Raw genomic sequence first — 57,671 nt, 5'->3', positions numbered from 1 at the left:
TTCTTTGGCAAGTATCCTGAACTGCGTGAGATGGTGGCAGCGATGTCCGACGCCGATATCTGGCGTCTGAACCGTGGCGGTCATGATCCGCATAAGGTTTATTCCGCTTACCATGCGGCAGTGAACCATAAAGGTCAACCAACCGTGATCCTGGCTAAAACCGTTAAAGGTTATGGCATGGGCGATGCGGGCGAAGGCCAGAACACCACTCACCAGCAAAAGAGCATGGACTTTTCTTCACTGAAAGCCTTCCGTGACCGCTTTGACCTGGCACTGACAGATGAGCAGGTAGAAAGCCTGTCTTACTACCACCCAGGTGAAGATAGCCCGGAAATCAAGTACATGATGGAACGCCGTGCGGCATTGGGCGGCTTTGTGCCTGCCCGTAGACGTAAAGGTAACGAACTGACCGTGCCTGAACTGTCAGCCTTTGAGAACATGCTGGGCGCAACGGGTGAGCGTGAAATCTCCACCACCATGGCGTTTGTGCGTATCTTGTCTACCTTGGTGCGTGACAAGCAAGTCGGTAAATATGTCGTGCCTATCGTACCGGACGAAGCGCGTACCTTTGGTATGGAAGGCATGTTCCGTCAACTGGGCATTTACTCTTCAGTCGGCCAGCTGTACGAGCCACAAGATTCTGACCAGGTGATGTTCTACAAAGAATCACAAAGCGGCCAGATCCTGGAAGAAGGCATCAACGAAGCCGGCTCATTTGCCAGCTGGCTGGCGGCTGCCACGTCTTACAGCGTGACCGGCACGCAAATGATCCCTTTCTACATCTACTACTCCATGTTCGGCTTCCAGCGTATCGGTGACTTTGCCTGGGCCGCTGGTGACAGCCGTGCACGTGGCTTCCTGCTGGGTGCGACTGCTGGCCGTACGACTTTGAATGGTGAAGGCTTGCAGCATGAAGATGGCCACAGCCACCTGATGTCAGCGACGATTCCAAACTGCGTGAGCTACGACCCGACCTTCTCTTACGAGCTGGCCGTGATCATCCAGGAAGGCATGCGCCGCATGGTTCAGAATCAGGAAGATGTGTATTACTACATCACCCTGATGAACGAAAACTATACACACCCTGCCATGCCTGAAGGCAGTGCCGAAGGCATCCTCAAAGGTATGTACAGCTTTAGCAAATCCAAAGCCAAGGGCCCGAAAGTACAATTGATGGGTTCAGGCGTGATCCTGCGTGAAGTGATTGCCGCCGCCGAGTTGCTGGAAAAAGACTGGGGCGTGTCTGCTGATATCTGGAGCGTGACAAGCTTTACTGAGTTGCGTCGTGAAGGCATTGATGCCGAGCGTAAGAACCTGCTCAACCCTGAAGCCAAGCCAACACTGAGCTATGTGGCGCAGTTGCTGGCAAAAGCAGAAGGTCCGGTGATCGCGTCTACAGATTACATGCGTTCATTTGCCGACCAGATCCGTAACTTTGTGCCTAACCGCTTTGTGACACTGGGTACCGACGGTTATGGCCGCTCTGACTCCCGTGAAGCATTGCGTAGCTTCTTTGAAGTGGACCGTTACTACGTGGTTCTGGCAGCCTTGAAAGCCCTGGCTGATGATGGCAAATTGCCAGCCGGCAAAGCGACTGAAGCGATCAAGAAATACAGTATTGATATCAGTCGCGCCAACCCGACAACGATTTAATGAGTGATATGGGTACTGCATGACTTTGCAGTACCGCGTTTTTATAAAGGTTTAATACATGAGCTTAAAAGAAGTTCTGGTACCAGATATCGGCAACTTTGACACCGTAGATGTCATTGAAGTCCTGGTCAGCGTAGGTGACACGGTTGCCAAAGAAGACTCTTTGATTACCGTTGAATCTGACAAAGCCTCAATGGACATCCCCTCCTCTTTGGCGGGCGTGGTCAAGGAAATCCACATCAATGTGGGTGACAAAACCAAGCAAGGCGCGCTGATCATCACGCTGGATACCGCTGGCGAAGCAGCCCCTGCCGAGAAACCAGCACCACAACCGACGGCAACGCCAGTAGTGGCAACGGTGAAAGTCGATGAGAAAACCGTAGCCATCCCCGAGCCTAGCCGCCCGGTGGCAGAAGCGCCAAAAGTCGTGCAACCGCAATCCACCCCCAACCCGGTGGCAGAATCCAGCGTAGGCACTTCCGGAAAACTGGCGCATGCCAGCCCGTCGGTACGTAAATTTGCACGTGAACTGGGTGTGAATCTGTCATTGGTGAAAGCCACAGGCCCCAAGAACCGTATCGTGCAAAGTGATGTGCAAGGCTACGTTAAAGGCGAATTGTCCAAACCTCGTTCAGAGAATATGGGCGTTGGCACAGGTTTGAGTACATTGCCTATGCCGGTCATTGATTTCAGCCAGTTTGGCGAGATCGAAACCAAACCGCTGTCACGTATCAAAAAACTGTCCGGCGCTAACCTGCACCGTAACTGGGTGACTGCCCCGCACGTCACGCAATTTGACGAAGCAGATATCACTGACCTGGAAGATTTCCGCAAGTCCATGCTGGTTGAAGCAGAAAAACGCGGCGTGAAACTGACGCTGCTGGCATTCCTGATGAAAGCGGTGGTCAACGCGCTACGCACCTACCCTAACTTCAACGCGTCACTGTCGCCAGAAGGTGATAGCCTGATCCTCAAGCAGTACTACAACATCGGTTTTGCCTGCGACACGCCGGATGGCCTGGTCGTACCCGTAGTACGCGACGTCAACCAGAAAGACGTGATGGACATTGCCCGTGACCTGGCTGACCTATCTGCCAAAGCGCGTGAGCGTAAATTGAAGGTCGAAGAGATGCAAGGCGGCTGCTTTACCATTTCCAGCCTGGGCGGTATCGGTGGCACCATGTTCACCCCTATCATCAACTGCCCTGAAGTCGCCATCCTGGGTGTTTCCCGTGCAGCCATGCAACCGGTCTACAACAAAGACTCTGGCGGCTTTGATGCACGTCTGATCATGCCATTGTCACTCTCATACGATCATCGTGTGATTGACGGTGCCGATGGTGCCAGATTTACTAGCCACCTGCGTGTGATGCTGAGTGATGTAAGAAGGTTGTTGCTGTAATTTTTTTACAGATAAAACAAAAGGCGCTTTCAGCGCCTTTTGTTTTTTTTAAGCTTGCAGCAGACGCTTCATGAAATCACCTTCTTTGATCAGCACCTTATCAGCGACTGGCCATTGATAGAGATATATCCAGGCCTGTACGGAAGCGTTGCCATCTATGGCATCAATATGTGCTTGCACACGTTGATATTCCGCAGGTTGCGCATGCGCCACACTGCATTCTTCATACGCATCGAACACCGCGAGCGAAGTTTGCGCATCATGTAATCTGTAAACCTCACCGTATATGCGATCTTCCATTTGATCAGAGGCAATCACGCCCGGATAAAAGCTGATCTGGTACATGCGTCCACGAAACCAGCCACCCGTTAGAAACGTAGCATGCGTGGACAAGTACTCTGCCATCTGATTAGAATTCCCTTTACGCAGCGTCCCATAGACAAATAGCAAATCAGACATGATAGTTAATTAAAACAGAGCCAACTGCGGGCTTAGAGATTTCTGATGCCACGATTCTGGTACCACAAACAAATCCGTACGAAAACCTGTCCGTTCGCCCGACATGCCCAGTTTGTGGCAACTTAGCTTGAACCGATTCGCCAGCAAGTCTGCAAAAACACCCTCACCACGCATGCGTTTGCCAAAGTCACTTTGATAAGTCTTGCCACCGCGGCTTTGTTTAACCAGGCTCATGACATGTGCCGCTTTTAACGGGAAATACTGCTGCAACCAATCTTCAAACAAGGTCGTCAGTTCGTGCGGCAAACGCAGAAACACATAACCGGCTTTTCTCGCGCCTGCCAGGTGCGCCTTTTCCAGTATCTGTTCCATGTGATGATCCGTCAAAGCCGGAATCACCGGCGCAACCATCACACCGGTAGGGATACCGGCTTCGCTCAATCTGCGTAATGTCTCAAAACGCCGCTCAGGCGCAGCGGCACGAGGCTCCAGGCGGCGGGCGATCTGCCGGTCCAGTGTGGTGATGCTGAGGTAAATGCTGGCGAGGCCTTTGGCAGCCATGGGTGCAATCAGGTCGATATCGCGTTCGACTAATGATGATTTGGTGACCAGGCTGAAAGGGTGATTGGCCTCACTGAGCACCTGTATCACTTGCCGGGTAAGCTGGTATTCACGCTCTATAGGCTGGTAGCCATCGGTGTTCATCGCCAGCGAAATCGGTGCGCATTTGTAGTTGGGGTGTGACAATTCCTTTTTAAGCAGCTCGACCACATCTGGTTTCATGAGTAACTTGGACTCGAAATCGAGCCCGGGCGACAGGCCGAGATAGGCATGGGTTGGACGTGCGTAGCAGTAAATGCAGCCATGCTCACAACCGCGGTATGGGTTCAGGGTGCGATCAAAAGGCAGGTCTGGCGATTGTATGTAGTTGATGACGGATTTGGTCGCATCCAGCATGACTTCGGTGCGTAAGGGCGGTGCACCTTCATCCAGACTGCCCCAGCCATCATCCGTAGACTCACGCGTGCAGGGGTCAAAGCGACTGACCTGGTTGCTGCTGGCCGCACGACCTTTGTAGATAAGCGGTTTTTCATTCATCAACATCGCATTCCTGAAAAAAGGCCTCTGACAAAATGCTATTTTTTGTTGTTGTTAACCTGCCAAAACCTTTATTGAATAATGCGTTAACCGATGGTTGAAGTCGGCTAACGCTTTTTAAATCACTTATAGATATCTGGAAATCGCTAGCGCTTTTCCGAGATCCACTGACAAGCTACCGCGCTCCAATAAGGCAGCGATTGCAATGCGAGCATGGAAACCCACAATTGCGCATCCAGGTTACTGAAACCGCGCGCGTACAACATGGCAGAACCACTTAAGATCAGGAAAATCAGGATCAGCAATTCTTCTTTGATCGGGTCTATCAACTGCCAGTTGCTGAGTTTACCTTTGGTTTTGTTGGTTACCACGAACACGCCCGCTTTATGGGTGAGGCCGCCGATAATGCCTCTGGCAATCGCATGTGACAAGCCCAGGCTGGCCAGTGAAGCCCCAAAAATATCGGTCCAGCTGCAGTGCATGGTTTTGCGGTAAAGCACCGGCCCCAGAATCGCTTTGATCGCCAGAAAACACAAGATAGGCACGATCATAACCACCACCGGCAAACTGAAGTGTTTTGGGAACAGCAGCATGGCGATGGTCCACAACACAGAACCAATGGTGAACATCAATTGCAGCGCCTCACCAAACCAGCCAAACCAGCCAGTGAGGAAATGGTAACGCTGGCTGAAATCGAGCGTCGATTTACCCAGCAGTTTAGGCATGTGATGCTTGAGGATCTGCATGGCACCGAAGGCCCAGCGATTGCGCTGTGACTTGAGGGCCTTGAAGTTAGCGGGTGTCAGGCCACGACCAAACGTTTCATCGATATAGCGCAGTTCCATTTTGTTTTCGAGCAGGCGCAAACCGAGTTCGGTATCTTCACAGATACACCACTCAGACCAGCCACCAAGAGTTTGCAGTGACTCGCGACGGATCAGCGTCATGGTGCCATGCTGGATCAGCGCGTTGCGTTCGTGGCGATGATGCATGCCGATACGGAAAAAGCCTTCAAACTCCCAGTTACACATGCGATGGAAGAACTGATTCTCCCATTCACGATGCGCCTGCGGTGCCTGTACCACCGCGACTTGTGACTCAAGGAAATGCGGCACCAGGTCAGACAACCAGTCTGTGGTCACCACATAGTCAGCATCAACCACACCGACCACTTGTGCATCCGGGTGCGTTTTATCCAGCGCAAAATTCAGCGCGCCAGCCTTGAACCCTGGCCACGAAGGCAAGTGATAAAAATGGAAATTATCCGGCAAGGTCGCCATGTAAGCTTCAATTGGCTTCCACTTGGCTTCGTCCTTGGTGTTGTTATCGACCACGATCACTTCGTATTGCGTGTAACTCAAGTTACGCAGACTTTCGATCGTCGCAATCACCATATCCGGCGGCTCGTTATAACAGGCCAGGTGGATAGAAACAAACAACTCTTTTTCTGCGGGTAAAGGCGTGGCACGCTTGAATAACCGTCGCCATTGCGGTTTGAACATCACCTCGCTGAATTCTGCGGCGTAAATCATCAGCACCATGGAAGTGAGCGCAATCGCCAGGATCAGGCCGATCAGCACCACAAAATCCCGCAGGGTGTAGTAGTAATCACCCGGCAGGTTCCAGGCGATAGTCAGTGTGGTGATACACGCCTGGAACAACACTGCCATCGATAATACGCCGCCTATGCCCCAGTGCTTGAAGCGCCAGGCGATAAACATCATGGGGATAAATGCCAGTACCGTAGACCAGGTGGCTTTGGCGATCCAGCGTGTATTAGGCGGCACTGCGCCTTGCAAGGAATACTTCTGGTGGCGATCAGCGTTATACATGCCCCAATAAGCACCCGCCCAGCCTTCCAGCGCGACTTTCCAAGGCTGGTCAAAGGCTTCCATCAGATAAAAATCCAGGTCTTCGATCGAATTACGTGCCAGGAACTCACGGATAAAGCGTGCCTGGTTCACTTCACTGGCGACTGAAGCGCCGATGGAAGGCCCGCGGCTAGGCCAGCCCACTTCGGTGATCACGATCTTTTTACGCGGGAAAGCCGCCATCAGCTGGTTATAACGCTCAATGGTATATTGCACCGCGCCTTCAACCGGCACGCCTTCGTGGTAAGGCAGCAAATGGACGGCGATATAATCTACATGTTTGACCAGCTCAGGGTGCTTGAGCCATACATGCCAAGGCTCGGCGGTAGAAACCGGCACGGTGCTGTGCTCGCGGACAAAATCCAGGTATTTGATGAGCGCTTCGGTCGGCAAGTCATTACGCAGCAATGCCTCGTTACCAACAATCACGCGATCAATATTGCTGTAGTTCTCGAGCTTTTCCAGCAAGGCAGACACTTCGCGCGTATTTTTTGCACCATCCGTATCTATCCAGGCACCGGCAATGACCTTCATATTGCGTCTGGCTGCCAGCGGGATCGTCTCATTCAGATCCAGCGAAGAATACATACGGATATGCTTGGTATGTTTGGACATCAGGTCCAGATCTTCCGCCAGCTCGGCAGTGCTGGGGTGTTGCCCATCCAGAGGGCTCTGGTTGCCGCGATAGCCACTGTACGCAAAGCCGTTCACGGCAGGTTTGACACTGATAAGCGGTAAGGCGCGGTTAGCCAGCGCCCAGACCCCGAAGTGCAATGCAGAAAACAAAATGGCAAACACCAGGCCAGGGATGAGTTTTTTAAACCAGGACAGTATCACTTCTCACACTTTCTTAAACGATGCGTATTTAAACGATGCTTTTTTCAATGCCAACCATCAAGCGGCAGTGGTTTTGGCAGCCAGTTGCATGCTCTTGGCAGGCAACACGAATAATGCCACGCCACAAACCAGAGTCCACCACCAGGCGGTCAGGTTGCCGGGCTCTGCCATGGCAACCGCCACTGACAGGTTAGCTGCCAGCAATACCATGACGACAGTGAACCAGATGCCGGTCTGTTGCCCAGGCGCTGATACTGCCTCAGGCTGCCGGATAGTGATTAAGGTCATCAGCAGACTGATCAAAGGCAACCATGACAGAATCAGCGGGAAATCCAGATAACGTCCATCAAACGCTAAACCTGCACTGGTGACAAACAGCCCGATGGCAAATAATCTGAGCAGGCATTGCTCAAGGCAAGGCTTGGACGCTAACCCTAACCAATGACGCAGTTGTAATAACACCAGGCCCCAGCCAAGCAGGACAAAACCGCCCAGGGCTGCGAACTCCAGCGTGTTACGTGCGGCCAGTTGCACATAATCGATCTGCAAATAAGCATGCAGACCAAGCGCCGCGGCCACTACACCTGACAGGACTTTCTGGCTAGTAGGTAATTGTTTGTGCGTTGCCCAACCGGCAGCGCCAGCCGCTAATACCAGGGCGATGATGTAAGGTACCCAACCATCAGACCGTTCTGATACTGGACCTTGCAAATTGAATTTTGGTTGCAACTGATCGTTAAAAATGCCCCAGAAACCGCCGACTGTGCCTTCCAGTTCACGCTTCCAAGGCTGATCCATGGCTTCGATAATATTATATTGCCATCCGGTTTGCTTGGCAGCCTGTAAAAACCCGCGTACATACAGCACCTGGTTGACCACACTTGGTTTGGCACGGAAGCGCTGACGCCCTTGTGAAGGCCAGCCGGTTTCGCCTATGACCAATGGTTTTGTAAACACGGTGCCCAAATGCCCCATCACCGAAGCGGTATGTGCCACCGCCTGGTCGATCGCTACTGGCTTGTCTTCCCAGTAAGGCAGAATATGCACTGTGACGAAATCCACTTCTTGCTCAAGTGCCGGATACTTTAACCAGTATTCCCAGACGTCGGCATAGGTCAAAGGCACTTTGGTGCGCTCTTTTGCCCATTGCAGGTATTCGTGCATCCTGGCTTCGGTCTGCTCGCCGCGCAACAACACCTCATTACCCACCACCAGGCCGCGCACAGTGTCAGGATATTGATTAGCCTGCTGTACCGCCAGTTCGAGTTCTTTCCTGTTATCCGCATCCACCCAGCCTATCCATGCGCCGAGTATCACCTGCATGCCATATTTCTGCGCTGCTTTAGGCACATAATCCAGCCCTTGTGAAACAGAATAGGTACGTACGCATTTGGTGACTTTGGACAGCGCTTGTAAATCCTGTTCAATCTGCAGCGGATCGACAAAGGTGTCTTTGATGGTCGGATTCATGCCGGGCTTGTAGTAAGGCGCATAAGAAACGCATTGCAATGGCAAAACGTCCGCGGGCACCTCTATCAATGGCTGGGGTTGTTGCATCCGCCATACATAAAAGACTGTTCCGATCAGAAACAGGCTTGCCCAAAATAACGCCGGAATACGGTAAAACGAACGTTGCACCATGATGGATTCTGAAAGTCAGCTGTGTAGAAAGAGCGTGTATTCTCTCACAAATAGCCGATACATGCGTCCTACAAGGTTCTCACCTGAAGCGCTCTACTGCTAAAAGAGACTTGGTGATTTAAGCAATTGGAATTATGATGAAACGATATTTAAAAAGTATAGCCAAAACTGCTTACTTTTAACCCTCTCTCGCCAAATAACTATCTCAGAAGTCATATGAACGTTAAATCCTGTTTGACAGCAATTTGTTTGCTATCCGCTTTTTCCATGCCTGCTTTCGCAGCCCCTGCCGTTGTGACAACAGATTACAGCGGCGAGTACCTGTGCAAGGGCAACAACATCACTGTCGGTGATTACGAGGTCACGATCTACCTGAAGAAAAACCGCCGTAACAGCACCTCACAAATCGCCGTGTATGACCTGGCCACCCACACTGAAAACAAACAAAGCTATACCGGGCAAACCATTACACGCGGTAAACAGCTGGCCATGACCTTTAAATTGTCTGATGCGAAATTTGCAGAATTCTCTACCGGCCTGGGCCAGTTCACCAAAGCCGGCAAGCTGTGGTCATTCAAAAATGACTATTACGAGCCTGATGATACCGGTGGTAATTACGGCCATGAAACCTGCACGCAAAAACCGGTACTCCTTTCAGCACCGGCCAATGGAAAAATTCCAGTGACTAACCGTTAAGCCAGCTGAACACGCTAAAACTGATATCGTTTTTTTGGTGTTAAAATAGCAAAATTCTTCTGAACGTAAGGTTTTCATGAGTCAAATGGTTGAAGTAGTGGTGCCGGATATCGGCAATTTTGACAGCGTCGATGTCATCGAGGTATTAGTCGCGGTCGGCGACACCATCGCTAAAGAAGATTCACTGGTCACAGTCGAATCCGATAAAGCGTCCATGGATATCCCCTCCTCCCACGCTGGTGTGGTGAAAGAACTCAAAATCGCAGTCGGCGACAAAGTTGCCAAAGGTAGCCTGATCCTACTGCTGGAAAGCGCTGCCTCTGCCACAGCAGAAACCAAACCGGCAGCCCCTGCCGAGACACCTGCAGCTGCGCCAGCAACTCCTGAAAACAAAACATCTGCACCCCAGGCTGCAGTCGCCACTGGCGATCACGATGTGACTTGCCAGGTGATGGTGCTTGGCTCGGGCCCTGGCGGTTACACCGCTGCTTTCCGTGCTGCAGATTTAGGTCTGAAGGTCGTTCTGGTTGAACGTTACCCTACGCTGGGTGGTGTCTGCCTGAACGTAGGCTGTATTCCTTCGAAAGCGTTATTACACACTGCCAAAGTGATTACAGAAGCTGAAGAAACCGAAAGTCATGGCCTGAGCTTCGGCAAACCAAACATTGATCTGGACAAGCTGCGTAACTGGAAATCCAATGACGTGGTCAACAAGTTGACTGGCGGCCTGGCACAAATGGCAAAAGCGCGTGGCGTGACAGTCGTGACTGGTCTGGGTCAATTTACCAGCCCGAATCAGATCGCAGTCACTGCCGCCGATGGCAAAGCAACCTTGATCGGTTTTGAAAACGCCATTATTGCCGCGGGCTCACAAGCCACAAAATTCCCTGGCGCACCGGACGATGAGCGTATTATGGACTCCACCGGAGCACTGGCACTGGCAGACATCCCTGGTCGCATGCTGGTGGTGGGTGGCGGTATTATCGGCCTGGAAATGGGTACTGTTTATGACGCGCTAGGCACTAAAGTCAGCGTGGTCGAATTTATGGATGGGTTGATCCCTGGCGCTGACCGCGACCTGATCCGTCCCTTGCAGAAACGTATGGAAAAACGGTTTGAGAGCATTATGGTTTCGACCAAAGTGTCCAAGCTGGAAGCCAAAGCCGATGGCATCTATGTCGATTTCGAAGGCGCGAATGCCCCGAAAGAAACACAGAAATATGACCGCGTACTGGTTTCTATCGGCCGCCGTCCAAACGGCAAAAATATAGGCGCTGAAAATGCAGGTGTCGCTGTGGATGACCGTGGTTTTATTGCGGTGGATAAACAGATGCGTACCAATGTCCCGCATATTTTTGCAATTGGCGACATTGTCGGCCAGCCTATGCTGGCGCATAAAGCCACGCATGAAGCCAAAGTCGCTGCCGAAGTGATTGCAGGCCACAAGGTGGAGTTTGTGGCGACGGTGATTCCATCAGTGGCTTATACCGACCCTGAAATCGCCTGGGTGGGCTTGACAGAAACTGAAGCCAAGGCCAAAGGCATAGAGATCGATAAAGCCAGCTTCCCGTGGGCAGCCAGCGGCCGCGCACTGTCGATTGCGCGTACTGAAGGTGCCACCAAGCTGATTTTTGATAAAGAGACGCATCGCGTGATCGGTGCCGGCATTGTAGGTATCAATGCCGGTGAACTGCTGGCAGAGGCCGTTCTCGCCATCGAAATGGGCGCAGATGCCCATGATTTGGGCTTGACGATCCATGCACACCCGACGCTCTCCGAAACCGTATGCTTTGCGGCTGAAGTAAAAGAAGGCACGATCACTGATATGTTGCCTCCGAAGAAACGCTGAGTCAGCAACGCTAAGCCACTGAGGTGTTAAAGCAAAAAGCCCGCAATCGCGGGCTTTTTGTTTGGCTCCGGCAAGCATCACTGACAAGGTATTTCTTTCAGCACTGCATCCGGGAATTGTGACTGCGACTTCTGCAATGCCGAAAACTGTTGCGGATTGACACTAAACAGCTTGATGACTGACTGGCCTTGACCACTATTGCGTGTGGATTTGATCAGCAAGCGCACGCCTTTGGCTTTCAGGTCTTCCATCAATTTATCTGCCAGTTTTTCATCGCGGAATACGCCGAATGAAATCGCATTGCGCCATTTGGGATCATCCTGGACGATAAAAAAGTCTTCTACCCCCAACTTTCGCAACTCATCTGCTTTTGTTTGCACTGCTTCGGCTGAGGCCATAGGTGGTTTGTAGATCCAGTAGCGGATATTTTCCTGGCCGAATACCGGCTGGCCCACCTGCGATTTAATATTTAATTGCTGCGCCAGGTTGACAGCCTCGTTGACCCTGGCAGTATTAAAACTACTCCATTCATAACAGACTCCAGCGACCACTGGACGCGATTCAGCCGGTTTGGACAGCTCTTTTTTATCCGCAATTTTGGGCGCTGGCATCACAGAAGTTGCAACCTCCTGCGGTGGCGGGCTGGCCGCTAGTGAGGTGTCTTGCGCAGGTGCCACCGTGCGTTTTGGGTAAGTTTCCAGCGCACTGGCGTTGAGTAGCTTTATTTGCTCAGGATGGACTTCGGGTTTAAGGCTACTCACGGCAGGTGATAAGGCGTCGCGCTTGAAATAGGCAAACACCAGCAGATTCAGCAGCAGCAGTACCCAGAATAATCTTTTCATTGTTAATTACTTTCAGCCAAACAGGCCAGCCCCTTTAATACCAGATTATCCACAATAATCGCGTTTAATGACAATGCATCTGGCAAATATCTCTGCAAGATGATCGCATCGCCACCACTCAACACCAAAGCGGGTTGACGTCCTTGAGTCAGGGCCTGCAACTGTGTGAACTGGCTAGCCATAGGCGCAATCAATGCCTGCACGCACCCTGCCCACATCGCCTGCTGGCTGTTGCGCGCAAAACCATTGGAGAGCCCGCTATTGTGCGGGTATTCATAATCAAGCTGCGCAGTTCCCTGTTGCAGGCTTTGCCACATCAGGCTCAAACCCGGCTGTATGCTGCCACCAGTAAAAGTAGCCGTACGTTCCGCAGCCTCAGTTTGGGTAACCAGTGCATCCATGGTCATGGCCGTGCCCGCAGTCACGACCAGGGCATCCTGTTTATGCAATCGCCACACCGCCAGCAGACTGCACCAGCGGTCACTGCCTAGCTGAGCTGGCAGGCTATAACTGTTATTCAAGCCCAAGATAGCCGGCGTGGCTTTGATCAAGATGACTTTTTCTTTTACATTAGCCAGTGATTGCAACCAATCAGCACCCGCCACATTACTGACCCAGATCTCATCAGCTAGCGCGATGGCGGCTTTTAGCGCCTGGCTGTCCGGGCACGCACTATCATGCAACCATAACTGGGTTTCCAGCGCCACCATCTCTAAATGCATATCCAGCGCCAGTGGCTTTTCAGGGCACCATGCCCATTTGGTACGCGTATTACCGGCATCGATCAGTAATTTCATGCTGCACTCCGCACGCTGATTTCTCCTGCATTAAACCGTTGCTGGCCATTGGCTGTTTCAACCAGCAGGCTGCCCTCTTCCGCCACGCCTATCACTTGTCCCGGCACGACTTGCCCATTGGCCATTAATAAATTCACCGCTTGCTGATGAAAAGCGTGGTGCGCCATCCATGACTGCTGGAAATAGGTAAAGCCATGTTCCGTAAACTGGTTCAAATGCACTGCTAGGGCCGCCAGGCAACGGCCCAGCAATTCGTTCGCATTCAAGGTTTGCCCTGACAATTGGTTCAGGCCCAGCACTGGCTGGTCTATCTGCTGGCGCATGCCCTGCTCGATATCCAGGTTTAGCCCTATGCCTATCACCGCCGCACTTGGCCCTTCCATATCGCCTTGCAACTCAATCAGAATCCCGCCCAGCTTGTGCCATTGCCCTTGATGCATGACGACCAGGTCATTCGGCCATTTAAGTTGCACGTCAGTCAAGCCGAGTTCATGCAAGGCACGCAACAGCGCCAAGCCAATCACCAGGCTTAATCCGGATAACCCGGCCGCACCACATTGAAATCGCCACAATAATGAAAAGGTCAGGCTACCGCCCAACTGCGAAAGCCAGGTACGGCCACGCCTGCCACGACCAGCGGTTTGAACCTGGGCGACGGCGCAAGTCCCATGCGCGACACCACGCGCACTTTCCTGCATTAAATAGCGATTGGTCGAATCCACCTGTGCCAGCACCTGTAAATGAAACCATGAAGCATATTCACCACAGGCCTGGAAAATGGCATCGGCATCCAGCAGCGTCACCGGTTTGGGCAAACGATAGCCACGTCCGCGCACTGAAAAAACCGTAATGCCTATAGCCTGTGCCGCCTGGATAGCGTTATACACCGTGGCGCGTGTCACGCCAAACTGCTGCGCCAGCGCTTCACCTGAGTGAAACTTGCCATCGGCCAATACCGCCAATATGGGAAATGTCAGCTTATTCATCGGGTTATTTTAAGCACAAGATTTGAGAGCGTCATCACAGTGTGCAGTTTAGCATAGCCGCCTGGCGCAGCCGGTTGATTAAAGCCTGCCACAAAGCGTATTAAGCGTTTTGGGTCAGGTGATGAAGCGTGTAAAATAAACACACTTTAGAAACTTCAAGATTTGCCATGTCTACAGAAAAAGAACCGATTCCAGCTGCCTCCAACTTTATTCGTGCCATTATCGAGAAAGATCTGGCTGAAAATAAATATGCCAGCAAACACTGGGCAGGCTCGCCGGGGGATGCTGCGCATCAATCCACCGGCCAGGTAGACTTTGCCAAAATCCGCACCCGCTTTCCACCCGAGCCGAATGGCTATTTGCATATCGGCCACGCTAAATCCATTTTTCTCAACTTTGGCCTGGCGCGTGATTACAACGGTGTCTGCCATATGCGTTTTGACGATACCAACCCGGAAAAAGAAAGCCAGGAATATGTAGACAGCATCTCTGACATGGTGCAATGGCTGGGCTTTGGCTGGAACAACAACACGCCAACTGGCGCAGAAACCAACCTCTATTTTGCATCGGATTATTTCGATGTCATGTACCAGGCTGCTGAAGCGCTGATCACCCATGGTCATGCCTATGTAGACGAACAAACCGCAGAAGAGGTGCGTATCAACCGCGGCACACTGACCGAGCCGGGCAAAGACTCGCCTTTCCGCAACCGCAGCGTAGAAGACAATCTGCGTATTTTCCGTGAAATGCGTGATGGCAAACACCCTGACGGCAGCATGTTGTTACGCGCCAAAATCGATATGGCCTCGCCTAACATCAATATGCGCGACCCGGCCATTTACCGTATCCGCCGTGCGCATCACCACAATACGGGCGACCAATGGTGCATCTACCCGATGTACACTTTTGCCCACCCGATTGAAGATGCGCTGGAGCAAATCACGCACTCTATCTGTACGCTGGAATTTGAAGACCAGCGCCCGTTTTACGACTGGCTGATGGCGCGCCTGGTAGAAGCCGGTTTACTGGCAAACCCTGTGCCTTACCAATATGAGTTTGCGCGTTTAAACCTGACTTATGTCGTGCTTTCCAAACGCAAACTGATCCAGCTGGTAGAAGAAAAACACGTCAGCGGCTGGGATGACCCGCGCCTGCCTACACTGGCTGGCGCACGCCGTCGCGGTTATACACCTGAAGGTTTCAAGCTGTTTACTGACCGTATCGGGGTTTCCAAAGCAGACTCATGGATAGACTACAGCATCCTTGAAGACTGCATGCGCGAAGTGCTCAACGAATCCGCACCGCGTAAAATCGGCGTGCTCGACCCGATCAAACTAGTGATTGATAACTATCCAGACAATCAGGAAGAAGACTGCTACGCACCCAACCATCCGCAAAAACCGGACCTCGGTAAACGCGTAGTCAAACTTTCCAAAGAACTGTGGATCGAACGCGAAGACTTTATGGAAGAACCTTCTAAAGGCTACTTCCGCCTGTTCCCCGGCAATATGGTGCGCCTGCGCTACGGCTATGTCGTTAAATGCCTGAGCTGTGAAAAAGACGCTACTGGCAATGTGACGGTTGTGCATTGCGAATACCTGCCAGATACCAAATCCGGCACACCGGGTTCAGACAGCGTCAAAGTCAAAGGCAATATCCACTGGGTAAGCGCAGCACATGCCTATGCAGCAGAAATCAGGCTGTATGACCGCCTGTTTAAAGATGCACATCCGGGCAGTGGCGATAGGGATTTTCTGGATGACATCAATCCGAACTCAGTCACTTCCATCACGGCACAACTTGAACAAAGCGCTCAAGAGGCGAATGCAGGTGATATTTACCAGTTTGAGCGCCACGGTTACTTTGTCGCTGACCGCAAGGACAGCGTAGCAGGTAAGCCAGTGTTTAACAGAACAGTGACATTGAAGGATAACTGGCAGAAATAAGCCATTTTCACCATGCAAACAGTAGAACTCACCAAAGCTTTCAGGCTTATTAACCACGGCCCCACGACCATTATTACATCTGCCCATGCTGGCAAACGTAATATGATGGCCGCAGCCTGGGTGTGCGCTTTAGACTTCAAACCACCCAAAGTCACCGTAGTGATCGATAGTAAAACCTACAGCCGTGAGCTAATGGAAGCAGAAGGTACTTTTGCCATTAACCTGCCTTGCGTGAAGCAAATCGAGATGGTGAAACAGGTCGGCAGTATCAGTGGCAGAGATTTTTCTAATACGGATAAATTCGCTGAATACGGCATTGAAACCTTTGCCGCACAGCAAATAAGCGCGCCGTTGGTCAAAGACTGCGTGGCCTGGCTGGAATGCAAAATCATTCCTGAACCGCATAACCAGGGCACTTACGATTTGTTTATTGCCGAAGTAGTTGCTGCCTATGCTGATGAGCGGGTGTTCAGTGATGGGCACTGGCACTTTGACGGGCATGATGATTTACGCACTATCCACCACGTTGCAGGTGGTGTGTTTTTTGCCACTGGCCAGCAATGTTAATGCTTTAATACCACCAGATTGCTCAAGAAAAAGCCCTGCGAATCGCCCGCAGGGCTTTTTATTTTCAGACGATTCCTACAGACCCGCACTAAACTTCTGTTGTACGCTAGTGTCACTTTATATATCAATTTTGCTGGTTAGTGACACGGTGCTTTCTCATGAAAGCAGCGATACGGATGCCGATGCATTCAAACAAGCAAATATATGTGCATCGCACGCTTTCCTACATTTCACTAGCTAGCTGTAAGCACAGACGATAGGCCCAAGCGCCTGTTGATCTGTCGTTCAGGTTTTAAAAATGCTGTTAGGAATGTATGCGTGCGCCACATCAACAAAAAAATGACCCTTTATATGTATTGCTCATCAGTGTTCATGGCTTGATCCGTGGTGAGGAGCTCGAGCTTGGTGTAGATGCAGATACTGGCGGGCAATGTACTTATGTGCTGGATCTGGCAAAAGCTTTGGCTGAGCATCCGCAGGTTGGCAAAGTGGATTTACTCACCCGCCTGATCCAAGACCCGGATGTAGGAGCTGACTACGCGCAGCCTGAAGAAAAGATCAGTGATAAAGCGCGCATCATCCGCGTGCCTTGCGGGCCAAAACGCTACCTGCGCAAAGAAGTGCTGTGGCCGCATCTGGACCAGATGGTAGACCGCTGCCTGCATTATTTACGCCAGCAAGGCCGTCTACCGGATGTGATTCACTCACATTATGCCGATGCAGGCTATGTCGGGCGCCAGCTATCGATGTTATTGGGCATTCCGCAGATTCATACCGGCCATTCCCTGGGTAAACCCAAGCAGGATCGTTTGCTTTCCAGTGGCCGCAAAGCAGAAAAAATTGAAAAACAATTCAATTTCGAACGCCGTATCACTGAAGAAGAAGCCTTGGTGCAGCATGCCTCGCTGATAGTCACCAGCACCCGCCAGGAAGTCGAACTGCAATATGGCATGTATACCCGCCCCGATCCCAAGCGTTTTCGTGTGATTCCACCGGGCACTGATACCTCACGCTTTTTACCGCCAAGCAGACGGCCTATATCCAGCACGGTCGAGCAAAGTATCAACCGCTTTCTGGATAATCCGAAAAAACCGATGATCTTATGCATTTGCCGGCCGGAGCTACGCAAAAACATCAAAGGACTGATCAGCGCCTATGGCAACAACCCTGCCCTGCAGCGGCGCGCCAACCTGGTGCTGGTGGCTGGCAGCCGCGAGAACATCCGTGAACTGGAAAAATCACAGGCCACCGTACTCACTGACTTGCTGCTGGATATAGACACTTATGATTTGTGGGGTAAAGTCTCCATCCCGAAAACACATGCGCAGGAAGATGTGCCGGAAATGTACCGCATGGCGGCAAAAAGCCGTGGGGTGTTTATCAATGCGGCGTTTACCGAGCCATTTGGTCTGACACTACTGGAAGCCGCAGCTTGCGGATTGCCGGTGATCGCGCCAGACGATGGTGGCCCGCGCGACATCCTGGGCAATTGCCACCATGGTTTGCTGGTGGATACCCTGGATAGCCAGGCAATCGGCGATACCCTGCTCTCGGCTTTAACGGATAAAGCACGCTGGAGCAAATGGTCCAAGAGTGGCGTGCTGAATGTCAAACGCCATTACACCTGGGCCGGCCATGTGAACAAATACGTGAAAGAAGTGCGCAACTTGTTACGCAAACAGCGCAAAAACCTGCGCCGGCAACAGATCGCCATCCATAACGGCAAGTCACATATTCCGCTTGCACAACATGCCTTTATTACCGATATCGATAACACCTTATTAGGCAATCGTGAAGGACACGAAGCATTGGTGGACTGGCTGAGGACCAACTCCGGCTACAATATTTTCGGCATCGCCACCGGCAGGCCGCTAGAAAGCGCCATCGATATTTTGCGCAAAAACCGTATCCCCATCCCGGATGTGTTGATTACCTCGGTTGGCTCTGAAATTCATTATGGTTTGCGCAGCATCCCCGATGTCGGCTGGGCCAACCATATCCGGCATTTGTGGCGCCGGGAATACCTGCTGGAGGCCATGAAGCAAATCCCCGGTATTCAATTACAGTCTGCAGAGAACCAGCGAGAATTCAAGATTTCTTATATCGTCGATGCGAAAAAAATGCCTTCGGTAGAAGACATCTATGCACATTTGCGCAAGCAACACCTGCATGCCCAAGTGATTTATTCGCATGGTGAATTCCTGGATCTGTTACCCATGCGCGCCTCTAAAGGCCATGCCATCCGCTACCTTTCTTATAAATGGGGGCTGCCATTGGCTAACTTCCTGGTGTCTGGCGATTCCGGCAATGATATAGAAATGTTGATGGGCGACACCATGGCGGTGGTAGTGGGTAACCATAGTGAGGAGCTGACGCACCTCAAAGGCGTCAACCGTATCTATTTTGCCGAGGCGAGTTATGCGCATGGCATTCTCGAAGGCATGCAGCATTACAAATTCGGTGCATCTGACCAAGGCGACAAAACCACAGAAGCACTGCCAAGCAAGACGAAAAAGAAAAAGTCGCACGACCCCCAGGCTGAAAAAGTGATTTAGGAGCACTCAATATGTACGAACAAATCTCGCATTCTTTGCTGAATGACATTCTGACAGAACTCAAACAACCCAAAGGTGAAGATTGGCAGCATTTTTATACCCGGCTGGGCGCCAACTTTTATGCGATTTATTCGCTGTTCCAGCATCTCTACGGCCAACGCGAAGATTTCAAACCACAGCTGGCCAGCCTGGTGTCGGTGCTTTCAAAGCAATATGCCCAGCGCGCACCGCATTTGCGCTCAAAAGACTTGGAACGTGAAAAGAACCACGACTGGTTCATGCAGCAGAAAATAGTCGGCATGGCGCTGTATTGCGAAGGCTTTGCCGGCAACCTGGCCAATATGAAAGATAAACTGGCTTACCTGCAGGAACTGGGCGTGAACCTGGTGCATATCCTGCCGATTTGTGACTGCCCGGAGCAGGCCAATGATGGCGGGTATGCTGTGCGTGATTTCCGCAAAGTGGATCCACGCTACGGTTCTATGGAAGACCTGGAGCAGTTGATCACCGCCATGCAGCAGTGTGACCTGTTGCTGACGCTGGACGTGGTGGTTAACCACACTTCTGACGAGCATGCCTGGGCGATTAATGCGAAAAACGGCGACCAGCGTTACCAGGATTACTACTATATGTACCCTGACCGCGCCGTGCCGGACATGTTCGAGGCTTCCATGCCGGAAGTGTTTCCTGAGCATGCGCCAGGCAGTTTTACCTTTAACCCCGAAACCGGCAAATGGGTGATGACGGTATTCAATAACTATCAGTGGGACTTGAATTACAGCAACCCGGCGGTATTGATAGAGATCGTCGACATCATCCTGTTCTGGGCCAATAAGGGCGTCGATATCCTGCGGCTGGATGCGGTGGCTTTCCTGTGGAAAAAGATAGGCAGCACCAGCCAGAACGAGCGCGAAGCCCACCTGATCCTGCAACTACTCAAAGACTGTTGCCAGGTCACCGCACCCGGCGTGATCTTCATTGCCGAAGCGATTGTGGCACCGCTGGAGATCATTAAATATTTTGGCGAAGATGCGGTGAATGCCAAGGAATGTGAAATCGCCTATAACGCGACCTTTATGGCCTTGTTGTGGGATGCAGTGGCGACAAAAAATACGGTTTTACTGACCAATGGCGTCAAAGATCTACCTGAAAAACTGGACCGTGCGACCTGGCTGAATTATGTACGCTGCCATGATGATATCGGCCTCGGTTTCAGTGACCAGGCGATTATCGCTTCGGGCTTTGAGCCAGTTTCGCACAGGCGCTTCCTGGTCGATTATTACACCGGGCAATATCCCGATTCCAATGCGCGTGGTTTTGCTTTTGGCGTAAACCGTAAAACCGGGGATGCCCGCATCTCGGGTGCGCTGGCCTCTCTGGCCGGCCTGGAAACTGCGCTGGCAAACAATGACCAGCCAGCGATTGATAACGCCATTCTGACCATCGTCCTGCTGCATAACCTGATCATGTCATTTGGTGGCATCCCGCTGCTGTACTACGGTGACTCGGTGGGCACCTTGAACAATGACGGTTACTTGCAGGATTCCTCCAAAATGCACGATAACCGCTGGGTACACAGGCCTACACTCGACTGGGACGAGATGGCGCTCAGGAATGAGCCCGGCACCGTGCAGCAACGCCTGTTCAGCCAGATCAAGCAGATGATCGCTATCCGCAAAGAGATTTCTGCATTTGCAGATTTGAATAACCGTGAATTGATAGATACAGTCAATCCGCATTTATTCGCCTTCAACCGTTACGTGCAAACCGGCATGAACCCGAAAGTAGTGGTGGTTGCTAACTTTGATGTGCATCCGCAGCGCGCGGCCCTGCATCTGTTTAAACAAAAAGGCCTTAAAGCAGGCAGCACATTAATCGACTTATGTAGCGGCCAGGCAGTGCTGGTAGAAGATGACGCCATCGTGATACCGAAACTGACCGCCTACTGGTTGCCCGCTTAAACCTTTAGAAAAAACCCTGAGAGAAAGAACCCTGAATGACAGAATGGTTTACACACTTTGGTATCGCTAACCCGGCAGAGGCCATCATACTGACAAAAACGCTGCTGCGTATTTTTGTCATCCTTGTGATCGCCTACCTGCTTAACCGCTTTAGCAAGCGCGCCCTGAATGTGCTGCGTGACAGCTTAAGCAACAAAACCGTTGATCACATTGAAGAGGTCAAGCGCATCAATACCGTGACCATGGTGCTGCGCTACATTATCACCACGGTCATCATTGCCATCACCATCGTCGAAGTGCTGCATGAATTGGGGATTTCGATCGCTCCGGTGCTCGCGGCTGCCGGTGTGGTTGGCCTGGCGATTGGTTTTGGCGCACAGAGCCTGGTCAAGGATTACTTCACTGGTTTCTTTCTGCTGCTGGAAAACCAGATCCGTAAGGATGATGTGATTGAGGTCGCCGGGAAATCTGGCCTGGTTGAAGCCATCACGCTGCGTTACATCAAGATGCGCGACGATGACGGCAATGTACATTATGTACCTAATGGACAAATCCTCACTGTGACTAACCGTTCACGCGACTTCTCCTATGCAGTGATCGAGATAACCCTGGCTTACGAAGAAAATATTCCGGAAGTGATCCAGATCATGCAGCAAGTCGCAGACGATTTATCCCGCGATGGCGTGTTTAAAAACAAAATCCTGGGGCCGGCTGAAGTCAATGATGTTGATAAACTGACAGATTCTGCTGTCGTCATCCGTTGCCGTTTCAAAGTATTGCCGCTGGAAAAAGCTGCAATCAAGCGGGAATATTTCAGACGGATTAAAAGCGCACTTCAACAACAGCAGATTGAATTAAACCCTGATTCTTGAAAATTAAAGACCGGCCTGGCGCCTTCTCTTTTGCCGTTGACGATAGGCCAGCAACAGAATGATCCCCGCCACATTCGGGAACCAGATGTACCAGGTTGACCAGGGAATCCCGTCGATCTTGAAATCCGAGATCGGCCAGAACATGGGCGTAGGGAAATATTGCAGGCTGTGGAACGGGAAATCCAGCGTGATATGAAACGGCCAGCCCAGCATGGCAAAGGCGATATCCTTGCGCCAAATGGCTACCAGGCCAATCACGGCAAAAGCGATCACAAAACTGTGGCCCACGGTATAGGCCGGATAGATCCAGGCGGGCAATGTGGCCAGCGCAGGCTTGCCCCAGCGATAAGTACCATCGATGACACGCGTCAGCATCAGGGCGCCGAAAGAGATCAGGTCAGGCATGGCGCCCATCAGTGCCGCAAATTTCGGATATTTGCGTATGCCAAACAGGCCATATCCCCACAGTGCGTGACTAAAGGTATCCATGCAGTGCTCCTTGTTTGTTAGGCGGCAAGCTGGCGGATGACCTCAGCCAGCGCTTCTGCCTGCGATTGCACCAGTGACGGGTTGAGGCCTTCTACCATGACGCGGATCTTGGGTTCAGTGCCGGAGGCGCGCAGCAATACGCGACCTTCACCATTGAGTGCCGTTTCCGCCTGTTTCACCGCATCCTGCACTGCGTTCTGCTCCAGATCCAGTTTCTGTTTGGTGGTCACGTTGATCAGCACTTGTGGATATAGCGCGAGATCAGCGCCGAGCTGTTGTAAGGTCTTGCCGCTTTCACGCAATGAATGCAGCACCTGTAGCGCGGCAATAATCGCGTCGCCGCTGCTATGTTTATCCAGAGTAAGGATATGGCCGGAGTTTTCGCCGCCCAGTTTCCAGTTCTTGCTTTGCAATAATTCGAGCACGTAGCGGTCACCCACTTTGGCGCGGCCAAATGGGATCTGGTGTTTTTGCAGCGCATGTTCCAGTGCCAGATTGGTCATCAGCGTGCCAGCGACCCCCCCCTTGAGTTTCCCTTTGGCATACAGGCCCATGGCGATGATATACAGCAACTGGTCGCCATCGAGCAACTGGCCGGCACCATCCACCATCATGACGCGGTCACCATCGCCATCAAACGCGATGCCCAGATCAGCCTGGTGCTCAACCACCGCTTGTTGCAATGCTTCAGGATGGGTAGAGCCTACTTTTTCATTGATATTGAGGCCATCCGGCTGGTTGCCGATGGCAATGACTTCGGCACCCAGCTCGTGAAACACGTCAGGGGCCACGTGATAGGTGGCGCCATGCGCGCAATCGAGCACGATTTTCAGGCCGCGTAAATCCAGGTGGTTGGGGAAAGTGCTTTTACAAAATTCGATATAGCGCCCCGCGGCATCATCCACACGCCTGGCTTTACCCAGTTTGGCTGATTCCATCACCTGCATGGGTTTGGCGATTTCTGCCTCGATCGCGAACTCCACATCGTCCGGCAGTTTCGTTCCCTGAGCAGAGAAAAACTTGATGCCATTGTCATAATAAGGGTTATGTGAAGCTGAGATCACGATCCCTGCCTGTGCACGCAGCGCACGGGTCAAATAAGCGACGGCTGGCGTTGGCATGGGGCCAGTCAGCAACACATCCACCCCTGCCGCCGACAATCCGGCTTCCAGCGCAGCTTCCAGCATATAGCCCGAAATGCGTGTATCTTTACCGATCAGCACCGTAGGGCGCTGCCCGTTGGGCAAGTTTTCCTGACCAGCCAGCACTCGGCCAGCGGCGTAGCCCAGTTTCATAACGAATTCAGGATTGATAACTGATTCACCTACGCGTCCACGGATGCCATCAGTGCCAAAATATTGTTTACCCATACTTATATACTTTCTTGATTTATTTGAGTGCTGTGACCACTTTTAATGCTTCTACGGTCGCTTTGACATCGTGTACCCGCAACAAATGCGCGCCCTGCATGGCACTTACCACAGCAGCAGCTACACTGGCATACAAACGGGCAGCGACATCATTGCCCGTCATCTGACCTAATACGGATTTTCGGGACAGGCCGACCAGCAACGGACAGTTTAATTCTAGCAATTCCGCTAAGGACTTAGCCAAAGCGATATTATGCGCGCGTGTTTTACCAAAACCAAATCCAGGGTCCAGCAGAATACGATTTGCGTCTATGCCTGCGGCCAGGCAGGCATCACGACGTGCCAGCAGAAACGCTTTCACCTCCGCCACCACATTTTCGTAATGCGGGTCATCCTGCATGGTTTGCGGCGTCCCTTGCATATGCATCAGGCAGATGCCTGCATGACTTTCTGCAACGATGTCTAAGGCCTCTGGCTCCTGCAATGCGCGCACATCATTCACTATACTGGCGCCAGCTGCAATTGCAGCACGCATCACGGCAGGCTTATAGGTATCGATCGAAATGGGGACAGGAATATTGCGTGCGACCAAGGCTTCAATCACCGGGATGACGCGCTGCAACTCTTCTTCTAGCGGAACAGGCGTGGCATTCGGCCGGGTGGATTCACCGCCGATATCGAGCACCGCAGCGCCCTCTTCAATCAATGTCAGCGCGTGCGCAACTGCAGATTCCGTGTGCGTATATTGACCACCATCCGAGAATGAGTCCGGGGTGACATTGAGTATCCCCATCACTTGAGGGGTACTTAAATCTAATATAAATGCGCCGCAGCGTAAGTGCATAAAAACAATTCTGTAAAAAAATAAAGGCTGGCAAAAGCCAGCCTTTATATTCTAACTTAAAGCCCTGAGTCTATTGATTATTTAAATCAGTTTCGTCAGTTTTAGCCGTTGGTTGTGGTGATGTGTTGACGACTGTACCACCGCTACCGCTGCCACTGCTACCAGTAGTGACTGCAGGCCCGTTTTTCGGCTTGGCCGGACGCACTGGCAAGCCTGCCATGATGTCGTTGATCTGGTCAGCATCAATGGTTTCCATTTCCATCAGCGCTTTGGTCATGGCTTCCACTTTATCGCGATTCTCTTCGAGCAGTTTACGCGCCAGGGCATATTGCTCGTCGAGAATACGGCGGATCTCAGCATCTACTTTTTGCTGGGTCGCTTCAGACACGGTGCGGGAAGACATGCTGCCCATCCAGGAGTCTTGCTCGCTACCTGCATACACCATGGTGCCCAAACTGTCAGACATACCGTACTTGGTCACCATATCGCGCGCCAGTTTCGTTGCACGCTCAAAGTCGTTTGAAGCACCTGTAGACATTTGATGCATGAAAATTTCTTCAGCGATACGGCCACCGAACAGAATCGAAATATCGTGCAACATTTTGTCTTTGTAGTTGCTGATACGGTCATGCTCAGGCAACTGCCAGGTCAGGCCTAAAGCCCAGCCACGCGGCATGATGGTGACTTTATGCACCGGGTCAGCCGTTGGCAATAACTTGGCAACCACTGCATGGCCAGATTCATGGTAAGCGGTATTCAAACGCTCTTCTTCACGCATGACCATGGATTTACGTTCCGGGCCCATGAAGATTTTATCCTTGGCATCTTCAAAGTCCTGCATATCCACAGTGCGCTTGTTACGGCGGGCTGCGAACAAGGCAGCTTCGTTGACCAGGTTAGCCAAATCCGCGCCACTGAAACCAGGCGTACCACGGGCCAAAATATCAGCCTTCACATCTGGATCGATAGGCACTTTGCGCATATGTACGTTCAGTATCTGCTCACGGCCTTTGATGTCTGGCAAGCCAACCATCACCTGGCGGTCAAAACGGCCTGGACGTAACAATGCTTTATCCAGCACATCTGCACGGTTAGTCGCAGCAATCACGATCACGCCAGAATTCGCTTCAAAACCATCCATCTCGACCAGCATCTGGTTCAATGTCTGTTCACGCTCATCGTTACCGCCGCCAGTACCAGCACCGCGATGACGGCCAACCGCGTCGATCTCATCGATAAATACGATACAAGGTGCATTTTTCTTAGCGTTTTCAAACATGTCACGCACACGCGCAGCACCCACGCCGACAAACATTTCTACAAAGTCAGAACCGGAAATGCTGAAGAAGGGCACTTTCGCTTCACCGGCAATCGCACGTGCCAGCAGGGTTTTACCAGTACCCGGAGGCCCTACCATGAGTACGCCACGTGGAATACGGCCACCCAGTTTCTGGAATTTGCTTGGATCTTTCAGGAATTCGACCAGTTCGGCGACTTCTTCTTTTGCTTCGTCGCAACCGGCCACATCAGCAAATGTCGTGCTGTTATTGGATTCATCCAGTTGGCGCGCTTTGCTCTTGCCAAAAGAGAATGGGCCACCACCCTTGCCGCCGCCCTGCATCTGGCGCATAAAGAATATCCAGACGCCAATCAGCAGAATCATCGGGAACCAGGACACGAAGATACTCATGAGCATGGATTCGCGCTCTTCTGGCTTGGCATCCACAATCACGTTATTTTTTAATAGATCAGACACCAGCCATGGGTCTGATGGAGTGAAGGTATCGTAGTTTTTGCCTTCATTGGTTGTCACGTGCAAATTACGCCCATCGATCTGGACTTTTGCCACGCGGCCATCCCTGACCTCTTGCATAAATTGTGAATAAACCACCTGACCACTATTTTTGCTGGTGCCGTTGAATTGATTAAATACCGTCATCAACAACAAGGCGATAGCTACCCAAATCGCGATATTCTTCAATAGATTGTTCAAGATGGTTCCTTAACTTAAAAAACGAAAGGCGGGGGATACCCCTACAGGTGACAATGGAGGCATTAGCAAAGTTTTCAAGCCCTACATTGTATTGTATACATAAATTTTAGGTTATGCGATGAAACTAGACGGCAAAAACCATTGCATTTCAGGGTTTTCGATGTAATCCCAGCAAGTAAACTTCACTACTGCGGTCACGTGAAGCTTTAGGTTTGCGCGTGACGACTTTTTCAAACTGGCTGCGCATTTGTTTCACGATTTCGTCAAAACCGCTACCTATAAATACTTTGACCAGGAAATTTCCACCCGGTTTCAACCAATCCTGACAAAATTCCAATGCCAATTCGGTTAAATGGGTCGCGCCTGCCTGATCGACATCTTTCAGGCCGCTCATATTGGGTGCCATATCGGCAATCACCAGATCTACCAGTTTACCTTTCAGGCTGGCTTCCAGCTGCCGCAACACTACCTCTTCACGGAAGTCGCCACAAATAAACTCTACGCCTGGAATCGGGTGCATCTCCAGCAGATCAAGCGCAATGATGCGCCCCTGCCCTTTCAGGCGTTGCACGGTCACCTGCGACCAGCTGCCCGGGGTAGATCCCAGGTCCACCACCGTCATACCGGGTTTGATCAGTTTGTCTTTGTCGTCGATTTCCAGCAACTTATACGCCGCGCGGGCGCGATAGCCATCTTTTTGTGCGCGTTTGACGTATTCGTCGTTTAGATGCTCTTGCATCCAGGCTTTGCTGGTTCTGGTAGGTTTCATAGAGTGATTATTCGCTTCGTGCTAAAATAGAGGCTGTCTTGAAGGAATGCTTTTATGCAACTAAATAGTAAACAAATCGCGCATTTACGTGGCCTTGCCCACACACTGAATCCAGTGGTTATGATTGGCAATAATGGCCTCACAGAAGCGGTATTAAAAGAAATCGATCTCAACCTGAATGCCCATGAACTCATCAAGGTGCAAGTGTCAGGCGATGACCGCGCATTACGTAAAACGATACTGGATGAAATCGCCAGCAAGGTGAATGCAGTTGCGGTTCACCATATTGGCAAACAACTGGTGTTTTACCGAGCCAGTGACACGGTGAAAGCTTCGGCAAAAATCGTCATCCCAAAAATTTAAAACGCTTGGTTTGATTAAAAAACGCGCATTATCTGCGCGTTTTTTTATTGGCTAACTGGATTTGATCACCAGCCATAAACCCAGCAGGCATTCAACAAGGTAAGCCACACTGGCTATGCCGTGCCAGGTCTTGAAACGGCTGGCAAATACGCTCTGCATGACATCATTCGGCAAAGCACTGGCTTTCAACTGTGCTAACAATGGCTGTATACCAAACTCGCCTACCAGCACCAGCACCCACATCACTAGCACGATCCAGAACAGGCTTTGCTTGAAGGCGGAAAATCCATCAGTACCCAGACGCTGTATCAGCAACCAGAGTCCACTCCCTATACCTATATAACTGACGATCGTAAACAGCTTACCCGCCACCAGTCCAGCCAGTGGCCGATCAGCGATGGTCTGGAATAGCACGCTGGCAGTGATGCCCGTCATCCACAATGCACCCACCCAGAGAGTGAGCAACACCGGCGTTAACCATGCTATCAATCCAGCTTTGCGTGCCATACGCTTTCCTTATATTCAGGGAATCTGTAGCAAGTGCTTTCAAACTAGCACTTGAATGTTAAAACGCTACTTATAAAGCACTTCTATAATTTCGTACTCTTTCACGCCACCTGGTGACTGCACTTCAGCCACTTCGCCTTCGGTTTTACCGATCAGACCACGTGCAATCGGTGAGCTGACAGAAATCTTACCGTTTTTGATATCAGCCTCATCTTCACCGACGATCTGGTAGATTTTGCTATCGCCTGAATCCAGGTCTTCAAATCGCACAGTCGCACCAAATACCACGCGACCTTCTGCATTCAGTGTCGTTGGATCAATGACTTGCAAGTTGGAGAGCTTGGCTTCCAGCTCGGAAATACGTCCTTCAATAAAGCTTTGACGCTCTTTGGCCGCTTCATATTCTGCGTTTTCTGACAAATCACCCTGCGCACGTGCTTCTGCAATGGCTTGGATAATGTTCGGGCGATCAACCGCGCGCAGACGTTGTAATTCTTCTTTTAGTAGCTCTGCACCGAGCACGGTCACAGGAAATTGATTTACTGCCATCACGAAAACCTTGAAAAAAATTAGTATAAAAAAAATAAACCACACCCGGTCGAGCGTGGCTTATTTCAATAACAGTATAGTGCAATATTTCTTAATGCAATGACCTTAGTGTAAGTTATGCCAGACGTTTGTGCAAGTCTTGCACTGAATACACGTCCATATCCTTACTCTGCGCCATACCGATACAGGCAGCGCGTGCGCCAGCCAATGTCGTGTAGTAGGTCACCTTGTTTTGCAAGGCGCTACGGCGGATCTCGTAAGAATCGGTAATCGCTTTTTTGTCTTCTGTCACATTCACAATCAGGCTGATCTCATTGTTTTTGATCATGTCGACAATATGCGGCCTGCCTTCGGCTACTTTGTTCACTGGCGTTACTTCCAGCCCCTGCTCGGACAAGGCACGTGCGGTACCTTTAGTCGCCACGATGCTAAACCCAAGGCTGACCAGATCTTTGGCGATATCAATCACTTTGCGGTGATCTTCATTACGCACACTGATAAAAGCACGGCCACCAGTCGGCATTTTCACCGAGGCGCCTAATTGTGATTTGACGAATGCTTCGGCAAACGTATTGCCCACACCCATCACTTCACCCGTTGATTTCATTTCTGGGCCAAGAATAGTATCCACACCCGGGAACTTGATAAACGGGAAAACCGCTTCTTTCACCGAGTAGTAAGGTGGAATCACTTCTTTAGTCACACCTTGTGATTTCAGTGACTGCCCTGCCATACAGCGGGCAGCGATTTTTGCCAATTGTAAACCACAGGCTTTGGAGACGAATGGCACCGTCCGTGAAGCACGCGGGTTGACTTCAAGCACATACACCACTTCGCCCTGTTCGGTATTCTGCACCGCAAACTGCACGTTCATCAGGCCTTTTACGCCCAATGCTTTTGCCATTTGCACGGTTTGGCTGCGCAACTCATCCTGCAATTCATCACTGAGGCTGTACGGTGGCAAAGAACAGGCCGAGTCGCCAGAGTGTACGCCGGCTTGCTCAACGTGCTGCATGATGCCGCCGATCAACACATCTTCGCCATCGCTGAGCGCATCAACGTCTACTTCAATCGCGTCATTCAGGAAGCGATCCAGCAATACTGGTGATTCGTTAGAGACTTTTACCGCTTCGCGCATATAACGCTCAAGCTGGCTTTGCTCGTGCACGATTTCCATCGCACGGCCACCTAATACATAAGACGGGCGTACCACTAACGGATAACCGATTTCCATGGCCAGGCGAATCGCTTCTTCAGGCGCTCGTGCAGTGCGGTTTGGCGGCTGTTTCAGGTTCAGTTTATGCAACATCTGCTGGAAGCGCTCACGGTCTTCGGCGCGGTCAATCGCGTCGGGCGTGGTACCAATAATAGGCACACCGGCTTTTTCCAGGTCACGCGCCAGCTTCAATGGCGTTTGGCCACCGTATTGCACGATCACGCCGACTGGCTTTTCGATATTGACGATTTCCAGTACGTCTTCCAATGTCACCGGTTCAAAATACAGACGGTCGGAAGTATCGTAATCGGTAGACACAGTTTCCGGGTTACAGTTAACCATAATGGTTTCATAACCATCTTCGCGCATGGCGAATGCCGCATGCACGCAGCAATAGTCAAACTCGATTCCCTGGCCGATACGGTTAGGACCGCCACCCAGCACCATGATTTTATTGTTGCTGGTGGGTTGTGATTCGCACTCTTCTTCATAAGTCGAGTACATATAAGCGGTATTAGTCGCAAATTCTGCCGCGCAGGTATCCACACGTTTGTAGACCGGGCGTACACCCAACGCCTGACGGAAAGCACGCACGGCATGCTGGTCAGTATCCAGCAGTTTGGCCAGACGGCGGTCAGAGAAGCCTTTGCGCTTGAGCCTGAACACGGTTTCTTTGCTCAGATCCGCAATGTGTTTGCCGATCAGGGATTGTTCCAGCTTGATGATCTCTTCGATCTGCACCAGAAACCAGCGGTCTATCTTGGTGATATCAAAAATCTCATCGGTGCTCATGCCCAGACGGAAGGCATCCGCCACATACCAGATACGCTCAGGACCAGGCTCGCCCATTTCCTTGACGATGCGGTCTTTGTCTTCAGTGACGCTATCCAGTCCATCGAAGCCGACTTCCAGGCCGCGCAAAGCTTTCTGGAATGATTCCTGGAAGCTACGGCCAATGGCCATCACTTCACCGACAGATTTCATCTGCGTTGTCAGGCGACTATCGGCCTGCGGGAATTTTTCAAACGCGAAACGTGGCACTTTAGTGACCACATAATCGATGGAAGGCTCAAATGAAGCCGGGGTCTGGCCACCGGTAATATCGTTGCGCAATTCGTCCAGCGTAAAGCCAACCGCCAGTTTGGCAGCCACTTTGGCAATCGGGAAGCCTGTCGCTTTGGAAGCCAGCGCAGAAGAGCGCGATACGCGCGGATTCATCTCGATCACGATCATGCGGCCATCATCCGGGTTAATGGCAAACTGTACGTTTGAACCACCGGTATCCACACCGATTTCACGCAGCACCGCCAAAGAGGCGTTACGCATGATCTGGTATTCTTTGTCGCTCAATGTTTGCGCAGGGGCAACGGTGATACTGTCGCCGGTATGCACGCCCATAGGATCAAGGTTTTCAATCGAACAGATAATGATGCAGTTGTCCGCCTTGTCGCGCACCACTTCCATCTCATACTCTTTCCAGCCCAGCAGTGATTCTTCAATCAGCAACTCATTGGTAGGCGATGCATCCAGGCCACGTTCGCAGATAGTGACAAACTCTTCACGGTTGTAAGCAATACCGCCGCCGCTACCGCCCATGGTGAATGAAGGACGGATAATCGCCGGATAGCCGATTGTGGCTTGTACTTGCAGCGCTTCTTCCAGGCTATGTGCAATCGCTGAACGTGCAGAACCCAGGCCGATCTTGGTCATGGCTTCTTTAAATTTCTGGCGGTCTTCGGCTTTATCAATCGCTTCTTTAGAAGCACCGATCAGCTCGACATTATATTTTTGCAAGACGCCATGCTTGTCCAGGTCCAGCGCACAGTTCAACGCCGTCTGGCCGCCCATGGTAGGCAGCAACACGTCAGGGCGTTCTTTTTCAATGATCTTTTCGACGATTTGCCAGGTGATAGGCTCGATATAAGTCGCATCTGCCATTTCCGGGTCGGTCATGATAGTAGCAGGATTGGAGTTCACCAGGATCACGCGGTAACCTTCTTCGCGCAAGGCCTTACAGGCTTGGGCACCGGAGTAATCAAACTCACAGGCCTGGCCGATGACAATCGGACCGGCACCGATAATCAGGATACTTTTAATGTCAGTTCTTTTTGCCATTAGCTGGACTTTCTATCTTGCATTAACTGGATAAAGCGATCAAACAGCACACTCATTTCTTGCGGGCCTGGGCTCGCTTCCGGGTGACCCTGGAAGCTGAATGCCGGCTGGTCTGTACGCGCAATGCCTTGCAGGCTGCCGTCAAACAATGAGACGTGCGTGATTTTAATATTGGCTGGCAAAGTCGATGGATCTGCCGCAAAACCGTGGTTCTGGCTGGTGATATACACGCGTTTGCTATCTACATCCTGGACCGGATGGTTAGCGCCATGGTGACCAAACTTCATCTTTAGGGTTTTGGCGCCACTCGCCAGGGCCAGTAACTGGTGGCCTAAACAGATACCGAATGTAGGGATACCTGTTTCCACCAGTGTTTTGATCGCCTTGATGGCGTAATCACATGGCTCAGGATCACCAGGGCCGTTGGACAGGAAGATGCCATCTGGTTTGTAAGACAATGCCTGTTCAGCCGTTGCCTGTGCTGGCAGCACAGTGACCTTACAGCCACGCGAGACCAGCATGCGCAGGATGTTCTGTTTTACACCGTAATCGAAAGCAACGACATGGAACTGTTGCTCAGCAGGTTTGTTAAAGCCTTTGCCTAGCTGCCATTCCTGCTGGGTGAATTCGTAAGGCTGGGTACAGCTCACCACTTTGGCCAGGTCCATACCAGCCAAGCCCGGGAACCCTTGGGCATAGGCCAAAGCCTGCGCCTCATCAACAGATTCACCGGCCATGATACAGCCAGCCTGTGCGCCTTTTTCACGCAAGATGCGCGTCAGTCTGCGCGTGTCGATATCGGCAATCGCCACGACATTATTGCTGCTGAGATAGTCTGAAAGATTTTGTTCACTGCGGAAATTGCTTTCCAATAAGGGCAAGTCACGAATAATCAGACCTGCAGCATAGACTTTGCCTGACTCTACATCTTCACTATTGGTACCATAGTTACCAATATGCGGATAAGTCAGCGTCACCATTTGTGAGGCATACGAAGGATCAGTAAGGATTTCCTGATAGCCGGTCATGGAAGTGTTGAACACTACCTCGCCGACCGTGTGACCCGAAGCGCCAATGCTAATGCCCTTAAAAACAGTTCCATCTGCTAAGACTAAAATCGCTGGAATTGTTTTTGACACCTTTAGCTCCTTAAGTTTGATACGAAACACATCCTTTAGAGGGTTCAGCCAGGCACCTGAAAGTCATTCAAACGCCGGTGAATAGATGTGCAAAACGGGAAAAGCTTTTTGGACTCTTCCCGTTTCAGAATTGCAGCATTATAGCCTAATATGACCGGTCACTCAAGAGCGGCCATACGCGAAAATGACTTAGTTTTTGTCAAAACCCAGCACATCGCGCATATCAAACAGACCACTAGGCTTATCAGCCAGAAACTTGGCTGCACGCAAAGCGCCCTGTGCAAATGTCGCGCGGCTGGAGGCCTTGTGCGTTAACTCTACCCGCTCACCCACGCCTGCCAGCACCACCGTGTGATCACCCACCACATCGCCACCACGCAAGGTCGCAAAGCCGATAGTGCCAGCTTCGCGTTCGCCAGTGACGCCTTCACGCGCATACACGGCACAATCCTTTAATGCTTTATCAATGCCTTTGGCCGCCGCCTCGCCCAGGCGCAAGGCAGTGCCAGAAGGCGCATCCACCTTGTGCCTGTGATGCATCTCGACCACTTCAATATCGTAGCCTTCGTTCAACACGCGGGCTGCCTGCTCCACCAGGTTGATCAGCAAGGTCACACCCACACTCATATTAGGGGCGAACACAATGCCGGTTTGTTTAGCAGCGGTTTCAATGGCTGATTTTTCGGCCTCAGTGAAACCGGTAGTGCCTATGACCAATTTCACCTTGGCCTGCTGGCACGCTTGCAAATACTGCATACTGGCTTCGGGCCGGGTGAAATCAACCAGCACATCTGCACCTTGCAGTGCCAAAGCCACATCTGAGGTGATTTTAACGCCAGTCACTTTACCAAATTGCTCACCGGCATCCCGGCCCAGCATGGCGCTGCCAGCTCTATCCAATGCCGCATGCAGCTGCAAACCGCTATCAGAAAACACACCATCCAGCAGGGCATGCCCCATACGGCCTGACACACCTGCAATCACTACTTTTAACATAAATCGCTCAATACTCTAATTCTTGTTGGCTGGGTTTTAATTAAAACCCGATTTGTTCCGGTGCTGCCTCTGATTGCTCAGGGCTAGCCTCAGATGCAGGAGGCGTCGTCAATTGCTGCTTTGCCGCTGGCAAATCTGTCGCAGCGGTAGCGGTTTCACGCACGATCAGCCAGGTATGCGTTGCCGGATCCAGTTTTAACTGCAATTTTTTGACCATGACATCGCGGTAAGCTTTGGCTGCGTATTTCTGCGTAAATGTCGCAACCGCGCTATCTCCATCACGGGTGACATTCACAGCATCGATTTCCAGGCTGATATTACCCTGGTTAGGCGACAGGCGTTTTTTACGCTGCGCTTCCCAGGCGCGCTTGTTCGGCAGATCTTCCGGTACAAACTCAGGCGAATAAGCAGCGAGGTAGCTATTAATGTTCTTACTACGCCAGGCTTGTGCCCAGCTTTCAATGGCAGATTCCACGCTAGGATCAGCTTCAACAGGAATCTGCACCTTCTCTTCAGAAGCTGGAGGTACTGCCACCGTCGCCTTATTAGGCAAAGCAACGACTGCCGGGACAGCAGCAGAACCCAAAGGCGCAGTCCGTTCACGCGTGATCAACCAGCGTTTCTGTGCCGGTTCATAACGCAGATCCAGTGTTTTCAACAACTCATCTTTATAGGCTTTTGCCGCATATTTCTGTTCAAACTGCACAACGGCCTCTCCGCCATCGCGCTGTACCTGAAGATTATTCAGCACCAGTGTGATTTCACCTTGCTTCGATGAAAGGCGCTGCTTACGCTGCGCTTCCCAGGTTTTTTTACTTGGCACACCATCAGGCACAAACTCAGGTGCGTAAGCAGCGAAATAGGCATTCACGTCCTTGCTTCTCCAGGCTTGCGCCCAGGCAGCCACTGACTGATTGACGCCGGCATCGCTTGTTGCAGAGGCTTGTGGCGCAGTGTCAGAGACTGGCGCAGCAGTTGGTGCCAGCTTATCGGCTTGTGGCGCTGCAGGTTTTAAAACGGAGGTCGATGTGGTCTCTGCCGCTGCTAATGAAGCTGCTGCTGCGACTGGAGGATTCGCTTTAGCCACAGGCTTCACTGGAGGCGGCGGTGGCAACTCCGGCTCAGGCTCTGGTTCAGGCAGTTGCTCGGCAATGAAAGTTGGCGCTGGCTCAGCAGCTTCACCACTTTCCTTAGGCGCCACACCCTTTTCAGTGACCTGACGCGCTTCCGCATCAATGGCTGGCGCATTGGCTTCAGCCATATTGCCTTTGACCATGTCGCCTTCGGTAGGGATCACAGGCTCAACATACTCCCCTTCAGCAATGAAAGGAATCACCTCATCATCGTCAAGTAAAGCCGGGTCTTTGGTTTTAATAATCGTAATGCCAGTTGCCTTAGATGCAGCGGCTTGTGGCACGGCAGGTTTAGCTGCTGCAGATTTAGTCGCCGATGCTGATTTTGCAGGTGTCGATTGCGAAGGCGCAGCCTTGGCGACCGCTGCAATGGCCACTGGTGCCGCTGCTACTGCTGGCTTGATAGGCGCAAGCACACTTTTTGCAGCAGCAGGCGCAGGTGGCGCTTTTACCGGTGGCGGCAATACTGGCTCTGGCTCTGCCACGACCGCAGGCGCTGCTACAGCTTCATGCTCAAAAACCGGCGGCGGCTCCACCGTTTCAGCCGCTTTGGCAGCTAAAGTTTTTTCGTTTACCGCATGCGCATTGGCTTCTGTGACCTGATTAGCGCTGGCATCCAGATTGCCTTTAGCCATATCTTGTGGCGTAGGTGCGCCCGTATATTCTCCTTCAGGAATATAAGGCACGACTTCGTTATCCGCGATAGCTGCAGGCGCTGATTCTGCCGTTTTGGCAGCTTGCGGCGCCGGAGCTGCTTCTGCGGCTGGCGCAGGTTCTGCGGGGGTATTTGTGACTTGTGGTTTTGCAACTTCCGGATTGGCAGATGCAGTTTCTGTAGCAGAGGCTGGTGCAGCAGCGATTGCGGCAGTGCCTGTCGCCTGGGTCTTGGCGGCTTCATCGCCCTTCCAGAACTTCAGCTTGTCAGACCAGCTTTCATCTTTAGCTTCTTCAACTTTTTGCTTGGGGGTTTCAACAATGGTTTTAATATCAGGATTTTCTGCAGATGGAATCACATCACCACGGACTGCCAGTAAACTATCTTTATCAAAATCGAGAATGACCCGGCGTTTTTCAACCACGGAGCCCTGCTTGCGCAGCTCATAAAAATAATCCCAGCGGTTATCTCGGAAACTATCTACAATCAGCGGTGTCCCCATGATGTAGCGTACCTGGGTGCGCGTCATGCCCGGGCGCAATTGGAGTAACATTTTGGAAGTCACCACATTGCCCTGTTGCACTTCCATTTTGAAAGGCTTCATGGATGGAAGCTTTGCGCCACACCCACTCCCCAAGGACGCAACAACCAACACAAAAAAAATAGAATTACGCATTGGATTCACTTTATAATCGGTATATTGAAAACAAACATTAATATACCACGTAGTTTCGCAATCAAATATGCCCGACTACATAACAATGGACAAAACACTATGCATGACTCAAAAGATCTTAAAAATGCCGGCCTGAAAGCCACATTGCCACGCCTGAAAATCCTGGAATTGTTCGAGCGTAGTGAGCAGCGCCATTTGTCGGCTGAAGACATCTACAAAGTCATGATCAGTAACGGTGAAGATGTCGGCCTGGCAACGGTTTACCGGGTATTAACCCAATTTGAACAGGCAGGCCTGCTGGTACGCCACCACTTTGAAAGTGGTAAAGCGGTATTCGAACTGAATGAAGGCAGTCACCATGACCATATCGTCTGTATCAAATGTGGCCGTGTTGAAGAGTTTTACGACGACGAGATCGAAAAAAGACAAAAAAGTGCTGCAGAAAAATATGGCTTCACCATGCAGGATCATTCCCTGACGATTTATGGTGTGTGCAAAGACCAGCCTTGCAATGAATAATCGTTAAAAATGACGAGTCAGCCGGTGACCTGCTGACTCGTTTTTCGATCTACCGCCATCAGACTTGACTCATATCCCGAGCACCTCCGCCGTTCACTCAGTCGGCTTCCCGCCTATTATCGGCGATTCTGCGGACATCCTGATTCTGGGCTCCTTACCCGGCATCGCTTCACTAACTCAACAACAGTATTACGCGCACAAACAAAATGCATTCTGGCGAGTGCTGGAAGCGCTGTTTCAAATTCCGGCCAACGCAGACTATGCGGCACGCTGCGCGCAGGTGAAAGCAGCAAAACTGGCGATCTGGGATGTCTGTCATTCGGCTTACCGGCCCGGCAGTCTTGATAGTGCCATTACCCAAAACACGGTGATCGCAAATGACATTAACGGTTTGCTGGCACAACACCCATCTATAAAAGCAATTGCATTCAATGGCAATGCCGCTGCCACTTTATTCAAGAAACATATACAGCTAAAGCATGCGGTCGCAACCGTTATGTTGCCATCGACCAGCCCGGCTAATGCCAGTATTCCCTATGTAAAAAAACTGGAGAAATGGTCAGCGTTACTGGATTTTCGTGATTAATCAACTGGCGTTTTTGGTTAACCAGCAGGCCTTTCGCCATTGAAAAGCTAGAGTCCGTCATTAAACAGAAGACTCTGTTCTAAAAGCGCGGCTGGAGATGCTGATTGAATTGTTATCGGGGTCTTTGGTATTGGCAAACTGGTAGCCATTCGCCTGATGCAGTGCGCCAAACACAAGACCTTGCGCCTGCGCTGCCTGCAAAAACAATGCGACATCCTGCACATCAAATGAAAGCTTCACACCCACTTGCCCCAGTTTGACTGACTTGGCGGCCTGATGCACCAGGATATTTGCGCCGCCGTTTCTGGCGCGCAACTCCACCAGCCCCTCTACGCTTTCACCGGTCGTTTCAAACCCGAAATGGTCGCGATAAAATGCCACGGTTTTCGGGATATCACGGGCGTAAATAATAATCGTGCTAAGGGTTGCCTGCACAGTAAGACCTGATTTACCGGATGGAATGCTTTAAAAAACCTGGCATCAATGCGTTGCTAACTTGAGCATTTCCCGCGCGTGATTACGCGTAGCTTCAGTGATCTGCAACCCACCGATCATGCGCGAGATTTCTTCGATACGCTCATCCACACTCAGGCCGCGAATACGACTCAAGGTGGCGCCGTTCAGCTCGGATTTGCTCACCTGCAAATGCTGCTGGGCCTGTGCAGCCACTTGTGCCAGATGCGTGATCACCAGTACCTGGCGTTGCTGGCCCAATTGGTTAAGCAAGCGGCCAACCACTTCAGCCACACCGCCACCGATACCGACATCTACTTCGTCAAAAATCATGCATGGCACACTGCCGAGCGAGGCAGTCGTGACTTGCAGGGCCAGGCTGATGCGTGACAATTCACCGCCGGAAGCCACTTTATTTAATGGTCGCGGCTCTACGCCTGCGTGGCCGGCCACTAGAAACTCCACCTGCTCCAGGCCATGGGCGGCTGCCTCGCCTGGTGTCAGCGCGACTGCAAACTGCCCACCTTTGAGCGACAGCGTTTGCATTTCTTCTGTAATGGTGAGCGCCAGTTTTTTGGCGGCCTGTTGCCGCTGGGCAGATAGCTGTGTGGCTGCCGCCTGATAGGCTTGCCACGCCGCAGCCACCTGTTTGGCTAACGCGCCATCATCGGCGAAACCTTCCAGTGACTGCATGCGTGCCGATTGTTGCGTCAACAAGTCTGGCAGTTCTTCCGGCTTGGCACGATATTTACGCGCCGCGCCGTGAATGGCCTGTATGCGTGCTTCAATCTCTGCCAATCGTTCGGGATCGAGTTCACTCTTCTGCAAATGGCGGTTAAGCGCACGGCTGGCCTCTTCCAGCTGAATCACCGAAGAATCCAGGATTTCCGCGATCGGTTGTAAACCGGCGTCTATAGCTTGCAGTTCACTCAACTTGACCTGCACTTGCGAAAGCAACTCAAGCGCATTCACTTCGCCATCTTCACTCATCCACTGCAAGCAGGTTTCCATCCCACTGAGCAAGCTGGCGCCGTTACTCAGGCGCACATGTTCCTGCTGCAAGGTTTGCCACTCTTCTGCAGAAAACATCAATTGTTTCAACTCGCGGGTACTGTCGCGCAGCTCTGTCAGTTCGTCGGCAAACTGGCTGGCATTTTTTTCATAAGCCAATTGCTGCTGGTGCAATTGCAACCAGTCTTTATATAAGGCACTCACTTGTTTCGCCAACGGGGTGGCCTGTGCATAGGCATCCAGGATCTCGCGCTGGGTAGCGACTTTTAACAAGGAGTGATGCGCATTCTGGCTGTAGATATCAATCAGGGTTTCGCCTATGTCACGCAATTGCCCTACGGTTGCGGAGGTGCCGTTGATAAACGCGCGACTGCGTCCATCGGCATAGATGACACGGCGTAATACCAGCGTGTCATCGACATCGATTTCCTGGGCTTGCAGCCAGTCACGGGCTGCCTGATTGTGCGTGATATCAAAAGTGGTGGATATCTCGGCTTTTTCATGGCCTTTACGCGTCACATCGCCTTCATTGCGCGCGCCAAGGCTGAGTGAAAGTGCATCGATCAGGATGGACTTACCGGCACCGGTCTCACCGGTGAGTGCGGTATAGCCTGCCGAGAACTCAAGTTCCAGCGACTCAACGATCACAAAATCACGAATAGAAAGGGCTTGTAACATAGTTTGTTTTTATTAAAGACTGGTTTAGCCCCAGTTTAGTTTGTTACGTAACATATCAAAATAACAGTAAGTTTTAGGATGCACCAGCTGGATTTCCTGCTCACCGCGCGCGATCCGGATATGGTCGCCTTCGATCAGGGCATGCTGGCCCTGACCATCAAAGCTGATCTGCGCATCGGCTGCGCTCACAATAATCACTTCAATCACACTTTCTGCCGGGACAGTAATCGGACGGTAACTCAAGGTATGCGGACTGATAGGCACAATCGAAATGGCGTGCAGGTCAGGATGCATGATAGGCCCACCGGCGGACAAACCATACGCAGTCGTGCCTGTCGGCGTCGCCAGTATCAGGCCATCCGAGCGCTGGCGCGAAACGAATTTACCATCCACATGCACTTCCAGCTCTATCAGGCGAAATGCGCTTTTGATCACGACATCGTTCAACGCGACCGACTGCCATTGTTGCGACTGCGCGCGTGAGACTTCCGATTGCAGCAACATGCGCGACTCAAGCTGGTACTCGCCCTGCAAAATCTTTTCAATCTCACCGAGCATATTGTCGGTTTGCAGATCGGTCAGAAAACCCAGGCGGCCACGGTTGATCCCGATCAACGGCACATTGGTGTCACGCAGGGCGCGGGCCACGCTAAGCATGGTACCATCACCGCCCATGACCACTACCAGATCCGCTTTATGGCCGATATTTTCCAGGCTGGCCAGTTGAAAACCTTCATGCCGCACAAACCGGGCGGTCTGCTCTTCTACGCATACATGCAGGTCTTGTGACATGAGATACTGCACCAACCGCGTCAAGTCATCGCGCATGTTTTGCAGCGCTGACTCATCCATGTATTTGCCGACAATGGCAACCGAGCGAAAGTAAGGAAGCATGCGCGCATTAAAGCACAGAAGCCCTGAACTGAAAAGCACAGAGGGCTGTTATCCTGAGCATAAATCGGGCAAAATCCCTCTACGTTAATAAGGCTGTAAAAAGTGGATAAACGCGCGCAAATTTTACTAAAAACCTTGGTTGAACATTACATCAGTGGCGGTCAGCCGATAGGCTCACGCACACTGCTGCAACATTCTGGCCTGGATGTGAGCCCGGCGACCATACGCAATGTCATGAGCGACCTGGAGCAATTGGGGTTTATTGCCAGCCCGCATACCTCCTCAGGCCGTATCCCCACTAAAAAAGGCTACCGCTTGTTTGTCGATTCATTGATGACCGTGCAGCCTTTGGATCATAGGGCCGTGGCGCAACTCAAAACCGGGTTTTCTTCGCCCAACCAGCAGGAGCTGATCAGCAGTGCAGCAGATATGCTTTCACAACTGACGCAGTTTGCCGGGCTGGTGATGACACCCAAGCGCACACGTAATGTGCTCAAGCATATGGAATTCCTGCATCTGAGTGAAAAGAAGATCCTGGTCATCCTGGTGACAGAAGATGGCCAGGTGCAAAACCGTATCCTGATGGCAGAAAAAGCCTTCAGCAGCAGTGAACTGATCGCTGCCAGCAACTATGTCAACAGCCATTGCCAGGGATTAACGCTGGATGAACTGCAGCATAAGCTGAAGCAGGAGTTACAGCAGGTACAGGCGGATATCAACCGGCTGATGTCAGCCGCACTTGATGCTGCCGGCCAGCCCGAACAATCAGCCAAGGAGACGGTGGTGATCTCCGGCGAGCGCAACCTGTTGCAAGTCGACGAGCTTTCTACCAATGTCACCAGCCTGCGTAAACTGTTCGAGATTTTTGAGCGCCGCACGGCACTCATGCAATTACTTGACCATAGCCAGCGCGCTGATGGTATTCAAATCTTTATTGGTGGTGAAAGCGGTTATTTGCCCCTCGATGAATGCAGCCTGATCACCGCCCCCTACGAAGCCGATGGGCAGGTAGTGGGTACATTAGGGGTGATCGGCCCTACCCGCATGGCTTACGAACGTATCATCCCCATCGTCGATATCACGGCAAAACTCTTGTCAAACGCCCTTTCTAATCAATAACTTCCTTATCTTTACAATCTTTTCTTAAATGTATGAATTGTCCGACAGGACAATCAGCCTGCCCCCTCTTCGCTTCAACTCTCTAAATTCTCATAATCACCTTACGTTCAATTCAACAGGAATAGAGGGGTGAAATGAAAAATCATAAACCATTGATATGGTCCATTTTATTAGTGACTGCACTGAGTACTTCAGGCTGCGGCTCTATGAGTTCTCGCGGTAAAAGCACCGCATTAGGCGCCGGTATCGGTGCTGTGGGTGGTGCAGTACTCACTGGTGGTAGTGCAATAGGCACTGTTGGCGGCGCAGCCGTCGGCGGAGTGGTCGGTAATCAGATCAACAAAAAGTGACCTTCACATATATCCCGCGTAGCTCAACCCTCGGGTTGAGCTATCGGTCAGTAATTTAACACTCAACTTTCACTCAAACATCAGAGTATTCAAGCGATGCCTGCCAGCAAGCGCTGGCCTGAATTTGCGCGGGAAGTGTCAGTGTTCGCTCGATTTTATAACCGTTGTTTTAGGAGTTTAGTATGAAGAAACCTTTGTTAATGCTGGCGCTTGGCTTATCCACTATTTTAAATAGTGCTTATGCTGCAACTTATGCCGCCACACCCTCCGGAGATGGCTACCAGTTCAGCAGCTCATTCGCCGGCGACACCAACTTTGATGACTATATTAGTTTCAGCACCACTGGCTTTCAAAATATCGTAGCCAGCATCTCCGGGTCATCTAGCAATACGTTCACGTTCAACACTTTCAATCTGCTGGATTCAGATAAAACCCTGGTGGCTACCGGCACTGTTTTAAACGGTATTCCCCAAGTGTCTTTTGGCTTTTTGACGAGTGCGCAAATCGGGACTTATTATCTACACGTTGTTGGTAATAGTACAGGTGCCACCACTGGTTACAATGGCACTATCTCTACAACGACCGCAGTCCCTGAGCCTGGCAATTATGCTTTAATGCTGGCAGGCTTGGGCCTGGTGGGTGTGATTGCGCGCAAAAAAATGCGTGACAATGTTTAAAACCATTGCTGTAAACCTTTAGTAAAAATCCCCGCTCAGGCGGGGATTTTTTTAGCCATGCCGGATACGCCGATGCACAATCGCCTTCATGAATGCATCTCCTTAGCTATCCCGGCCAAAATTCGCTTAAAATAACTGTATGACTTATTACAACTCCGAACCCAAGCAGACACCTGAAAGCCCATCCAAAGTAGGCATTTTACTGGCCAACCTCGGCACACCGGAAGCGCCCACCGCCAGCGCCTTGCGCCCTTACCTGCAACAATTCCTGATGGATAGGCGCGTGGTTGAGATCCCACGTTTCATCTGGTGCTGGATCCTGCATTTCATCATTCTGGTCATCCGCCCCAGAAAATCCGCCGAGAAATACGCCAGCATCTGGACGAAGGATGGCTCTCCGCTGATGGTGTACGCGCAGCAACAGAAAACCTTACTCGAGGCGCAACTGGCGGATAACTTGCCTGGTCAATGCGCCGTCGAACTAGGCATGACCTATGGTGAACCAAGTATCAAACGCGCACTTGATTCGCTGAAAGCGCAGCAATGTGACCGCATTCTGGTGTTTCCTTTATACCCACAATATGCCGCCAGTAGCACGGCAGCGGCTCTGGATGCCATCTGGCGTGTGCTGCTTAAAACCCGCAACGTGCCAGCCATCCGCACCATCAAAGATTATCACGACCATCCTCACTATATTCAGGCACTGGCGACTAAAATCAAAGACTATTGGCAGCAGCACGGACAACCAGACAAACTGGTGATGAGCTTCCACGGCGTGCCCAAATTTCATCTGGAGAAAGGTGACCCTTACTATTATCAATGCCTGGAAACAGGCCGTTTACTGGCTGCGTCCCTCAACCTGTCCACTGACCAATACGAGATTGCATTTCAATCGCGGTTTGGGCGCCAGGAGTGGCTGCAACCTTATCTGGCCACCACGCTGGATACTCTCGGTAAGCAAAAATTGAATCGCATAGACGTGGTCTGCCCCGGCTTTAGTAGCGACTGTCTGGAAACGCTGGAAGAAATCGCCATGGAAGGGAAACATCTGTTCCAGTCTGTGGGCGGCGGAGACTATCACTATATCCCTGCATTAAATGCCGAATCTGCCTGGATAGATGCCATGCGCGTCATCACGCTGGAACAGTTACAGGGATGGATAGCAACAGAGGCACCAGCAAACGCCCCACGCTAGCGAGCATAGGCATTGGGAGCCTTGCAATAAGGGTTTATAATGCCCGCTATCTCAAACACAAACTCTACTAGGCGCACGTGTGTACCAGCAACTCCCTGATGCGAAGTACATCGTCTGACATGCATTTATGATAGTTATTACCGGTGGCGCAGGCATGATAGGTTCTATCATGGCCTGGCACTTGAATACCAAGCTCGGCAGACAAGACCTGATCATTGTTGACCGCATCACCCATGAAAACCAGTGGCAAAACCTGGTACACAGGCATTATGCCGAGTACCTGGACAAAGACCAGCTGTTCGATTTCCTGGAAGACAATGACGATGTCACTGCGGTGATCCATATGGGCGCCATCAGCGCCACCACCGAGCGTGACTTCAACAAACTGGTTGCTGACAATATGCACTACTCGCAGGACTTATGGTCCTGGTGTGCCGAATATGAAGTACCTTTCTTTTATGCCAGCTCAGCCGCCACTTATGGCGCCGGCGAGCATGGTTATGACGATGCCAGCATTGAAGGCTTACGCCCGCTGAATGGCTATGGCTACTCCAAGCATTTCTTTGACCAGTGGGTGCTGGAACAGGTCAAACAGAAACAGCCTGCGCCACCTGCCTGGGCCGGGTTTAAATTCTTTAATGTGTATGGCCCCAACGAATACCATAAAGAACGCATGGCCAGCGTGGCTTTCCACACCTTTAACCAGTTTAGTGAAACCGGCACCATGCGCCTGTTCAAAGGCACTAAAGCAGGCGTTGAAGATGGCATGCAATTGCGCGATTTTGTCTATGTAAAAGATGTGGCCGATGTGATGGGCTACTTCCTGGAGGCGGCCCTCAAGCAAAAACCGGCGACCAGTGCCATTTACAATATAGGCACCGGCCAGGCACGCAGCTTTAAAGACCTGGCCACCAGCGTCATGACCAGTATGGCCCGCGAACCGGACATCACTTACATTGATATGCCGGCGGACTTGCAGGGCAAATACCAGTATTTCACCCAGGCCGAGATGCAAAAGCTGCGCAATGCCGGTTACAAAAAACCTTTCACCAGCCTGGAAGAAGGCGTGAAAGACTATGTGCAACAGTATTTAATGCAAGAAGATGCTTATTGCTAACCATGCACCTTTTACTCTCTTGCAATTTTATTCCCATGCCCGCATTTGATGCGTACACAACCACTGATTTAAAGGCGACATCATGAGCTATGTTGAATATCTCGAAGGCGAGCATGCAGCGCATATGGCTATGTTCGAGGCCTTGAAAACCACATTCCCCCTCATCAGTGAAGTGGGTATTGTCATTCGCGACTGTATCCAGCAAGGTGGCAAGATCTTGTTATGTGGCAATGGCGGTAGCGCGGCAGACAGCCAGCACATTGCAGCTGAAATCGTCGGCCGCTTCAAGAAAGAGCGCAAAGGCCTGCCGTCTATCGCCCTCACCACCGACACCTCCATACTCACTTCAGTCGGCAACGATTATGGCTACGATTATATTTTTGCGCGGCAGGTAGAAGCCTTGTGCCGCCCTGAAGATATCCTGATTGGCCTCACCACCAGCGGTAACAGTGCCAATGTGGTCAGGGCGATCGAGGCGGCGAATGAAATCGGCGCCACCACCATAGGCCTGACCGGCGGCAGTGGCGGCAAATTGAACGATCTGTGCAAATACAATATCGTGGTGCCCTCGAATGTGACTGCACGAATCCAGGAAGCCCACATTTTCATCGGTCACAGCCTGTGCGAGATCCTGGAATCCTGATGACTGGCACACAAACAAATACCAGCCTGGCAGCATTAGTGCAGCATTTTGGTGACACGCCCCAGCACGTGCTGGTCATTGGCGATGTCATGCTCGATCGTTATCTCATAGGCGAAGTGAACCGTATCTCGCCAGAAGCACCGGTGCCGGTGTTACTGATCAAATCCGAACAGCATTGTGCAGGCGGTGCCGCCAATGTGGCCGCCAACCTTGCCTTGTTAGGCATACACACGCGCATGATAGGGCTGGTAGGCGAAGACAATGAAGCCGCATTGTTATTAAACGCCATGCACACGCATGGCATAGATACGCAAGCCATGATTAAAACGGCAGCGCGCCCGACCATCGCCAAAACCCGCATTCTGGGTGGGCATCAGCAAATGATGCGGCTGGACCAGGAGATCACCAGTGAGCTGACTACCAGTGAAGCAACCCCTGTGACTGCTGCGATTCAGGCGGCGCTTGAACAGCAACCGGCACTGGTCATTTTGTCAGACTACGCCAAAGGCCTGCTCACAGAGCAGATTTGCCAGCACGTGATTCATTATTGCCGCGCTCAGACAATTCCTGTGCTGGTAGATCCCAAAGGTCGTAACTATCATAAATACCGCGGCGCAACAGCGCTGACACCGAACAAAAAAGAAACCGCTGAGGCCTGCGATACCCAGGTCAACGATGTGGCGCTGATTGAAAAAGCCAGCGCCTTGAAAGCCAGTTTATCGCTGGATTTCCTGGCAGTGACACGTGGCGAAGAAGGCATTAGCCTGATCACCGAGCGCACCGAACATCTGGGCGCGACTGCCAAACAGGTGTTTGATGTCTCCGGCGCCGGGGATACCGTGATCGCCACACTGGCAGCTGGCTTGATCCATGGCCTGTCGCCCCTGGAAAGTTTATCACTGGCCAACATTGCCGCAGGCGTGGTGGTTGGCAAAGTCGGCACCGTGCCTATCACCAAAGCCGACCTCGTGTATGCGCTTGCGAGTGCGCAAGGCAGCGCCCAGGCGCATAAAGTCAGCGAATTGCCGGACTTGCTGCAAAAAGTATCCGCCTGGAAGCAGCAAGGACAAAAAATCGTGTTTACCAATGGCTGCTTTGATTTACTGCATGCAGGCCATGTCACCTATCTTGAAGGCGCCAAAAAGCGTGGGGATAAATTAGTGCTGGGCCTGAATACCGACCGCTCCGTGTCTGCCCTCAAAGGCCCTACCCGCCCGGTAGTGAATGAGAATGACCGTGCGCGCGTACTGGCCGCGCTGGAATCTGTTGATGCCGTGATTTTGTTTGATGAAGATACGCCGCTGGATCTGATCCGCGCCATCCGGCCAGATGTAATCGCCAAAGGCAGTGACTATACTGCCGACCAGGTGGTTGGTGGCCAGGAAGTGTTAGCCTGGGGCGGTGAGATTGCACTGATTGACCTGGTCGAAGGCCGCAGTACCACTAACCTGATTAAAAAAATGCACGCATGAACAAGATTCTGGTGATGGGCCCATCATGGGTGGGTGACATGGTGCTGGCACAAAGCCTGTTCAAACAGCTGAAGATCGACCAGCCGGACTGCCAGATTGATGTCGCAGCCCCGGCCTGGACCTTGCCCTTGCTGGAAAGAATGCCGGAAGTCACGCAGGCGATCGCCCTGCCCTTCAAACATGGGGATTTAGCCATAGGCGAGCGCTACCGGTTTGGCAAGCAACTCGCCACAAAAGGTTACACACAGGCGATCTTGCTGACCAACAGCCTGAAGTCCGCCATCCTGCCCTGGGCAGCCAATATCCCCGTCCGCACCGGTTTTAAAGGTGAAATGCGTTATGGTCTGGTCAACGATATGCGGCCGCTGGATAAATCCATCCTCAAAAAAACCGTGGAACGCTTTGTGGCGCTTGGCCGCGACAAGAATGAGGTTCTTCCACAATCACTGCCACTGCCTGTACTAGCCGCTGACCGTTCAAAAATCACGGCATTGATGCAACAACATGGTATTGCACCTTCACATAGCCGTGTGCTAGGGTTGTGTCCTGGCGCCGAATATGGCGAGGCCAAGCGCTGGCCGGTGGAATACTATACCGAAGTGGCTAACGCTGCGTTAAGCAAAGGCTGGCAGGTATGGCTGTTCGGTTCGGATAAAGACCGCCCAGTGACCGCACAGATACAGCAACACACGCAACAACGCTGCGTAGACCTGGCTGGAAAAACCAAACTGGGCGAAGCGATCGATTTAATGTCGGCCTGCCACACCATGATCAGCAATGACTCTGGCCTGATGCACGTGGCAGCGGCACTGGATAAACAGCTGATTGCGATCTATGGCTCCTCAGACCCCAGCCACACGCCGCCCATGCACCCACAGGCGGTCGTTGAATATCTGGGATTATCCTGTAGCCCGTGCTTTGAGCGTGTGTGCCCGCTTGGGCACCTCAATTGTTTAAAACATATTCCGCCAGCACGGGTGATACAGCATCTTGCTTTAAGCGCGCAAGTACCTCAGGCATGACTTATCCGCTGCTGACAGCCCAACACCTCACCGGAGCACGTATCATTGAGCGTGACCCGCGTGGCATCAAAGTATTACAGTTGCCGAATGCCGATTACCTGAAAGTGTTTCGCCTGCGCCACCGTTTCAGCTGGGCGCGTTTCCAGGGTTACGCGCAACGATTCGCCAAGCATGCCAGCACACTTGCTGCATTGGGGATTCCCACCCTTAAAGTGATCGATTGCTATCAAGTAAAAGATGCGCGCCTGCTGGATGATGCGCTGGCAGTGAAGGACTCAGAAACAGCGCAAACGTTAAGCCACACTTTTGTCGTGCATTACGCGCCTTTGCCAGGCGATACGCTGAAACACCTGCTAGACCAGCAGCAATTGCAAGTAGCGCATATCAAGCAATTGGGTGCCTTTATCGCCGAGTTGCATGCAAAGGGCATTCACTTTCGTTCGCTGCATTTCGGCAATATCGTGCTCACGCCTGAGGGCAAGATGGGCCTGATCGATATTGCCGACATGAAGATCTACCCCTGGGCACTCTGGTTCGGCACGCGTTTGCGCAGCTTCAGGCATTTGACGCGCTATGCCAGGATGAATGTACCGTTTGGCATATCGAACTGGGCGATACTAGTGGATAGTTATATTGAACATGCGGCGCTCAGCCCATCTAAAGCCAATGTACTTAAAAAGAAAATGCAGCATTTTTTGCTGCATCCTCCACACTAGTCAATACGCTTAAACACCAGCAGCTGTTTTCTATGCTTGTGCCCGTAGAACGTTTTATCCAGCTGAAAACCCGCCAGTTGCTGCTGAAACGCTTTTAACCTGGCTTGCTCTTCTGCCGTGTCATCAAATTTAATCACCAGATAACTGTATTGCGCAATGCGCCCATCTGCGACAAGTTTTGCCAGATAGTCCCACTCATGATCGAATCTGCCATCATAAGGCGCATCGGCATAGAATCGCTGCTTGGCTGAGCTATAAAAGGCCTGCTGACCTGCTGGCAACTGGGATTTCACATAAGCGACGGCATCAAGTTCATAATAAAAGTCGGCACTTTTGGGTTTGATATTGCCGATAAACCCGCCCAGTACGATCAGGGCCACCAGCATCAGCAATATTTTTTTTGCATACGCCTTATTGTTTTTTGGGTAATGCAATAATTTATGCACGGCGAAACTTGAAAACACAATCAGTACGAAGCCGAACAATGCCACATAACGCGCTGATAACAGGTTGACCTTGAAGGTGATTAAACAGCCTATCACCCACGATACAAACAACAAAAACAGCAGCACCTGGTATGCCACCGGCTGCACACTTTTCTTGATGCTGTGTTTTTCAGCCAGCACCAGCAATGGGGGTGCCCAGCCAGCCACGCTCAGGCATTTGAGCGTGGCAATTGAGAAGTAGGCCAGCAAAAAGGTGAACCAGGCGTATTCCTGGAATGGTTCGCCAATCACGGCATCGCGCATGATGCCGACGCGATGCACGATATCCTGGGTGACATTCATCTCGATATCCTGAAACCCGGTAAAAAGCTCTTTGACGCGGCCCAGATCTTCCAGGCTCATATGCATGGCCAGTAACACAAAGGGCGCAATCAGGCCACCCACTATTAACAGTGAATACGGCGCAGCGATTCTTTTTAAACGCCCTGATGCATGCTGTGCAATCATGAATCCGGCCAGTGGCAACACCAGCCACTGCACCGCGCCCTCTATCCTGAATAATGTCGCCAGCAGTGCAAATATCTGCCAGTAAATAGCATGTTTCCAGCGCCCGTGCTGATAGAACAGGATCAGCTGGTTCACAGCGTGTATCATCATGGCCCAATAGCCAAGGTCACGGCTGGCCATCGGTAAGATATTGCCCACGATATAACCAGAACCCAACAACAAAACCACCGCATAAAACTGGGTCCAGTCATTCCCCCCGGCAATGCTGACCATGCGCATCAGCCCCCATACCAGCAGCATAAAAAACACCACGATCAGCAAGTTTGCACAGGTTTGCAAGCCCAGGCCAGTGACAGTATGCAGACACGCAATCAGCGCCGGATAGAATCCCCAGCTATAGCCTTCAAACGGATGCGGATCACCCAAAGCAAAATGTTGTGCCATGCCAAAGTAGAGAATGGAGTCATTGGTGATCCAGCCATGCTGAATGACGATGATGCGGCAACAGGTGATAAAAGCGAGCGCCAGGGCCAGGTATAGTGGTAAATGTTTGCGGTGGTTAATCATGTTTGATTGCTTGCAGCTCCCATAACACATGGGTCTGCGGTTTTAATTTTAGTTTTCTGAAGATGGTTTTAAGCCTGGTAGAAAGATCATCATTGGCACGATAATGCAATCTTGGATAGACCCACGCCACGCGTTTGGCTTTAAACAAGCCTGTAAAACCATAGTTTTTGCCATAACAACGCCCCTCACAAAAATAGCTATGCGTTGCATCGGTAATAAAATTCACATGCGTGGGGTCAAGAAAAGCTTCTTTGCTGGGGTACGCAGGCGTCAGGGCATAAAATACGCCGTCGTGCTTTAACACGCGCCAGATCTCGTTCATTAATTCGATAAAGGGGAAACGGGTGCCGTACTCGCCGCCATTGAGTATGCGTGGAATGTGCTCGATAAAATCGAACGCGGAAACCGCATCAAAGGTGTTATCCGCATAAGGGATGGGATCAACAGACAGGTTTGCCGTTTTAATTTCCACGCCTGGCGCCAGGATGGGATGCGCCACCAGATCTATGCCACACACCACCTCATATGAAAAAGGATTCCTGGGCTTGGCGCCGCAGCCTAAGTCGAGGTGATGTCTGGCTGTGTGCACTTTACTACCCCCTGGTGAGTTGATTGACCAATCCGCGCAAACCAGCCAGCTCCTTGATGGGAGAGTATTTGTCTTGCAGGGTGGTGATATTCTCTTTTATCTTATTAAAATCAAAATGCCCGCTATCGATTTCTTTAATTTTGTTCAGTATCATCTCCGAGAAGCTGCGGATATCGCCACACTTCACCTCATGAAACTGCCCGTCCAGCCAATACTCCTTACCCGCTTCACCGGTATAGCCTATCACCAGATTACCAGCCAGCGCCGCCTCTATCGGTGGCAAGCCCAGGCCTTCAAGCTCGCTAAAAGATAAAAATATCTTAGATCTGGATAAGGTTTCAGCGACTGCCTGCTGGTTCATGTTCTGGATAGGGAAAATCGTCCACGAGGCAGGCAGCTTTCTGGCGATATAGTTCAGCACCAGTGTTGAATGCTTCTCCAGCTTACGCGGCATGTAAGTGATGATGTTCTCTTTTTGCAGGGCCGGCTTGAACAGGTTCTCTTCTACCGACAGATGCAACCGGTAAATCTTCTGCTCAAATTCGGGAAAAAGAAACACCAGGCAGGCGTAAATATCATCCGAAACGCAGGTAATCAGTTCCGCATGCTGGTAGGCGGTATAAACAGACGCAATATCTGCCTTACGGAAAATATCATAGCCACCTTGCACTTGTATGATGTAGCGGATGCCTTTATCACGCGCGATCTTCGCCTCGCGCGCAGCCCACATCTCATGGATCACAAATACTTCATGTTTTTTATTAAAAATGAAGTTTTTCTTGAAATCCAGATTGGCAAAAGGCGCATCGCAGCGAAAATTCACATCCTTGGGATGAAATACCTGCGCTTTCACAGCAGCGATCTGCATATTGTTGATCAGTGACACATGCCGGTAGATCACCTTGACGCCGCCCGATGCTTTTTCAGCATTGGGGCACAAATAAGTCAGCGTCAATGTATGCTCAGACCGTTCATCCCTGGTCTGATACCTGAATTTTCGTAATTTGAAGATCAAATTATTGACTATCTTCGGCAGAGATAAACGCATCATTTTTTAATCTTTTGTGTAAACAGCAAAAATTGATTCAATAGCGCATCATGCCATATATGGTCAGGTTCTATCACATTTCCTTCTGCCCACTCGTTCCATGATTTGATCACAATTACCTGGGTCGGTAAATGCTGCTGGCGCTGACTCAATTGCAGATAAATCTGTTGCAGATGCAAGGCAAAAGATTGCGGATTAAATCCGCGCAAAATAGTGCCGCGCCTGAGGTGCCGCGGCGTGGTATCCCAGCCGGTGAATACAATAGGGATCTGGTGCGGGTCTTCAGACAACGGGTCGTTATCAATCACCAGTCCCTGATATTGATAAACAAATGGCCCCAGCTGCTTGAAGTGGAAGGTCCTCGCCAGTTTTTCACGGATATAAGACCACCAGTTGTCCCGCTTGCGCCACTTGAAAATACTGCCAGACTTATTATAGCCGTCGAAATATTTCTTCCAGGGCTGATGCGGTTCGGTGTTATCTGCCAGCCAGTAAATACCAGCAAAACCATGCTGTACTGCGCATTGGTTGAACGTCTCGATAAACACATCGAGATCAGGGATATCCCTGGGGCTAAAAATCGAAAATACCGGTTTGCCATCTACCAGAATGTAATTGTCAGACTGGAAGTGCGGCAACAATTGCTCAAAATAAGCGGTGTAATCTTCTGCACCCAGATACTGCTGCAACTGCAGCGTGATATTTTCGCGCTTGTTATACCAGGTATGGTTAGCCCAGCAGAAGGCATATTTGAAATCCAGCTGTTGATCGAGCACCAGTTGCATGGGCTTTTCGAGTAACTTTTTACCCTGCCCGAACCAGTAATCAAATACCAGAAAACCATCGATGCCATGCGCTTGTGCCACCGATTGCTGCCACTCGAATACGGCTGGATTGAGCAGATTGTAATCCCCGAAAGGTGTGTCAGGCTTGTGAATCTGTTGCCAGTCAAAATACGTTTTTGCCGTATTGAGCTGTTGCCACTCGGTGAACCCGGTTCCCCACCAGCGATTGTTTTCTTCAATCTCGTGGAACTGCGGTAAATAATAAGCCAGGCTGAGCAGACGGTTTGTCATGATGATTTTTTATTATTGATCCAGGCGGCTGTCTGCAAGAATGGCTTCACCATCGATGCCGCGCAATTTGGCATTGATGCGCTTGGCACCCTCACGCATGTTCTTTTCGCTAGTACCCAGTTGAGGGTTGAATATCAGCGTGGCATGGTTGAGATGGTCCACATACTGGCCCAATTGCACAGAATCCAGAAAACGCATCTCATAGCCCGCAGCGACCATTTTCTGGTGCATCACCATGCCCGCAGTCTTGTTGTCATCCGAAAAACTGGTATTCAGTGCACGGATGATATCCGTACGGTACATGGCGCAGTGGCTACGTAAATAGTATTTACTTTCATCCAGGCGATTGGGGTTATAGCCGCGATAACCAAACCATTGGTGCAATGCTTTCTTCCAGGATTGTTCAAAACGGATGCCCCAGCGCTCCAGCGTGGTTTTGGATTCAAGCTTCCACGAGCCTACACCCGCCAGCTTGGGATTCTCTGTGAAGGGCTGCAACAAGAACTGTAACCAGTCTGCCCGTTTCACAAAAGTATCGGTGTGGATAGACAGCACATACGGTGTCGTGACTTTGGCTAATGCCAGATCAAGCGCGCGCGAGTGCGACAGCGGCACAGTATCGTCCGTCGCAGGCTGGCGCTCAATCAAAGTCACCCACGGCAAAGAGCGCAAATACTCCAGCGATGCATCCTGCGAATTGTTGTCAATCGCAATGACTTCCACCTGGCTGAAATCAGTGTATTGACGCAACAGGCGCATACAGATCTTGGTGATTTCCGGCGTTTTATAGTTAGGCACCAGAATGGTGACTTGTTTGTTGTCTGTCGTCATGACCGGCATTATAAGCTAGTGTAATGGTTCACTCAAAAGGCGCAGGCGCTACTTAAAAGTCAGTATACGGCTGAAATTCCAGATGATGGCTGACCGTCACCTGGTGCTGTTTGCAATAACTTTGCCAGTCCGGCATATCGGTCCAGTCCGAGACAAATACAAAGTCCAGACCAGCCCCGGTTGAGGCCTGGTGATCAAAGCGGCTATCGCCGATAAACAATGCCGGAAACTGTATAGTGCCGTCCGCAATCATCTTCTCCAGATGCTCGTTCTTCTTGGTTGGCCCGCCGTAAATCCCCAGTTCAAATAGTTGGTCGAGTCCGCGACGCGGGAAGATCTTGCGTAGCTCTGCCTGGTCACCACCAGACATCAGCATCCATTTGGCATGCGCGGTTTTTTCTTTTAAATGTTGCAACTCCGGCGCAACCTCGCATTGCATCAGCGTTTCATCCAGGATCTCGGTGAAGGTATCCATCAGTGTTTGAAAAAACGCCTCGCTGAAAGGCTGTTTCAGGATATCGCTGATGTAATAACGGATTTTATCGTTGCGCGGGATGCTGCCCAGCTTGATATGGTAATCAACAAAAGCCTGTGCCTGCGCATCAGTGCCACCGGTGCGTTTGGAGGTATTGTAATAAGCATCCACCTTGGTTTGGTTGCTGTTCAGCACGACACCATCGCAATCAAGCACGATGGTTTTATATTTTTCGAGATTCAGGGATTGGGACATAAGCGGAGGGCAATAAAAAAGGCCTGTATGACTACAAGCCTTGATTATAGCGGATTTGATTTACCTTAATTGTGACGACTTGCGCAGTCTGAATTATTTGGCAGCAACAATCGCTGAAGCTTCTTTTGCCAGCTTGGTGATATGCGCCCAGTCTTTGCGTTCAACCGCGTCATTTGGTGTTAACCAGGTACCGCCACAGACCACTACGTTAGGCAATGCCAGGAACTGTGGAGCACTTTCAACACTCACGCCACCGGTCGGGCAGAACTTCACATCAGCAAACGGGCCAGCAAAGCCTTTCAGCAGGTTGATGCCACCCACTGCCACAGCCGGGAACAACTTCAGGAAGTAGTAGTCATCAGCATTCGCCATCATGATTTCAGAACCGGTAGACACACCTGGCAGCAATGGCAGGCCGATTTTACGGGCAAACTGGCCTAACTCAGTGGTGTAACCTGGGCTCACAGCAAACTGGCAACCAACGTCTTTAGAGGCTTGCGCATCTTTCAGGTTACGCACAGTGCCTGAACCCAGAATCGCATCAGGCACATGCTTGGCAATCTGCTCCATGGCTTGCAGGGCAACCGGCGAGCGCAAAGTCACTTCCAGCACTTTCACGCCACCTGCCAGCAAGGCTTCTGCCATAGGCACAGCATCTTCCACTTTGTTGATAACAATTACCGGAATGACCGGGCCATGGTTCGCTAAATCTAATGTGCTCATGTATGAAATATTTACCTAATTAACAATTGAATTCAATACTTAAAAATAAACTTTTATCTGCCCTGTAAATTCAAATGGCTAAGCAAGACTAGGCGCAGAAGCGCACACAGTACGATCAGTACGGCAAGCGCACTGCAACGCCGTATTGCGACGCCATTTTAATTTACAACCAGGTGATTGCGCCTTCTTCGGCAGACAGCACATTCCTGCGCATACCGCCAAACAATTCACGACCCAGGCCATGCGCATTATGGTGACGCTTGGCATCGCTCAACTCTTCAGTCTCACGTTCAGCCCAGGTATCTTCATCAACCAGTACATTCAACTGGCCAACCGTCCCATTCAAACGAATAATGTCACCGCTGCGGATTTTTGAGATCGGGCCACCAGCACTGGCTTCAGGGCTCAAGTGAATCGCTGCCGGGATCTTGCCGGAAGCTCCACTCATACGGCCATCAGTCACGATAGCCACACGGAAACCTTTGTTCTGCAGCACAGCCAGCGGCGGTGTCAGTTTGTGCAGTTCTGGCATGCCATTGGCTTTAGGGCCCTGGAAACGGACCACGGCAATAAAGTCTTTTTCCAGTTCGCCACGGTCAAAGGCGGCCAGCAGTTCTTCCTGTGCATCAAACACAATGGCTGGCGCTTCAATGATATGCCTGTCTTCAGGCACCGCAGAAATCTTGATCACACTACGGCCGAGGTTGCCTTTCAGCAAACGCAGGCCGCCGGACTCATTGAATGGGTGAGCCGCGGTACGCACGATGGTTTCATCGCCACTTTCTGCCGGATAATCTTTCCATACCAGCTTGTCGTCCTGTTTCTCCGGCTTTTTACCGTAGTCACGCATGCCACCGCCACTGACGGTGTAAACATCCGGGTACATATAGCCGCCTTCGATCAGCTCGCGGATCACAAAACCAGGGCCACCGGCCTCCTGGAATTCGTTCACGTCGGCTTTACCGTTAGGATAAACACTCGCCAGCAATGGGGTCGATCTGGCCAGGTAGTGGAAATCGGTCCAGTCGATCACGATACCGGCAGCACGGGCAACCGCTACCCAATGGATCAGGTGATTAGTAGAACCGCCAGTCGCGAGTAAAGCGACCATCGCGTTAACAATCACATGCTCATCGACCAAACGGCCAATCGGTACGAATTTATTCTTCTGGGTGTTTTGCAAGACCATACGCACCGCTTCGCGGGTCATGTCTTCACGCATACCATCGTGCGGATGGATGAATGCAGCGCCTGGCACATGCAAGCCCATGGCTTCCAGCAACATCTGGTTACTGTTGGCAGTACCGTAAAACGTACAGGTACCCGCGCCATGGTAAGCGGCAGATTCACTGGCCAGCAACTCTTCACGGCCGACCAGACCCTGCGCATATTGTTCACGCACTTTGGATTTAGAAGTGTTATCAATGCCGGTGCTCATTGGGCCTGCAGGCACAAACACACATGGCAAATGGCCAAAATGCAAAGCACCGATCAGCAAGCCTGGCACGATTTTGTCACAGACGCCCAATAGCAACGAGGCATCGAACACATCGTGCGACAAGGCCACGGCTGTACTCATGGCGATGGTATCGCGGCTGAACAGGCTCAGCTCCATACCAGGTTCACCCTGGGTGATCCCATCACACATGGCGGGCACGCCGCCAGCGACTTGTACGGTCGCACCGTGTTTACGCGCTTCATCACGGATGATGTCCGGATAATTGACGTAAGGCTGGTGCGCTGACAACATTTCGTTATAAGCCGTGACGATGCCGATGTGGGCTGGCTTTTCAGCGTAAATCTTGAATTTATCGTTTTGAGGCATGGCCGCAAATGCGTGTGCCACGTTGGCACAG

The 57,671-nt window shown here is 51.3% G+C and carries 50 protein-coding genes (2 of these 50 cut by a window edge); 21 read left to right on the top strand and 29 right to left on the bottom strand.

The window, feature by feature from the left end:
* Positions 1-1,653, top strand: partial view of a pyruvate dehydrogenase (acetyl-transferring), homodimeric type gene (gene aceE, locus ACTS9Y_RS11185; protein ID WP_442586007.1) — the 3' portion only. The gene continues 1,017 nt to the left of window position 1, outside the view; only the last 1,653 of its 2,670 coding nucleotides appear in the window; the start codon falls outside the window, past its left edge; the stop codon is at positions 1,651-1,653.
* 58 nt (positions 1,654-1,711) lie between these two features.
* Positions 1,712-3,055 (top strand): dihydrolipoyllysine-residue acetyltransferase, encoded by a 1,344-nt coding sequence (aceF, locus tag ACTS9Y_RS11180; protein ID WP_442586006.1) that lies wholly within the window; start codon positions 1,712-1,714, stop codon positions 3,053-3,055.
* 48 nt (positions 3,056-3,103) lie between these two features.
* On the opposite strand, the gene ACTS9Y_RS11175 is transcribed toward aceF, so the two are convergent.
* The 4 genes from ACTS9Y_RS11175 to ACTS9Y_RS11160 form a co-directional block, all read right to left on the bottom strand.
* Positions 3,104-3,514 (bottom strand): gamma-glutamylcyclotransferase family protein, encoded by a 411-nt coding sequence (locus tag ACTS9Y_RS11175; protein WP_442586005.1) that lies wholly within the window; start codon positions 3,512-3,514, stop codon positions 3,104-3,106.
* Between the two features lie 9 nt (positions 3,515-3,523).
* Positions 3,524-4,612, bottom strand: coding sequence for a PA0069 family radical SAM protein (locus ACTS9Y_RS11170; protein ID WP_442586004.1), 1,089 nt, complete (start codon positions 4,610-4,612; stop codon positions 3,524-3,526).
* A 146-nt stretch (positions 4,613-4,758) separates the two neighbouring features.
* Positions 4,759-7,320 (bottom strand): glycosyltransferase, encoded by a 2,562-nt coding sequence (locus ACTS9Y_RS11165; RefSeq protein ID WP_442586003.1) that lies wholly within the window; start codon positions 7,318-7,320, stop codon positions 4,759-4,761.
* A 57-nt stretch (positions 7,321-7,377) separates the two neighbouring features.
* Positions 7,378-8,961, bottom strand: coding sequence for a glycoside hydrolase family 17 protein (locus tag ACTS9Y_RS11160; RefSeq protein ID WP_442586002.1), 1,584 nt, complete (start codon positions 8,959-8,961; stop codon positions 7,378-7,380).
* A 267-nt stretch (positions 8,962-9,228) separates the two neighbouring features.
* On the opposite strand from ACTS9Y_RS11160, the gene ACTS9Y_RS11155 reads away from it, so the two are divergent.
* A complete protein-coding gene (locus tag ACTS9Y_RS11155; protein ID WP_442586001.1) occupies positions 9,229-9,657 on the top strand; it encodes a hypothetical protein in 429 nt (142 codons plus the stop codon).
* A 76-nt stretch (positions 9,658-9,733) separates the two neighbouring features.
* Positions 9,734-11,506 carry a dihydrolipoyl dehydrogenase gene (gene lpdA / locus ACTS9Y_RS11150; RefSeq protein ID WP_442586000.1) on the top strand — a complete coding sequence of 591 codons (1,773 nt, stop codon included), beginning with the start codon at positions 9,734-9,736 and terminating at the stop codon, positions 11,504-11,506.
* Positions 11,507-11,583: 77 nt separating this feature from the next.
* Here lpdA and ACTS9Y_RS11145 read toward each other — a convergent pair whose 3' ends face one another.
* The 3 genes from ACTS9Y_RS11145 to birA are packed head-to-tail and all read right to left on the bottom strand — an operon-like array spanning position 11,584 to position 14,131.
* Positions 11,584-12,348, bottom strand: a complete 765-nt coding sequence (locus ACTS9Y_RS11145) for an SPOR domain-containing protein (protein ID WP_442585999.1) — start codon at positions 12,346-12,348, stop codon at positions 11,584-11,586.
* A gap of 2 nt (positions 12,349-12,350) precedes the next feature.
* Positions 12,351-13,145: a type III pantothenate kinase gene (locus ACTS9Y_RS11140; RefSeq protein WP_442585998.1), complete on the bottom strand. Its 795-nt coding sequence runs from the start codon at positions 13,143-13,145 to the stop codon at positions 12,351-12,353.
* A complete protein-coding gene (birA, locus tag ACTS9Y_RS11135; protein WP_442585997.1) occupies positions 13,142-14,131 on the bottom strand; it encodes a bifunctional biotin--[acetyl-CoA-carboxylase] ligase/biotin operon repressor BirA in 990 nt (329 codons plus the stop codon). Before birA ends, ACTS9Y_RS11140 begins: the two co-directional genes overlap by 4 nt.
* Before the next feature lie 167 nt (positions 14,132-14,298).
* Between birA and ACTS9Y_RS11130 the strand changes: the two genes are divergently transcribed.
* From ACTS9Y_RS11130 to ACTS9Y_RS11110, 5 genes are all read left to right on the top strand, one after another.
* A complete protein-coding gene (locus ACTS9Y_RS11130) occupies positions 14,299-16,077 on the top strand; it encodes a glutamine--tRNA ligase/YqeY domain fusion protein (RefSeq protein WP_442585996.1) in 1,779 nt (592 codons plus the stop codon).
* 12 nt (positions 16,078-16,089) lie between these two features.
* Positions 16,090-16,644, top strand: coding sequence for a flavin reductase family protein (locus ACTS9Y_RS11125; RefSeq protein ID WP_442585995.1), 555 nt, complete (start codon positions 16,090-16,092; stop codon positions 16,642-16,644).
* Positions 16,645-16,958: 314 nt separating this feature from the next.
* Positions 16,959-19,199: an HAD-IIB family hydrolase gene (locus ACTS9Y_RS11120; protein WP_442585994.1), complete on the top strand. Its 2,241-nt coding sequence runs from the start codon at positions 16,959-16,961 to the stop codon at positions 19,197-19,199.
* 11 nt (positions 19,200-19,210) lie between these two features.
* On the top strand, positions 19,211-21,160 hold the full coding sequence (locus ACTS9Y_RS11115) for an alpha-amylase family protein (protein WP_442585993.1): 1,950 nt from the start codon (positions 19,211-19,213) through the stop codon (positions 21,158-21,160).
* A 35-nt stretch (positions 21,161-21,195) separates the two neighbouring features.
* On the top strand, positions 21,196-22,032 hold the full coding sequence (locus ACTS9Y_RS11110; RefSeq protein ID WP_442585992.1) for a mechanosensitive ion channel family protein: 837 nt from the start codon (positions 21,196-21,198) through the stop codon (positions 22,030-22,032).
* Between the two features lie 3 nt (positions 22,033-22,035).
* On the opposite strand, the gene ACTS9Y_RS11105 is transcribed toward ACTS9Y_RS11110, so the two are convergent.
* From ACTS9Y_RS11105 to rlmE, 5 genes are all read right to left on the bottom strand, one after another.
* A complete protein-coding gene (locus ACTS9Y_RS11105; protein WP_442585991.1) occupies positions 22,036-22,521 on the bottom strand; it encodes a hypothetical protein in 486 nt (161 codons plus the stop codon).
* A gap of 17 nt (positions 22,522-22,538) precedes the next feature.
* Complete coding sequence (gene glmM / locus ACTS9Y_RS11100) at positions 22,539-23,891, bottom strand: phosphoglucosamine mutase (RefSeq protein WP_442585990.1); 1,353 nt, start codon at positions 23,889-23,891, stop codon at positions 22,539-22,541.
* 19 nt (positions 23,892-23,910) lie between these two features.
* A complete protein-coding gene (gene folP / locus ACTS9Y_RS11095; protein ID WP_442585989.1) occupies positions 23,911-24,735 on the bottom strand; it encodes a dihydropteroate synthase in 825 nt (274 codons plus the stop codon).
* Between the two features lie 70 nt (positions 24,736-24,805).
* On the bottom strand, positions 24,806-26,728 hold the full coding sequence (ftsH, locus tag ACTS9Y_RS11090; RefSeq protein ID WP_442585988.1) for an ATP-dependent zinc metalloprotease FtsH: 1,923 nt from the start codon (positions 26,726-26,728) through the stop codon (positions 24,806-24,808).
* A 148-nt stretch (positions 26,729-26,876) separates the two neighbouring features.
* Entirely contained in the window at positions 26,877-27,497 is a 621-nt protein-coding gene (gene rlmE / locus ACTS9Y_RS11085) for a 23S rRNA (uridine(2552)-2'-O)-methyltransferase RlmE (protein ID WP_442585987.1), read from the bottom strand.
* A gap of 54 nt (positions 27,498-27,551) precedes the next feature.
* Here rlmE and yhbY point away from each other — a divergent pair, with 54 nt between their 5' ends.
* On the top strand, positions 27,552-27,860 hold the full coding sequence (gene yhbY, locus ACTS9Y_RS11080) for a ribosome assembly RNA-binding protein YhbY (protein WP_442585986.1): 309 nt from the start codon (positions 27,552-27,554) through the stop codon (positions 27,858-27,860).
* 51 nt (positions 27,861-27,911) lie between these two features.
* Here the strand turns inward: yhbY and ACTS9Y_RS11075 are convergent, their stop codons facing one another.
* From ACTS9Y_RS11075 to ACTS9Y_RS11050, 6 genes are all read right to left on the bottom strand, one after another.
* Entirely contained in the window at positions 27,912-28,367 is a 456-nt protein-coding gene (locus tag ACTS9Y_RS11075; protein ID WP_442585985.1) for a DUF4149 domain-containing protein, read from the bottom strand.
* Positions 28,368-28,433: 66 nt separating this feature from the next.
* Positions 28,434-28,916: a transcription elongation factor GreA gene (greA, locus tag ACTS9Y_RS11070; protein WP_442585984.1), complete on the bottom strand. Its 483-nt coding sequence runs from the start codon at positions 28,914-28,916 to the stop codon at positions 28,434-28,436.
* 115 nt (positions 28,917-29,031) lie between these two features.
* A complete protein-coding gene (gene carB / locus ACTS9Y_RS11065; protein WP_442585983.1) occupies positions 29,032-32,247 on the bottom strand; it encodes a carbamoyl-phosphate synthase large subunit in 3,216 nt (1,071 codons plus the stop codon).
* Positions 32,247-33,386, bottom strand: coding sequence for a glutamine-hydrolyzing carbamoyl-phosphate synthase small subunit (carA, locus tag ACTS9Y_RS11060; protein ID WP_442585982.1), 1,140 nt, complete (start codon positions 33,384-33,386; stop codon positions 32,247-32,249). Before carA ends, carB begins: the two co-directional genes overlap by 1 nt.
* 189 nt (positions 33,387-33,575) lie before the next feature.
* Complete coding sequence (gene dapB / locus ACTS9Y_RS11055) at positions 33,576-34,382, bottom strand: 4-hydroxy-tetrahydrodipicolinate reductase (protein ID WP_442585981.1); 807 nt, start codon at positions 34,380-34,382, stop codon at positions 33,576-33,578.
* Between the two features lie 40 nt (positions 34,383-34,422).
* Complete coding sequence (locus ACTS9Y_RS11050; protein WP_442585980.1) at positions 34,423-36,774, bottom strand: L,D-transpeptidase Cds6 family protein; 2,352 nt, start codon at positions 36,772-36,774, stop codon at positions 34,423-34,425.
* A gap of 171 nt (positions 36,775-36,945) precedes the next feature.
* On the opposite strand from ACTS9Y_RS11050, the gene fur reads away from it, so the two are divergent.
* On the top strand, positions 36,946-37,365 hold the full coding sequence (gene fur / locus ACTS9Y_RS11045; protein WP_442585979.1) for a ferric iron uptake transcriptional regulator: 420 nt from the start codon (positions 36,946-36,948) through the stop codon (positions 37,363-37,365).
* A gap of 64 nt (positions 37,366-37,429) precedes the next feature.
* Positions 37,430-37,951, top strand: coding sequence for a DNA-deoxyinosine glycosylase (locus ACTS9Y_RS11040; protein WP_442585978.1), 522 nt, complete (start codon positions 37,430-37,432; stop codon positions 37,949-37,951).
* Between the two features lie 60 nt (positions 37,952-38,011).
* Here ACTS9Y_RS11040 and ACTS9Y_RS11035 read toward each other — a convergent pair whose 3' ends face one another.
* The 3 genes from ACTS9Y_RS11035 to ACTS9Y_RS11025 are packed head-to-tail and all read right to left on the bottom strand — an operon-like array spanning position 38,012 to position 40,987.
* Complete coding sequence (locus ACTS9Y_RS11035; protein WP_442585977.1) at positions 38,012-38,386, bottom strand: VOC family protein; 375 nt, start codon at positions 38,384-38,386, stop codon at positions 38,012-38,014.
* Between the two features lie 45 nt (positions 38,387-38,431).
* On the bottom strand, positions 38,432-40,093 hold the full coding sequence (gene recN / locus ACTS9Y_RS11030; protein WP_442585976.1) for a DNA repair protein RecN: 1,662 nt from the start codon (positions 40,091-40,093) through the stop codon (positions 38,432-38,434).
* 24 nt (positions 40,094-40,117) lie between these two features.
* Entirely contained in the window at positions 40,118-40,987 is an 870-nt protein-coding gene (locus ACTS9Y_RS11025; protein WP_442585975.1) for an NAD(+) kinase, read from the bottom strand.
* A gap of 102 nt (positions 40,988-41,089) precedes the next feature.
* Here ACTS9Y_RS11025 and hrcA point away from each other — a divergent pair, with 102 nt between their 5' ends.
* The 9 genes from hrcA (at position 41,090) to ACTS9Y_RS10980 (ending at position 49,298) form a co-directional block, all read left to right on the top strand.
* Positions 41,090-42,106 (top strand): heat-inducible transcriptional repressor HrcA, encoded by a 1,017-nt coding sequence (gene hrcA / locus ACTS9Y_RS11020; protein ID WP_442585974.1) that lies wholly within the window; start codon positions 41,090-41,092, stop codon positions 42,104-42,106.
* Positions 42,107-42,240: 134 nt separating this feature from the next.
* Positions 42,241-42,456: a glycine zipper 2TM domain-containing protein gene (locus ACTS9Y_RS11015; RefSeq protein WP_442585973.1), complete on the top strand. Its 216-nt coding sequence runs from the start codon at positions 42,241-42,243 to the stop codon at positions 42,454-42,456.
* 182 nt (positions 42,457-42,638) lie between these two features.
* Positions 42,639-43,133, top strand: a complete 495-nt coding sequence (locus ACTS9Y_RS11010; protein ID WP_442585972.1) for an FxDxF family PEP-CTERM protein — start codon at positions 42,639-42,641, stop codon at positions 43,131-43,133.
* 139 nt (positions 43,134-43,272) lie between these two features.
* The gene (gene hemH, locus ACTS9Y_RS11005) at positions 43,273-44,328 is read left to right on the top strand and encodes a ferrochelatase (RefSeq protein ID WP_442585971.1); all 1,056 of its coding nucleotides are present in this window, start codon (positions 43,273-43,275) and stop codon (positions 44,326-44,328) included.
* A gap of 127 nt (positions 44,329-44,455) precedes the next feature.
* The gene (gene rfaD, locus ACTS9Y_RS11000; protein ID WP_442585970.1) at positions 44,456-45,445 is read left to right on the top strand and encodes an ADP-glyceromanno-heptose 6-epimerase; all 990 of its coding nucleotides are present in this window, start codon (positions 44,456-44,458) and stop codon (positions 45,443-45,445) included.
* A gap of 82 nt (positions 45,446-45,527) precedes the next feature.
* On the top strand, positions 45,528-46,088 hold the full coding sequence (gene gmhA, locus ACTS9Y_RS10995; protein WP_442585969.1) for a D-sedoheptulose 7-phosphate isomerase: 561 nt from the start codon (positions 45,528-45,530) through the stop codon (positions 46,086-46,088).
* Positions 46,088-47,560, top strand: coding sequence for a D-glycero-beta-D-manno-heptose-7-phosphate kinase (gene rfaE1, locus ACTS9Y_RS10990; RefSeq protein WP_442585968.1), 1,473 nt, complete (start codon positions 46,088-46,090; stop codon positions 47,558-47,560). The genes gmhA and rfaE1 overlap by 1 nt, the downstream gene beginning before the upstream one ends.
* Positions 47,557-48,582, top strand: coding sequence for a lipopolysaccharide heptosyltransferase II (gene waaF / locus ACTS9Y_RS10985; RefSeq protein ID WP_442585967.1), 1,026 nt, complete (start codon positions 47,557-47,559; stop codon positions 48,580-48,582). The genes rfaE1 and waaF overlap by 4 nt, the downstream gene beginning before the upstream one ends.
* On the top strand, positions 48,579-49,298 hold the full coding sequence (locus ACTS9Y_RS10980; protein ID WP_442585966.1) for a toluene tolerance protein: 720 nt from the start codon (positions 48,579-48,581) through the stop codon (positions 49,296-49,298). Before waaF ends, ACTS9Y_RS10980 begins: the two co-directional genes overlap by 4 nt.
* Here ACTS9Y_RS10980 and ACTS9Y_RS10975 read toward each other — a convergent pair.
* From ACTS9Y_RS10975 to edd, 8 genes are all read right to left on the bottom strand, one after another.
* Complete coding sequence (locus tag ACTS9Y_RS10975; protein WP_442585965.1) at positions 49,295-50,818, bottom strand: hypothetical protein; 1,524 nt, start codon at positions 50,816-50,818, stop codon at positions 49,295-49,297. The two genes, ACTS9Y_RS10980 and ACTS9Y_RS10975, sit on opposite strands and share 4 nt — an antisense overlap.
* On the bottom strand, positions 50,811-51,407 hold the full coding sequence (locus tag ACTS9Y_RS10970; RefSeq protein ID WP_442585964.1) for a methyltransferase domain-containing protein: 597 nt from the start codon (positions 51,405-51,407) through the stop codon (positions 50,811-50,813). Before ACTS9Y_RS10970 ends, ACTS9Y_RS10975 begins: the two co-directional genes overlap by 8 nt.
* A 4-nt stretch (positions 51,408-51,411) precedes the next feature.
* A complete protein-coding gene (locus ACTS9Y_RS10965) occupies positions 51,412-52,458 on the bottom strand; it encodes a hypothetical protein (RefSeq protein WP_442585963.1) in 1,047 nt (348 codons plus the stop codon).
* On the bottom strand, positions 52,455-53,531 hold the full coding sequence (locus ACTS9Y_RS10960; protein WP_442585962.1) for a glycosyltransferase WbsX family protein: 1,077 nt from the start codon (positions 53,529-53,531) through the stop codon (positions 52,455-52,457). The genes ACTS9Y_RS10965 and ACTS9Y_RS10960 overlap by 4 nt, the downstream gene beginning before the upstream one ends.
* A 12-nt stretch (positions 53,532-53,543) precedes the next feature.
* On the bottom strand, positions 53,544-54,362 hold the full coding sequence (locus ACTS9Y_RS10955) for a glycosyltransferase family 2 protein (RefSeq protein WP_442585961.1): 819 nt from the start codon (positions 54,360-54,362) through the stop codon (positions 53,544-53,546).
* 52 nt (positions 54,363-54,414) lie between these two features.
* Complete coding sequence (locus tag ACTS9Y_RS10950; RefSeq protein WP_442585960.1) at positions 54,415-55,092, bottom strand: HAD family hydrolase; 678 nt, start codon at positions 55,090-55,092, stop codon at positions 54,415-54,417.
* 93 nt (positions 55,093-55,185) lie between these two features.
* Entirely contained in the window at positions 55,186-55,815 is a 630-nt protein-coding gene (gene eda / locus ACTS9Y_RS10945; protein ID WP_379035619.1) for a bifunctional 4-hydroxy-2-oxoglutarate aldolase/2-dehydro-3-deoxy-phosphogluconate aldolase, read from the bottom strand.
* A gap of 163 nt (positions 55,816-55,978) precedes the next feature.
* Positions 55,979-57,671 carry the 3' portion of a phosphogluconate dehydratase gene (gene edd, locus ACTS9Y_RS10940; RefSeq protein ID WP_442585959.1) on the bottom strand. The gene runs 122 nt beyond the window's last position, so the window shows 1,693 of its 1,815 coding nt (coding positions 123-1,815); its start codon lies off the right edge, out of view; its stop codon occupies positions 55,979-55,981.

The sequence above is a fragment of the Methylophilus sp. genome (genome assembly GCF_052173275.1).
Classification (GTDB): domain Bacteria; phylum Pseudomonadota; class Gammaproteobacteria; order Burkholderiales; family Methylophilaceae; genus Methylophilus.
Note: the sequence above shows the minus strand (reverse complement) of the source record. Positions and strands in the feature narration are given on the sequence as shown.

Bases quoted from the DNA above. Each gene is read 5' to 3' on its own strand.
- aceF (WP_442586006.1), top strand. From the start codon at position 1,712: ATGAGCTTAAAAGAAGTTCTGGTACCAGATATCGGCAACTTTGACACC.
- lpdA (WP_442586000.1), top strand. From the start codon at position 9,734: ATGAGTCAAATGGTTGAAGTAGTGGTGCCGGATATCGGCAATTTTGAC.
- carB (WP_442585983.1), bottom strand. From the start codon at position 32,247: ATGGCAAAAAGAACTGACATTAAAAGTATCCTGATTATCGGTGCCGGT.
- ACTS9Y_RS11115 (WP_442585993.1), top strand. From the start codon at position 19,211: ATGTACGAACAAATCTCGCATTCTTTGCTGAATGACATTCTGACAGAA.
- greA (WP_442585984.1), bottom strand. From the start codon at position 28,916: ATGGCAGTAAATCAATTTCCTGTGACCGTGCTCGGTGCAGAGCTACTA.
- ACTS9Y_RS11140 (WP_442585998.1), bottom strand. From the start codon at position 13,145: ATGAAATTACTGATCGATGCCGGTAATACGCGTACCAAATGGGCATGG.
- ACTS9Y_RS10955 (WP_442585961.1), bottom strand. From the start codon at position 54,362: ATGACGACAGACAACAAACAAGTCACCATTCTGGTGCCTAACTATAAA.
- ACTS9Y_RS10975 (WP_442585965.1), bottom strand. From the start codon at position 50,818: ATGATTAACCACCGCAAACATTTACCACTATACCTGGCCCTGGCGCTC.
- ACTS9Y_RS11160 (WP_442586002.1), bottom strand. From the start codon at position 8,961: ATGGTGCAACGTTCGTTTTACCGTATTCCGGCGTTATTTTGGGCAAGC.
- ACTS9Y_RS10950 (WP_442585960.1), bottom strand. From the start codon at position 55,092: ATGTCCCAATCCCTGAATCTCGAAAAATATAAAACCATCGTGCTTGAT.
- hemH (WP_442585971.1), top strand. From the start codon at position 43,273: ATGACTTATTACAACTCCGAACCCAAGCAGACACCTGAAAGCCCATCC.
- ACTS9Y_RS11170 (WP_442586004.1), bottom strand. From the start codon at position 4,612: ATGAATGAAAAACCGCTTATCTACAAAGGTCGTGCGGCCAGCAGCAAC.
- folP (WP_442585989.1), bottom strand. From the start codon at position 24,735: ATGCACTTACGCTGCGGCGCATTTATATTAGATTTAAGTACCCCTCAA.
- fur (WP_442585979.1), top strand. From the start codon at position 36,946: ATGCATGACTCAAAAGATCTTAAAAATGCCGGCCTGAAAGCCACATTG.
- ACTS9Y_RS10965 (WP_442585963.1), bottom strand. From the start codon at position 52,458: ATGATGCGTTTATCTCTGCCGAAGATAGTCAATAATTTGATCTTCAAA.
- ACTS9Y_RS11105 (WP_442585991.1), bottom strand. From the start codon at position 22,521: ATGGATACCTTTAGTCACGCACTGTGGGGATATGGCCTGTTTGGCATA.
- ACTS9Y_RS11155 (WP_442586001.1), top strand. From the start codon at position 9,229: ATGCCTGCTTTCGCAGCCCCTGCCGTTGTGACAACAGATTACAGCGGC.
- rfaE1 (WP_442585968.1), top strand. From the start codon at position 46,088: ATGACTGGCACACAAACAAATACCAGCCTGGCAGCATTAGTGCAGCAT.
- ACTS9Y_RS11175 (WP_442586005.1), bottom strand. From the start codon at position 3,514: ATGTCTGATTTGCTATTTGTCTATGGGACGCTGCGTAAAGGGAATTCT.
- gmhA (WP_442585969.1), top strand. From the start codon at position 45,528: ATGAGCTATGTTGAATATCTCGAAGGCGAGCATGCAGCGCATATGGCT.
- birA (WP_442585997.1), bottom strand. From the start codon at position 14,131: ATGAATAAGCTGACATTTCCCATATTGGCGGTATTGGCCGATGGCAAG.
- ACTS9Y_RS10960 (WP_442585962.1), bottom strand. From the start codon at position 53,531: ATGACAAACCGTCTGCTCAGCCTGGCTTATTATTTACCGCAGTTCCAC.
- ACTS9Y_RS11050 (WP_442585980.1), bottom strand. From the start codon at position 36,774: ATGAAGCCTTTCAAAATGGAAGTGCAACAGGGCAATGTGGTGACTTCC.
- yhbY (WP_442585986.1), top strand. From the start codon at position 27,552: ATGCAACTAAATAGTAAACAAATCGCGCATTTACGTGGCCTTGCCCAC.
- ACTS9Y_RS11130 (WP_442585996.1), top strand. From the start codon at position 14,299: ATGTCTACAGAAAAAGAACCGATTCCAGCTGCCTCCAACTTTATTCGT.
- ACTS9Y_RS10980 (WP_442585966.1), top strand. From the start codon at position 48,579: ATGACTTATCCGCTGCTGACAGCCCAACACCTCACCGGAGCACGTATC.
- ACTS9Y_RS11075 (WP_442585985.1), bottom strand. From the start codon at position 28,367: ATGGCACGCAAAGCTGGATTGATAGCATGGTTAACGCCGGTGTTGCTC.
- ACTS9Y_RS11025 (WP_442585975.1), bottom strand. From the start codon at position 40,987: ATGCTTCCTTACTTTCGCTCGGTTGCCATTGTCGGCAAATACATGGAT.
- ACTS9Y_RS11010 (WP_442585972.1), top strand. From the start codon at position 42,639: ATGAAGAAACCTTTGTTAATGCTGGCGCTTGGCTTATCCACTATTTTA.
- ACTS9Y_RS11120 (WP_442585994.1), top strand. From the start codon at position 16,959: ATGCGTGCGCCACATCAACAAAAAAATGACCCTTTATATGTATTGCTC.
- ACTS9Y_RS11015 (WP_442585973.1), top strand. From the start codon at position 42,241: ATGAAAAATCATAAACCATTGATATGGTCCATTTTATTAGTGACTGCA.
- rlmE (WP_442585987.1), bottom strand. From the start codon at position 27,497: ATGAAACCTACCAGAACCAGCAAAGCCTGGATGCAAGAGCATCTAAAC.
- ACTS9Y_RS11145 (WP_442585999.1), bottom strand. From the start codon at position 12,348: ATGAAAAGATTATTCTGGGTACTGCTGCTGCTGAATCTGCTGGTGTTT.
- eda (WP_379035619.1), bottom strand. From the start codon at position 55,815: ATGAGCACATTAGATTTAGCGAACCATGGCCCGGTCATTCCGGTAATT.
- ACTS9Y_RS11125 (WP_442585995.1), top strand. From the start codon at position 16,090: ATGCAAACAGTAGAACTCACCAAAGCTTTCAGGCTTATTAACCACGGC.
- ACTS9Y_RS11110 (WP_442585992.1), top strand. From the start codon at position 21,196: ATGACAGAATGGTTTACACACTTTGGTATCGCTAACCCGGCAGAGGCC.
- dapB (WP_442585981.1), bottom strand. From the start codon at position 34,382: ATGTTAAAAGTAGTGATTGCAGGTGTGTCAGGCCGTATGGGGCATGCC.
- glmM (WP_442585990.1), bottom strand. From the start codon at position 23,891: ATGGGTAAACAATATTTTGGCACTGATGGCATCCGTGGACGCGTAGGT.
- recN (WP_442585976.1), bottom strand. From the start codon at position 40,093: ATGTTACAAGCCCTTTCTATTCGTGATTTTGTGATCGTTGAGTCGCTG.
- waaF (WP_442585967.1), top strand. From the start codon at position 47,557: ATGAACAAGATTCTGGTGATGGGCCCATCATGGGTGGGTGACATGGTG.
- rfaD (WP_442585970.1), top strand. From the start codon at position 44,456: ATGATAGTTATTACCGGTGGCGCAGGCATGATAGGTTCTATCATGGCC.